The sequence below is a fragment of the Desulfuromonas sp. genome (assembly GCA_002869615.1).
GTDB lineage: Bacteria > Desulfobacterota > Desulfuromonadia > Desulfuromonadales > UBA2294 > BM707.
This window is the reverse complement of sequence record PKUH01000004.1, coordinates 1-57,671: the sequence shown is the minus strand read 5'-3', so window position 1 is coordinate 57,671 and position 57,671 is coordinate 1. Positions and strand designations below refer to the sequence as shown.

The 57,671-nt window shown below is 48.6% G+C and carries 55 protein-coding genes, 1 tRNA gene and 2 pseudogenes (1 of these 58 running past the window's edge); 2 read left to right on the top strand and 56 right to left on the bottom strand.

What is annotated here, in order from left to right:
- Nucleotides 1-29, top strand: partial view of an AMMECR1 domain-containing protein gene (locus tag C0623_00915; protein PLY03609.1) — the 3' end only. Its footprint begins 520 nt before the window's first position; the window shows 29 of its 549 coding nt (coding positions 521-549); its start codon lies off the left edge, out of view; it ends in the stop codon at nucleotides 27-29.
- 91 nt (nucleotides 30-120) lie between these two features.
- On the opposite strand, the gene C0623_00910 is transcribed toward C0623_00915, so the two are convergent.
- The 10 genes from C0623_00910 to C0623_00865 all read right to left on the bottom strand — a co-directional run bounded on the left by C0623_00910 (nucleotide 121) and on the right by C0623_00865 (nucleotide 10,221).
- The gene (locus tag C0623_00910) at nucleotides 121-1,545 is read right to left on the bottom strand and encodes a hypothetical protein (protein PLY03608.1); all 1,425 of its coding nucleotides are present in this window, start codon (nucleotides 1,543-1,545) and stop codon (nucleotides 121-123) included.
- A gap of 2 nt (nucleotides 1,546-1,547) precedes the next feature.
- Nucleotides 1,548-2,024: a biopolymer transporter ExbD gene (locus C0623_00905; protein PLY03685.1), complete on the bottom strand. Its 477-nt coding sequence runs from the start codon at nucleotides 2,022-2,024 to the stop codon at nucleotides 1,548-1,550.
- Between the two features lie 14 nt (nucleotides 2,025-2,038).
- On the bottom strand, nucleotides 2,039-2,530 hold the full coding sequence (locus C0623_00900; GenBank protein PLY03607.1) for a biopolymer transporter ExbD: 492 nt from the start codon (nucleotides 2,528-2,530) through the stop codon (nucleotides 2,039-2,041).
- A 2-nt stretch (nucleotides 2,531-2,532) separates the two neighbouring features.
- Nucleotides 2,533-3,186, bottom strand: coding sequence for a flagellar motor protein MotA (locus C0623_00895; GenBank protein ID PLY03606.1), 654 nt, complete (start codon nucleotides 3,184-3,186; stop codon nucleotides 2,533-2,535).
- A 4-nt stretch (nucleotides 3,187-3,190) separates the two neighbouring features.
- The gene (locus C0623_00890; GenBank protein PLY03605.1) at nucleotides 3,191-3,490 is read right to left on the bottom strand and encodes a hypothetical protein; all 300 of its coding nucleotides are present in this window, start codon (nucleotides 3,488-3,490) and stop codon (nucleotides 3,191-3,193) included.
- Between the two features lie 25 nt (nucleotides 3,491-3,515).
- Nucleotides 3,516-4,184 (bottom strand): hypothetical protein, encoded by a 669-nt coding sequence (locus C0623_00885; GenBank protein PLY03604.1) that lies wholly within the window; start codon nucleotides 4,182-4,184, stop codon nucleotides 3,516-3,518.
- Nucleotides 4,184-7,369, bottom strand: a complete 3,186-nt coding sequence (locus C0623_00880; protein ID PLY03603.1) for a hypothetical protein — start codon at nucleotides 7,367-7,369, stop codon at nucleotides 4,184-4,186. The genes C0623_00885 and C0623_00880 overlap by 1 nt, the downstream gene beginning before the upstream one ends.
- Nucleotides 7,366-9,237, bottom strand: a complete 1,872-nt coding sequence (locus C0623_00875; GenBank protein PLY03602.1) for a hypothetical protein — start codon at nucleotides 9,235-9,237, stop codon at nucleotides 7,366-7,368. The genes C0623_00880 and C0623_00875 overlap by 4 nt, the downstream gene beginning before the upstream one ends.
- A gap of 66 nt (nucleotides 9,238-9,303) precedes the next feature.
- On the bottom strand, nucleotides 9,304-9,810 hold the full coding sequence (locus tag C0623_00870) for a hypothetical protein (protein PLY03601.1): 507 nt from the start codon (nucleotides 9,808-9,810) through the stop codon (nucleotides 9,304-9,306).
- A gap of 324 nt (nucleotides 9,811-10,134) precedes the next feature.
- A tRNA-Leu gene (locus C0623_00865) sits at nucleotides 10,135-10,221 on the bottom strand.
- Nucleotides 10,222-10,291: 70 nt separating this feature from the next.
- On the opposite strand from C0623_00865, the gene C0623_00860 reads away from it, so the two are divergent.
- Nucleotides 10,292-10,729, top strand: coding sequence for an NUDIX hydrolase (locus C0623_00860; protein PLY03600.1), 438 nt, complete (start codon nucleotides 10,292-10,294; stop codon nucleotides 10,727-10,729).
- Here C0623_00860 and C0623_00855 read toward each other — a convergent pair.
- From C0623_00855 to rnr, 46 genes and pseudogenes are all read right to left on the bottom strand, one after another.
- The gene (locus C0623_00855) at nucleotides 10,708-11,550 is read right to left on the bottom strand and encodes a futalosine synthase (protein ID PLY03599.1); all 843 of its coding nucleotides are present in this window, start codon (nucleotides 11,548-11,550) and stop codon (nucleotides 10,708-10,710) included. The two genes, C0623_00860 and C0623_00855, sit on opposite strands and share 22 nt — an antisense overlap.
- Nucleotides 11,550-13,157, bottom strand: a complete 1,608-nt coding sequence (locus tag C0623_00850; GenBank protein ID PLY03598.1) for a hypothetical protein — start codon at nucleotides 13,155-13,157, stop codon at nucleotides 11,550-11,552. Before C0623_00850 ends, C0623_00855 begins: the two co-directional genes overlap by 1 nt.
- 156 nt (nucleotides 13,158-13,313) lie before the next feature.
- On the bottom strand, nucleotides 13,314-14,654 hold the full coding sequence (gene accC / locus C0623_00845) for an acetyl-CoA carboxylase biotin carboxylase subunit (protein PLY03597.1): 1,341 nt from the start codon (nucleotides 14,652-14,654) through the stop codon (nucleotides 13,314-13,316).
- A 42-nt stretch (nucleotides 14,655-14,696) separates the two neighbouring features.
- Entirely contained in the window at nucleotides 14,697-15,173 is a 477-nt protein-coding gene (gene accB, locus C0623_00840) for an acetyl-CoA carboxylase biotin carboxyl carrier protein (protein ID PLY03596.1), read from the bottom strand.
- A gap of 23 nt (nucleotides 15,174-15,196) precedes the next feature.
- Entirely contained in the window at nucleotides 15,197-16,270 is a 1,074-nt protein-coding gene (locus C0623_00835; GenBank protein PLY03595.1) for an integrase, read from the bottom strand.
- Between the two features lie 11 nt (nucleotides 16,271-16,281).
- A complete protein-coding gene (gene aroQ, locus C0623_00830; GenBank protein PLY03594.1) occupies nucleotides 16,282-16,722 on the bottom strand; it encodes a type II 3-dehydroquinate dehydratase in 441 nt (146 codons plus the stop codon).
- Nucleotides 16,723-16,729: 7 nt separating this feature from the next.
- Nucleotides 16,730-17,125: a GTPase gene (locus C0623_00825; protein ID PLY03593.1), complete on the bottom strand. Its 396-nt coding sequence runs from the start codon at nucleotides 17,123-17,125 to the stop codon at nucleotides 16,730-16,732.
- On the bottom strand, nucleotides 17,082-17,927 hold the full coding sequence (locus C0623_00820; GenBank protein PLY03592.1) for a hypothetical protein: 846 nt from the start codon (nucleotides 17,925-17,927) through the stop codon (nucleotides 17,082-17,084). The genes C0623_00825 and C0623_00820 overlap by 44 nt, the downstream gene beginning before the upstream one ends.
- Nucleotides 17,920-19,029: a 3-dehydroquinate synthase gene (locus C0623_00815; GenBank protein PLY03591.1), complete on the bottom strand. Its 1,110-nt coding sequence runs from the start codon at nucleotides 19,027-19,029 to the stop codon at nucleotides 17,920-17,922. The genes C0623_00820 and C0623_00815 overlap by 8 nt, the downstream gene beginning before the upstream one ends.
- Nucleotides 19,029-19,529, bottom strand: coding sequence for a shikimate kinase (locus C0623_00810; protein ID PLY03590.1), 501 nt, complete (start codon nucleotides 19,527-19,529; stop codon nucleotides 19,029-19,031). The genes C0623_00815 and C0623_00810 overlap by 1 nt, the downstream gene beginning before the upstream one ends.
- A gap of 71 nt (nucleotides 19,530-19,600) precedes the next feature.
- Nucleotides 19,601-22,369 carry a hypothetical protein gene (locus tag C0623_00805; protein PLY03589.1) on the bottom strand — a complete coding sequence of 923 codons (2,769 nt, stop codon included), beginning with the start codon at nucleotides 22,367-22,369 and terminating at the stop codon, nucleotides 19,601-19,603.
- Between the two features lies 1 nt (nucleotide 22,370).
- A complete protein-coding gene (locus tag C0623_00800) occupies nucleotides 22,371-22,898 on the bottom strand; it encodes a hypothetical protein (GenBank protein PLY03588.1) in 528 nt (175 codons plus the stop codon).
- Between the two features lie 39 nt (nucleotides 22,899-22,937).
- A complete protein-coding gene (locus C0623_00795; protein PLY03587.1) occupies nucleotides 22,938-23,534 on the bottom strand; it encodes a pilus assembly protein PilO in 597 nt (198 codons plus the stop codon).
- A gap of 15 nt (nucleotides 23,535-23,549) precedes the next feature.
- Nucleotides 23,550-24,110, bottom strand: a complete 561-nt coding sequence (locus tag C0623_00790) for a fimbrial protein (GenBank protein ID PLY03586.1) — start codon at nucleotides 24,108-24,110, stop codon at nucleotides 23,550-23,552.
- The gene (locus C0623_00785) at nucleotides 24,107-25,168 is read right to left on the bottom strand and encodes a pilus assembly protein PilM (GenBank protein PLY03585.1); all 1,062 of its coding nucleotides are present in this window, start codon (nucleotides 25,166-25,168) and stop codon (nucleotides 24,107-24,109) included. Before C0623_00785 ends, C0623_00790 begins: the two co-directional genes overlap by 4 nt.
- A gap of 76 nt (nucleotides 25,169-25,244) precedes the next feature.
- On the bottom strand, nucleotides 25,245-25,451 hold the full coding sequence (locus C0623_00780; protein PLY03584.1) for an XRE family transcriptional regulator: 207 nt from the start codon (nucleotides 25,449-25,451) through the stop codon (nucleotides 25,245-25,247).
- A 201-nt stretch (nucleotides 25,452-25,652) separates the two neighbouring features.
- Nucleotides 25,653-26,438, bottom strand: a complete 786-nt coding sequence (locus tag C0623_00775) for a prepilin peptidase (GenBank protein PLY03583.1) — start codon at nucleotides 26,436-26,438, stop codon at nucleotides 25,653-25,655.
- Nucleotides 26,435-27,526 carry a lipopolysaccharide heptosyltransferase II gene (waaF, locus tag C0623_00770; protein ID PLY03582.1) on the bottom strand — a complete coding sequence of 364 codons (1,092 nt, stop codon included), beginning with the start codon at nucleotides 27,524-27,526 and terminating at the stop codon, nucleotides 26,435-26,437. Before waaF ends, C0623_00775 begins: the two co-directional genes overlap by 4 nt.
- A gap of 67 nt (nucleotides 27,527-27,593) precedes the next feature.
- Nucleotides 27,594-28,697: a glycosyltransferase family 1 protein gene (locus C0623_00765; GenBank protein PLY03581.1), complete on the bottom strand. Its 1,104-nt coding sequence runs from the start codon at nucleotides 28,695-28,697 to the stop codon at nucleotides 27,594-27,596.
- 145 nt (nucleotides 28,698-28,842) lie between these two features.
- A complete protein-coding gene (locus C0623_00760) occupies nucleotides 28,843-29,757 on the bottom strand; it encodes a hypothetical protein (protein PLY03580.1) in 915 nt (304 codons plus the stop codon).
- A gap of 233 nt (nucleotides 29,758-29,990) precedes the next feature.
- Nucleotides 29,991-31,169, bottom strand: coding sequence for a hypothetical protein (locus C0623_00755; protein ID PLY03579.1), 1,179 nt, complete (start codon nucleotides 31,167-31,169; stop codon nucleotides 29,991-29,993).
- Complete coding sequence (locus C0623_00750; protein ID PLY03578.1) at nucleotides 31,166-32,209, bottom strand: hypothetical protein; 1,044 nt, start codon at nucleotides 32,207-32,209, stop codon at nucleotides 31,166-31,168. The genes C0623_00755 and C0623_00750 overlap by 4 nt, the downstream gene beginning before the upstream one ends.
- Nucleotides 32,196-33,374 (bottom strand): hypothetical protein, encoded by a 1,179-nt coding sequence (locus tag C0623_00745; GenBank protein ID PLY03577.1) that lies wholly within the window; start codon nucleotides 33,372-33,374, stop codon nucleotides 32,196-32,198. The genes C0623_00750 and C0623_00745 overlap by 14 nt, the downstream gene beginning before the upstream one ends.
- Nucleotides 33,371-34,084 (bottom strand): acylneuraminate cytidylyltransferase family protein, encoded by a 714-nt coding sequence (locus C0623_00740; protein ID PLY03576.1) that lies wholly within the window; start codon nucleotides 34,082-34,084, stop codon nucleotides 33,371-33,373. Before C0623_00740 ends, C0623_00745 begins: the two co-directional genes overlap by 4 nt.
- Complete coding sequence (locus C0623_00735) at nucleotides 34,081-34,905, bottom strand: hypothetical protein (GenBank protein ID PLY03575.1); 825 nt, start codon at nucleotides 34,903-34,905, stop codon at nucleotides 34,081-34,083. The genes C0623_00740 and C0623_00735 overlap by 4 nt, the downstream gene beginning before the upstream one ends.
- 21 nt (nucleotides 34,906-34,926) lie before the next feature.
- Nucleotides 34,927-35,646 (bottom strand): hypothetical protein, encoded by a 720-nt coding sequence (locus C0623_00730; GenBank protein ID PLY03574.1) that lies wholly within the window; start codon nucleotides 35,644-35,646, stop codon nucleotides 34,927-34,929.
- A 99-nt stretch (nucleotides 35,647-35,745) separates the two neighbouring features.
- Nucleotides 35,746-36,189, bottom strand: coding sequence for a hypothetical protein (locus C0623_00725; protein ID PLY03573.1), 444 nt, complete (start codon nucleotides 36,187-36,189; stop codon nucleotides 35,746-35,748).
- Nucleotides 36,177-37,070, bottom strand: coding sequence for a hypothetical protein (locus tag C0623_00720; GenBank protein PLY03572.1), 894 nt, complete (start codon nucleotides 37,068-37,070; stop codon nucleotides 36,177-36,179). The genes C0623_00725 and C0623_00720 overlap by 13 nt, the downstream gene beginning before the upstream one ends.
- Complete coding sequence (locus C0623_00715) at nucleotides 37,067-37,993, bottom strand: class I SAM-dependent methyltransferase (GenBank protein ID PLY03571.1); 927 nt, start codon at nucleotides 37,991-37,993, stop codon at nucleotides 37,067-37,069. The genes C0623_00720 and C0623_00715 overlap by 4 nt, the downstream gene beginning before the upstream one ends.
- Before the next feature lie 9 nt (nucleotides 37,994-38,002).
- On the bottom strand, nucleotides 38,003-38,770 hold the full coding sequence (locus C0623_00710) for a hypothetical protein (GenBank protein ID PLY03570.1): 768 nt from the start codon (nucleotides 38,768-38,770) through the stop codon (nucleotides 38,003-38,005).
- Nucleotides 38,761-39,813 carry a hypothetical protein gene (locus C0623_00705; GenBank protein ID PLY03569.1) on the bottom strand — a complete coding sequence of 351 codons (1,053 nt, stop codon included), beginning with the start codon at nucleotides 39,811-39,813 and terminating at the stop codon, nucleotides 38,761-38,763. Before C0623_00705 ends, C0623_00710 begins: the two co-directional genes overlap by 10 nt.
- Complete coding sequence (locus C0623_00700) at nucleotides 39,804-40,661, bottom strand: decaprenyl-phosphate phosphoribosyltransferase (protein ID PLY03568.1); 858 nt, start codon at nucleotides 40,659-40,661, stop codon at nucleotides 39,804-39,806. Before C0623_00700 ends, C0623_00705 begins: the two co-directional genes overlap by 10 nt.
- Complete coding sequence (locus tag C0623_00695; protein PLY03567.1) at nucleotides 40,658-42,391, bottom strand: hypothetical protein; 1,734 nt, start codon at nucleotides 42,389-42,391, stop codon at nucleotides 40,658-40,660. The genes C0623_00700 and C0623_00695 overlap by 4 nt, the downstream gene beginning before the upstream one ends.
- Nucleotides 42,391-43,299 carry an ABC transporter ATP-binding protein gene (locus C0623_00690; protein ID PLY03566.1) on the bottom strand — a complete coding sequence of 303 codons (909 nt, stop codon included), beginning with the start codon at nucleotides 43,297-43,299 and terminating at the stop codon, nucleotides 42,391-42,393. The genes C0623_00695 and C0623_00690 overlap by 1 nt, the downstream gene beginning before the upstream one ends.
- 13 nt (nucleotides 43,300-43,312) lie before the next feature.
- Nucleotides 43,313-44,170 (bottom strand): hypothetical protein, encoded by an 858-nt coding sequence (locus C0623_00685; protein PLY03565.1) that lies wholly within the window; start codon nucleotides 44,168-44,170, stop codon nucleotides 43,313-43,315.
- Entirely contained in the window at nucleotides 44,167-44,970 is an 804-nt protein-coding gene (locus C0623_00680) for a hypothetical protein (protein ID PLY03564.1), read from the bottom strand. The genes C0623_00685 and C0623_00680 overlap by 4 nt, the downstream gene beginning before the upstream one ends.
- A 77-nt stretch (nucleotides 44,971-45,047) precedes the next feature.
- Nucleotides 45,048-45,404, bottom strand: coding sequence for a hypothetical protein (locus C0623_00675; protein ID PLY03563.1), 357 nt, complete (start codon nucleotides 45,402-45,404; stop codon nucleotides 45,048-45,050).
- A gap of 33 nt (nucleotides 45,405-45,437) precedes the next feature.
- Nucleotides 45,438-45,656, bottom strand: a complete 219-nt coding sequence (locus tag C0623_00670; GenBank protein ID PLY03562.1) for a pilus assembly protein — start codon at nucleotides 45,654-45,656, stop codon at nucleotides 45,438-45,440.
- A gap of 337 nt (nucleotides 45,657-45,993) precedes the next feature.
- Nucleotides 45,994-47,349 (bottom strand): annotated as a pseudogene (locus C0623_00665) (Fis family transcriptional regulator).
- Nucleotides 47,350-47,408: 59 nt separating this feature from the next.
- Complete coding sequence (locus C0623_00660; GenBank protein ID PLY03561.1) at nucleotides 47,409-49,085, bottom strand: PAS domain-containing sensor histidine kinase; 1,677 nt, start codon at nucleotides 49,083-49,085, stop codon at nucleotides 47,409-47,411.
- 11 nt (nucleotides 49,086-49,096) lie between these two features.
- Nucleotides 49,097-50,311: a pilus assembly protein PilC gene (locus C0623_00655; protein ID PLY03560.1), complete on the bottom strand. Its 1,215-nt coding sequence runs from the start codon at nucleotides 50,309-50,311 to the stop codon at nucleotides 49,097-49,099.
- A 40-nt stretch (nucleotides 50,312-50,351) separates the two neighbouring features.
- Nucleotides 50,352-51,473, bottom strand: a pseudogene (locus C0623_00650) (type IV pili twitching motility protein PilT).
- 51 nt (nucleotides 51,474-51,524) lie between these two features.
- Nucleotides 51,525-53,228 (bottom strand): type IV-A pilus assembly ATPase PilB, encoded by a 1,704-nt coding sequence (pilB, locus tag C0623_00645; GenBank protein ID PLY03559.1) that lies wholly within the window; start codon nucleotides 53,226-53,228, stop codon nucleotides 51,525-51,527.
- A gap of 84 nt (nucleotides 53,229-53,312) precedes the next feature.
- Entirely contained in the window at nucleotides 53,313-54,161 is an 849-nt protein-coding gene (aroE, locus tag C0623_00640) for a shikimate dehydrogenase (protein ID PLY03558.1), read from the bottom strand.
- A 23-nt stretch (nucleotides 54,162-54,184) separates the two neighbouring features.
- Complete coding sequence (locus C0623_00635; protein ID PLY03557.1) at nucleotides 54,185-55,147, bottom strand: riboflavin biosynthesis protein RibF; 963 nt, start codon at nucleotides 55,145-55,147, stop codon at nucleotides 54,185-54,187.
- A 15-nt stretch (nucleotides 55,148-55,162) separates the two neighbouring features.
- On the bottom strand, nucleotides 55,163-57,283 hold the full coding sequence (gene rnr / locus C0623_00630; GenBank protein PLY03556.1) for a ribonuclease R: 2,121 nt from the start codon (nucleotides 57,281-57,283) through the stop codon (nucleotides 55,163-55,165).
- Nucleotides 57,284-57,671: the final 388 nt, after the last annotated feature.

The window sequence follows — 57,671 nt, the reverse complement described above, 5'->3', positions numbered from 1 at the left end:
TTTTCAGTGCCCAGATTTTTGGCGATTAACCAACCACCCGGCCGCGTGATTGGATTGTTATCAATTAAACATCCGGCTGGTCCCTCAATAAAACGTTGAGGCCCTGACCCGTGTCTGGATCTATCTTGCCGGCAGAAAATCGATTGGATAAAGAATCGTTATTTCCGGAACGTTCTTTTTCGGTCCGAAATTAAACCTGAGGACGCGTGCTACGATTTTATCAACAAGTTCCGGCGATGCGAGATCGGTCGACTCGACCGAACTGGCCGAAACCGTACCGTTCGGCTGAATCGTAATCCGCAAAAGGATATTGCCGCGCAGGGTCGGGTTCCTGCGGAGTTCTCGATTATAAATCCGGTAAAGCGTCGCCTTGTAGCGATCAAAAACGATCTGGATCTCTTCGTCGGTCCGTCCCGGTCTGGTCGTACTGCCAGCTGAACGTTCTTCTTTTTCTGCCAAATCTGCGACCGAGCTTTCGACCCGGGAGAATGCAACTCCACCGATCCGTTTGCCGCTCCCTCCTCCTGCCGAATCAACCTCGCGGCTGATCGCCGTCGCGTCGATGCCGCCGCTTGATCCGCTGGTAGCCTGCATGGCAACCAATGAGCGCCGCGCTTGCGGACTGCCACCCGCTTTTGGAGCATTTTCTCTGATACGTGCCTGAGTGCCAACCTTGGCGACCGGGGCATCGACGATCAGATCTTTAAAAGACTCTTTAAAAGCAAGGACGCCGGTGTTCTGTACTTTCTTGCGGGCAACCTGCTCCGCCGGTTGTTTTGGCATTTCCGGTTTAGTATCCTGCTTTGCCGGCTCCGGTTCATCGACTTTCTTCTCCTCTTCGACCGGGGGTTCCGGCTCAGGGACCGGTGCCGGTTCGGGCTCAGGTAGAACCGGGACATCCTTGACCAATTTGGCAATCCGTTCCGGAATCTCGATCGTTTCGACTGTCCGTTCCGGCATTGGGATATTTACCAGCGGGACGACAACTCCGAACAGGAAACTGATCAGGAAAGCAATCAATACCGCTCGACGGAATAATCGATCACCCTCGGTCTCTTTGCTCCACGGCATGACCGCGGCACGCATCGGGAAAAAAGCGACTTCGCGCTCAATAACAAACTGGTCGCGTCTCTTCTGTTCACGCAGATAGGCCTCATAGACATCTCCTTCCAGCTCAAACAGAGCAAAGGAGCATTTCTTGATCTGCGACTGCAATTCTTCTTTTCTTCTGGTTTTCGCCTCGATTTGTTCCCGGTATTTTTCCGGCAACTGGCAGAGCCGGCTAAACGATTCGCCGCGGTCAACACCTTCAGGAAGTGTGCCCCAGAAGAGATCTTTCGCGCCGACATCTTCAAGCTTCGTCAGGGCGGCACAGACCTCCTGCAGGGCATCATAGCGTTGTCGTTGGCTCTCGAGTTCGTCAAGGTCGGAATCAACCTTGCGGATCTCCTGTTCGAGATTCTCACGCGTCGCTTTTAATTGCTTGATACGCCCGTTCAAAGGCTCCAATTCGTGAGCCAATTTTGTCGATTCAATATTATTCATTATTATGACTGGGTACTTTTCTGCAGAACCGCCAGTGAGATCTTGCCGTAACCGGATAGCGTGCAGGAAGACATCACCTTTTTCAAAACATTAAACGGGATTTCCCGATCAGCCAGAATAGTCACTTCCCTGCTGTCTTCAATCGTCCTGTCACTTATGCCAATAACGCTCTTGCTGAGGAATGCCAAACGTTCGGAAATTTCCGGGATAAATCCCTCTTTCGTCTCGATCAGATCCCTGGTTTCAATAATCGCCTTACCCTGAACAACGACCTGCTCGGCACCAACAATAATGACTACTGTCTCACGTGGTTTCGATTCGACTACCGAACTCGGCAACTCGATCTTTTTCGGCGGAGTTAACACTTCATTTGAACCTGAATTGGCCAGAAGAAAGAAAACGAGAATAGTAAATACATCCATCAAGGAAGTCAGATTCAGAGCCGAAACCTTTTTCCGGTTTCGCGCCATCCGTCTTATACGTCTGGATTCCCTCATGGCGCATCTCCGATCGAAATATCCGGGAATAGCGGCACAGGGACTGAATCTTCCGAGTCCTCTTCCCAGGCTCTTGCGCCTCTCACCGCATCCATTATTTGAATCAGGTAGTCGTATTTGATATCCGGCTCCATCAGGACCATCGCATCCTCTTTTTGCGGATAATCAGATTTGATACGCAGAAGCAGACTACTCAGCTTTTTCAGATCGTACTCGCCATCTTTTTTCGGGATTGTCGCGACAACCTTGGAACCGTTGGAAAATTCGAGCTTTTCCTGCCGGACAATCACCTCAACACTCATTTCAGGTTTATCGACCGCGACGTTGGTGGATGCCGCTGTCGGAACACTGAGTTCAAGAATCGTTACCCTGGAAAATACGGCACTGATCAGCAGAAACGGAATCAGAACGACCATCAGATTCAGAAATGTCGTAATATTCAGTTCCGGCGTTTCCTTAAACCGCCTTCGGGAACGTCGCTTGAGCATGATTAACCTTCCTGCATCTGCCGCTTGGCGTTACTCGAAATGCTGTTCAGGGTTTTAATCGAAGCCATCTCAAGGCTGTCAATGATCTGCCCGGTCGTAGAGGTCAGTTTGGCATGCAGTAGCAAAAGCGGGATGGCCACCATCAGCCCGAAAGCCGTTGTATTCATGGCAACTGAGATACTGGCCGACAGCAGGTCGGCCTTTTCGGCTGGATTGGCATTGGCGACAGCTGTAAATGCCTCAATCAGGCCCATGATCGTGCCGAGCAGTCCGAGCAGAGTTGCAATATTCGACAGCAATCCGATATAATGTGTCCGCCTCTCAAGCTGCGGGATAACCTCCATCAATCCTTCTTCCATTGCAATTTCAATATCTTCGCGTCGGCGTACGGCTCCCTGACGTTCCAACCCCATTGCAAGCATCCGGGCAATAGTCGATTTATCCTTTTCAACGAGGGTGCGCGCCTGATTATAATCCCCTTCGGCCAGCATCGGCTGAACCCGGTTCCATATCTTGCGATTTTCATTTTTGACTCGCCCCAACTGAATCCAACGTTCAAAGGCTATCGCCATACCGACTGCAAAGACAAACAGTATCGGGTACATGAACAGACCACCATTTTGAAAAAAACCGAACAAACTATAAACGATATCCATTTTACTACCTCCCAGTATTGCTTGTCGTACTGACGTAATAATAATCAACTTTGCGTCTGAATTGTTCCCGATCAACAGGTTTGTAATTGATGTTGCGCGTCCTGTCGAGATCGGTTTCTACACCGATTTCAGAACTTTTCCAGGGCACGATATAAAGCGCCTTCGGCGCTTCATCGTTGCCGACAATCGACATTCCGGTAAGAGCCTTGACTTTACCTTGCCCCGCCGATTCAACCTCTTTTGCCGAAGCCACTGCCACGGAAATGATAACGAGGATAATGCATGTCAATAATTTTATTTTCATACTCTATTCTCCCGCAGGAACATCTTTAGCGGCGCATCCGCCCCCGGACTTCGGCCAGCCATAACCTGACCAGTTCATCTTCCGGCTGTGCCTCAAGAAACAGTTCATACTGACTGGAAGCGCATTCAAGATCGTTCAGATAGATGTCGCAGAGAATCCCCAGGTTCTTATGCAGAGGGTAGTATTCGGGATACAGCTCCAGCGATTTCTCATAAACATCCCTTGCCTCATTAAACCGACCGGCGCGGCGCATCAAAAGACCATACTCATGACTTGCTAACGGATGTCCGGCAACCTTGTCCAGAACCTTTTTCAACGGAGCAACGGCTCGATCATCCTGACCACTCCGGATATAGGCAATCGCCAGATTAAGATAGGGCGCAGTCTGGGTCGGTGCCGCCTTGACAATTGCCTTGAAACAGTCAACAGCCACATCATACGCACCTGTATTCAAAGCATCAACACCCAACACGAAAAGATCACGCTGATTGACATTATACTGCCCCTTATCGGCAATAAAAAAACCGATCCGCCCCTCCTTTAATCGCGAAACCGTATCCGAATCAGGCCTGACCGACGGGCTTTCCGGAAGAGGCGCAGAAGGGCCGGAGGTGCCGGCACATCCTGATAATACCAATATTGCCGTCAGGGCTATGGCAGTAACCAGACGACATTTCACCATAAGAAATGACATCAGTCTGTCCTCCCCCCGGTCGAAGCAGGTGTTTGATCAACGCCGTCGGAACGTTTGCTTTGCCCACTTTCCGACATTCGGCTGTTCTTTGCCTCGGCAGCGCGCGCCGCTTCAGCCTGCTTAATCCGATAGAGCTCTTTATTCTCGAAGCGAAAGCCTTGCATCGACGCGAATTTATTGTTTTCCATCTCCGGCTTTTCATAACGGGCCGGCATGAAGACAGCGAGCTTGTCCAGGCTATTTTCGATCCACTCGTTATAGATTCCTCGCGATATCAACTCGATATTCGCCTGGTGCATCTCGATCGCCTTTTCCTCAAACGGAAACGCCTGTTCTTCCAGCGCCAGTTCATATTGCTCCGATTCGAGAGGGCTCAGCCCGTCCGGCCGCTCTGAGTTCATCAGGGACCTGCTGAAATCGGCATAGGTTTCGGCAAGGTAAAAAGTCGCCTCCGCCGTAACAACTCCAATTTCGTAATCAAACAGTTTGGTATAAGCCTCGGTCACTCTCTTTACCAGAGCCTGCTTGCGCTGCAGGTTCTTGGCAAACGGCTCGACCAGACGCACCGCAACCGATTTTTCATAATCGACCCTGGCAAGAATCAGGGCCGCAAGTCCGGCGATCTCCCGGGTTTTCAGGGTTTGATATTCCCCGGCAGCCGCTTCAAGGTCGACAAGGTTCTGCAATTCATCAAGGTAGAGCTTTTGTTCACCCTGTTCCTTGAGAATCGTAGCAAGATTGTCTCGAGCTTCAATATTGACATCCACCGGCTCCGGAAACATCTCAATATATCGGCGATAGACCTGTCTCGCCGTGGCCAGATCATCGACCTTCCGGTAAAGATCGGCTGCCGTCAGGAGTGCTTCGCGACGGAGTTCCGGCTCGGTCGTTTCAGCATCTATCCGTAAAAATTCAGCCGCAGCCTTGGCAAAGTCACCCTCTTCCCGGTAGATATAGGCCAGTTTCTTGGTAACTTCGGGTTGCAATTTATGTTTCGGGAATCTTTTACGAAAGTCGGTCAGAATCGAGGCAGCAATCGGCCATTCCTCGACCTTGATCAGAGCAACGGCAGCATCGAAATCTGCCGTCGGGCGGAGTTTCGATGCTGGTGCGACCCGGGCGACCCGAAGAAAATGTTCAGCCGCCTGCTTATAATTTTGGGAACGATTAGCCGCCTCCCCCTGCTTGTAGATGGATGCGACCAGATTATCGGTCAATGTATCATGCAACGCATCACTCTCCGGTACCAGCTTCAGGACATCGGTGTACGCTTTTTCAGCATCAGCATAGAGTTCAAGCTCAAAGGAAGAATGCGCCGCAACCAGTAACGCCGAGCGACGAACATCCTTCGGAATCGACGGAAAACGTTCAATCAGATTCCGGGCTGCAATCAGCGCCGATTTATAATCTTTGAGAGCATAAAGTTCATCGACTGCTGCAGCCAGTACAGCTGCAGCTTTTTTATTCTGCGGATAAGATTCGGCAAACTTCAGGGAGACGCGAATAACATCCCTTACCGCCTGCTCCCTGTCGTCACCCTTCACTTGCTTGAGATGTTCACGAAAGGCATAAACAGAGGCATATGCGGCTTTTTCAGCCTTGGCAAAAACCGGATAAACATAGGCCGTCTTTTCGAATTCATGAGCGGCCTCATGATACATCTTGTTTTCCAGCAACAATTCAGCCAGCTGATAGTTCATCGCTGCCGATTCGTCAACCATCGGGAACGAGCCGAGAAATTCCCGGTACCAGTGCAGAGCCTCTTTCAGATTATTTGGCTTTTCTTTGGTTTTTAGCTTGTTCTGATATCTGGCATGATAATGGTTTGCCAGGTCAAATAACGTGACCTTGAGCCCATCGAGTACTTCCGGGCGATAATCCGGTTTGAAATGTTTCCAGTAATCGGCACCGAAGCCATAACGGTTGACATATTCCTTTTTCGCCTCGATAACCAGAGAAGCAAAGCCGCCGGCCTTGTTAATTGCAATGACCCGCAAATCAAAGAGAGGTGCCTGCCGGTGGGTTCGGTTGCGGCTGACAAAGGTGGAGTAGGTCGTTACCGCGTCGTTGTAGCGTTGTTTACTGAAATAGTATTCGCCCAGACTGGCGTAGACAACATGCTCATACTTGCGCCGGCCATAACCGGAGAAATAATCGATTATGGCAGTCACACCGCCGAGATTGGAAAAACTCTGGCTGGCAATTCGCAAGGTGTCTCTGATCCGCTTGCCTTCCTGATCATCACTGATCCGTCCGAAATCATAACCGGATGCAGCCTTGTAATCGAGCAGAGCAATAAATTTGTGTAACGCCTTATTGTAAAGATCCTGCTTGTAATAGCTCCAACCGAGTTTGAAAAGTGCCAGAACATAAAACTGTGATTTTTCACCGATGGCGACGACACTTTCGTATGCTTTTTCGGCCGCGGGGTAGTTGCGCCTGGCAAAAAAGGATTCGCCCCGTCGGAACTCGACTTCATCAAGATATTTGGAATCGGGGAACGCGGCGACCAGACGCTCCATCACAAGCATCGATTCTTCAACCTGCCCCTGTTCTTCGAGGGCTCGTGAGAGCTGGTAAAGAGCCTGATCGCTCCGTTCGTATTCCGGGTATTCGGTGAGCAGTTTCCGATAAAGGTCAACCGCCTCTTTCGCGCCGGTCCGTTCAAGGTTGAACTCAGCCGGCAATTCATCAACTGTCGAAGCAGTGTCAGGAGGGATCGATGACGTACTCCGATCTTCAAAATTGGTATCCGTCTCACCTTTCCTGTAAGCAAGGGCCGATGTTACATCAGGAGTTGCTCTCTGTTTTTTCCTCGGCGCCGACCGACCGGGTGAGTCGATATCTTTTTTGGTAGTTTTTGCCGAGGTTTTTTTAGTACTTTTTTTCGGCCGCGCCAGGTCAGATTTTGCTGAATCCGAGCTGCTCTCGGTAATTAGACCATACTCCTTTTCTACCTTGAGATCGGCCAGACGACGGATAGCTTCGGGCGTCATCGCTGTCTTTTCTGTCTTCTCCAGGAATCGTTCGTAACTTTCGATCGCCTTATCAAACCCCTGATCAATATTCTCCTTTTCGATAGCGATATCGACCCGTCGCAACTGGCCGATTGTTCCTTTACGCGGCGCCGAAGAACACGCGACCATGCCGACAACCAGTATCAATATAAATAAAAGTCTGATCAACGGATGCCTCCCGCATTATTTCGACTTCGGGTAGCACGATCATAGCTGTCGGCCATCGCAAATCGAGCCTTGATCTGCATCTGTTCCAGCTTTTCAAGTCGCTTGTTCAATTCAGCTGTAACCATCGACTCGAGCAGTTCTCCCTGATGATTCAGCACGGGGATCGTTTCCTTCAGTGCGTTATCGATCCGACTGCGCACGTCCTCTATGCTTCGGCCATAACCGCTATAGCTCCGGGTCGCTGCCTTGCGGTACAGAAGGTAACTGTTGTACTGTTTTTCCAGAATAGCAACAACCTCGTCGAGCCTCTTGAAATTGGAAGTCGTCGCCTGCAAGCGCTGATCATAGTTTTTGTATATCGACCAGACAACCAGACCCCGAAGACGATCAACCCGGGCACGGGTCTTGATCGTATGATAGGGACGAAGCGCCCGGTCGATACGATCAATTTCTCCGAGGAGTTCTCGTTCCCCGGCGGTCGCCAGAACATCGGGTCGGGGTGAGTTTTTTATCGCAATCAATTGCTGTGCAATCTGATTTCGCTGTTTCAGCCGCAGCTGCATACGGGATTCGAGCTTCCGAAATTCAGCGTCGATACCCGGCAAAATCGGCTTATAATAAGCACGTCGTTTCTTGATCAATCCTTCATAAGCCTGAATGTCCTGTTGCCAGCGAATCAGTTTTTCTTGTAGATGGGCCAGGTCAACATAATTATCCAGTGCTTGCTGAAATTCATCTGTTGCCATCAGGTCAAGCAGGTAATACGTCTCAGGCATATCTGGTTGTTCGCGTAATTTAACGACCCAGTTTTCCTGCCGCCTCAACTCTTTTCTGGAAATATTTTTGAGAAAACCCCCTTGACCAACACTGGCAAGCGAATCCTTCAGTTTTACAATCTCGTTTTCAAATGATTCCACAGCCTGACCATAAAGGAGCGCTGCCTTGCTATAAACACCGAGCTTGCCATAACTATATGGTACGGCAAGCATTGCTTCCTGAACTGCCGCATCGGTCACATTGCGCTCGGACAGCAAGGTCCATGGCACCAGGGCCTGCTCATAATCAGCTTGCATAGCTGCTGACCACCCGGCTGACAATAAGGCTTGAGCAGAAAAAGGGCCTTTGAGTCTTGCTCGATCAAGAACCTGGCCGGCCTCGGCGTACAAACCATCGGTCAGTAATTGATCGCCAAGCATCAGATTCGCTCTGTCACGAAGCGACCGGGTCAATTCTTCTTCGCTGACAATCTGGCCGGCAAGATCGAGTTGTTGACGGCCTTCTTCTATATTACCGTTTAACAGATAAGCAATACCGAGATTATAATCAGCAAATCCGAGCAGACTTTGCGCCTGGCGATTATAACCGGCGAATCCGATAAAACTTTGCGACTTTCTGAGTTCGTCAAGAATGGGAATAGCGGCATCAAGCTTCCCGTTTGCCATCAGCACCTGGGCCCGGGTGAAGGCAAGGGCACCTTTCAGTTCAGGCAATATTTCACCGTTGACCCGATCAAGAACTGCTTGAGCTTTTTGTGGCTGATCCTTCTGTAAATAGAGATTTGCCAAACGATAGAGCAACAGGTTGCGCTCTTTGTCATTACTGATGGTCATGATGGTATCAATCAGGCGAACGCCATCCCTCTGGTGCATCCGGTAAGCAATCTCAATAGAAATATGCTTGATCAAAACCTCGAGATCGGCTTCGGAGTAGCGATCCCGTTCCCCGGCGAGAATTCTCTCTTTTTTCCGTTGCAACAACTCCCGGTCGAGGCGGGATATCGCAGCAAACAGCTCACCGGTAAGGGTCGAGTAATGAGCCTCCCGGACAGCAAGATCCGAAAGTTCGTCTGCGGTACGCGCACTACTCACTGCAACATTAACGGTGCAGAGGAGGAGCGTACCCGCTATTATGACAACCCAACGACTACGCATCTGTCATCTGTCGATTAAAGTGATTGATTTTTCGGACAACAGGAGTTCGGCAATGACCGCTTCGGCCGTTTTTTCGAATGAAAAGCTCTTGACCAGCCGAATATCCTCTCCGGCAGAGGACTTGCCACGCATCGTCACCTTGAATTCATGCATTCCAATCGCTGCATTACCGGTAAAAATGTTCTGGACGCCGCCATCAGTGAGAGCATTCAATTCCCGGGACGTATAGATATGGTACGCGATATTTTTCCCATCCAGTTCGATATCGACTGAATCAAGGCTGAAGGTCTGATTCTTGCGCATTGAAACAAAAACCGCTATCTGGGTATGGGATGGATACAACAACCTCTCTTCCAACTTGTCGAGTTCCTTGGCGATCGACAGCACTTCACTCTTGATACCATGTACCTGCTCATCGAGACTTTTACCCTGGCCCCGGGACAAGTCCTTCGCCGACGCAATGGTCACCATGCTCAACAGGATCAAACCAGTGAGGATCGTTCTCACCATAACGGAACTATGCAATACTGTTTTCATTTCAGATAAGTCCATGTTTAATATGATTATTCATTAATAGTTTTCAAACTCGTAATCATATTACAATTCGCCACAAAAGTCAGCGTTGTATTATGCAGAGAAGTTTTTTTAATCAAGCAAGTATCCCCTGCTTTAATTCAAGATTCAGGCCAAAAAAACACATCCAGACAACAATTTCAAGAGAACCAAAAAACCCCGCCCGGACGTTACATTTCAGCTGTTTACGGTCGTGAAACAACCAAAAACATTAAGGGGACTGCCTGTTGTGGCAATCCCCTTAATGTTCTGATACTTTAATGGTACCCGGGACGAGAATCGAACTCGTACAGGATTGCTCCCGAGGGATTTTAAGTCCCTTGCGTCTACCAGTTCCGCCACCCGGGCAAGGTGCGCTATTATCAACAACCTGAGGCTGGGATGTCAACGGTATTTTCCAGCACAATGAGGCCAATCGATGTCGAAAATCCTGCACTGCCCTGAATGTCAAACTGCTATCAAGGAATATCGCAATCCACTACCGGCTGTCGATATTATCATCAAGGTCGACAATTCGCTTGTTTTGATTGAAAGAAAGAATAAGCCTTTTGGCTGGGCGTTGCCGGGCGGATTTGTCGATTATGGTGAACCGCTTGAAGCCGCGGCCAGGAGAGAAGCGATGGAAGAGGTCGGAATGGAGTTGTCTCACCTGAAACAATTTCGTGCCTACTCAGATCCCCAGCGCGATCCGCGTCAGCACACGATATCGGTTGTATTCTCCGCCAAAGGCATTGGCCAGCCCCGGGCCGGTGATGATGCCGGCAAGGCACGGCTTTTCAAGCTTGATGATTTGCCCGCCCCACTCTGTTTTGATCACGCCGAGATCATAAACGACTATTTTTCTTCATTTGACTGATCGCTGAAAAAACAGATTTCCGGAGAGACTTCGATCAGCCCGTGCTTCTCAAGCAGAAGGTAGAAACAGCGCAACCCCTCAATGTGCGCAGGATCGAGGTCATAAGAAACATGGCGCCAGTATTCGGCCAATCCATCCACTCCCATCCATGCCTTTTCGGGGGATTCAGAAGCAAGTTTATCGAGAGAAGCGAATGCTTTGTTGCGAGAATGATCGAGTTGCGATCTGAACTCGGCTACCTCTTCCGGGCGTTCCTCGGCAACAAGTCGTTTCACAATCCATAAGGCAAAGACAAACGGCAGGCCGGTGAAATGGTACCACAGCTCACCCAGGTCAATAACCGTACCCGCGGCAGCTTTATTAAGACGGGCCTTCAGAGCACGATCGCCGATTAGTAGCAATGGCTGATTAGCGTTCAGATCTGCATTTCCGATTGTGTCGATTTTCTGGCAGATAATGTTATCGAGTTGATAAAATTCCTGAAGAACGACCCTGAGCAACGCTACAGAAGTGGCCGACTCGCCGGTAATCGAAATCGGAACACCATTAAGACCTGAAAGCGGAAGATCTGAAAACAACAACACACTCTGCACCGGTCCGATCGAACTGATCGAATGACCTGGCAGAATCCGGTAATCATCGGAGTGCAGAGCGTATTCGATTGATGAGGCTGGACATATGTCGATCTCGCCGGCGGCCAGCATCTGATTCAGTTCTGCCGGAACACCTTTGATAATTTCACCAACAAACCCGCTGGCGGCAAGGTAATGAAAAAAAGGAGCGCAATTGGCGTAAGTAATATGTCCAATTTTAAGAGACATCACGGAAGAAGATGGAAAGGCGACCGGGTTTCTTCATATTCACGGTGACCGGAAAAAACAATGCGCTCGTTATCGAGCAACGTCCCGGTTGCCTGCAAATAGGCGGTTATCGATTTAAAATAATCGGTGTGCGATATAATCTGGTCGTTCCTTGCACTGGCAAGGTCTTCTTCGCCATCGAGAACGTCACGGGTGGTGGCAAGGCCGACTTCGCGGCTCTTCATCAGAATTCGAAGCTTTTCCGTCGCCAGATCATGTCCCCGCCTGGCAACTTCTGTTTTCTTGCGATTAACGTTGATACGGCGAATAGCTGATCTTACTTCATTACGTACTTCATTATGCAGCTGTGCCAGCAAGGTACGTTGCTCTTGCAGTGCGATATCGGCCCGTTTCAGCTGATTACGACCTTCTATATTGAATAAGGGATACAAGAGCTCTAAACCGACTTCCCAGCTGTCATAATCACCGTCGCGAACCATATCGGTCGACTCGCTTCGGTTTGAATCAAACCCGTTCTGGCTGTAGCTTGCGACAACATTCAGTTCCGGCAACAGGGCGTTGCGCGCCAGAGATTGTGCTATTCGATTCTTTTCAATCTCGCGAATGCGGCGCGCCACGTCGGGGCGCTTGTCAATCGCCGCGGCAATCCCTTCTTCCTCTGTAGCGGCAAAATCCATGGAAAATGATTGGAGGACCGGCCGATAATATTCATCACCGGAATTGAGCAACAGGTTGAAACGATCAAGAGCATCAAAATAAGATCTTTGTGCATCAAGAAGAAGCCTTTCACGGCTTTGCAAGCCAACCTCGGCCTCGAGTTTTTCGACCGGCGCAAGAATTCCGGCTTCTACCCGGGCCTTATTCTCCCTGGCGATCCGTTGCGCCAACTGGACCGAGGCTTCGCGATAGGACAAGGCATACCGGGCCTGGAGAGTCTCAAAATAGGCATTTCGGACATCAGCAACAACCTGGAAAGCCGTAGCCCTGAGATCTTCCAGGGCGATCTCGCTCTCTTTTTCCGAATAAAGGATCGTCTGTTCGGTCGCTGTCGTTCCGAATCCCTTAAGAAGTGGTTGAACCAGAGTTAATCGAGCGCTGCTGTCATAGGCCGGGTCAAGAGCCGGTTGTGGAGTCTCTTTCTGTTCATAAAGCTGTCCGGAAAGGGAGAGTTCTGTCCCGACAGGAAGTCTTTGCGATACGGTAACCGTCGTTTCGCTGTATTCACGCTCGAATTCAGTCGGTACAGCAGTACTCAAAAAATCATGTATTTCACCGTCTCTGTAAACCGCGGACAGTTGCGGATCGTACAAACTGAAGGAACCATCATACGCCGCTTTACGAATTTGCGCGTTATAAATCGTTGCCTGCAATGCCAGATTTTGTTGCAGTGCCAGGCGTATCACCTCTGAATAACCGATTTCTCTGGCTCTATAATAATCTTCAGTATGAATCGAAACGGTCCCGGCTTCGTAATATGAGGCAAGCTGGTTATCACCCGGGAGAGCCTTGCTCTTATTATCATACAGCTGGCCCTGCGAAACAGCTGGTAACAAGAGGATGACTGACACGAGGAACAGGAGCAACGGTTTGCTTTGAGGATTTTTCATAAACCGGTTAGATCCATTAAATGATTAAAACAATTTGGCATCGTTGGTTTGTTACGGTTCCAACTATCGGTTCAAATATTACTTTAAGGACAGGCTCACTTCAATTTATTTAATCCGACCGAATAAAAAAGGCCGGCAAGCCGGCCTTTTTTTACTTCAAAAAACAAGCCGTTCAAGAAAACCGGTATCGACATTTTTACCTTCGATGAAGTCCTTGTTGGCCATAATTCTCTGATGAAACGGTATCGTCGTCTTGATACCATCAATAATGTATTCATCAAGAGCTCTGGCCATCCGCTTAACCGCCTCTTCCCGGGTTTCGGCATGAACGATCAACTTGGCAATCATCGAGTCATAATGGGGGAGAACCGTATACTGATCATAAACAGCACTGTCAACCCTGACACCGAGCCCACCCGGCGTATGGTAGCCGTCGATCTTGCCCGGGAAAGGTGTAAACTTAACCGGGTCTTCGGCGTTGATCCGACACTCGATCGAATGACCCTGAATCTTGATATCATCCTGGGTATAACGAAGTTTCTCACCGGCCGCCGAACGGATCTGCTCCTTGATGATATCAACGCCGGTAATCATTTCGGTCACCGGATGTTCAACCTGCACCCGCGTGTTCATTTCCATGAAGTAAAACTTGTTATCCTTATCAAGGAGAAACTCCATTGTGCCAACGCTGGAATAGCCACATGCCTTGGCGGCAGCGACTGCGCAATCCCCCATTTCCTTACGAATACCTTCCGGTAAAACCGGACAGGGCGCCTCTTCTATGAGTTTCTGGTGGCGTCGTTGAATGGAGCAATCGCGTTCGCCGAGATGGATCACATTGCCATGTTTGTCGGCCAGTATCTGGATCTCAACATGCCGTGGATTTTCACAAAACTTTTCGATATAGACATCGGGATTACCGAAACCGGCTTCCGCTTCGGTCCGTGCTGCATTGAACGCATTGGCGAGATGAGCCTGGGAATGGACTACTTTCATGCCTCGCCCGCCGCCGCCGGCAGTCGCCTTGATGATAACCGGAAAACCGATCTCATCAGCAATTTTTCTTGCATCATCAACCGTCGCTACATTCTCCTTGGTTCCGGGAAGAATCGGCACACCGGCTTTGGTTACGGTCTGTCGGGCACTGATCTTATCGCCCATCAGGCGCATACTATCAGCTGATGGACCGATGAAAGTGATTCCGCAATTCTCACAGATCTCGGCAAATTCTGCATTTTCCGAGAGGAACCCGTAGCCCGGGTGAATCGCATCAGCATCGGTGACTTCCGCAGCGCTGATAATTGCCCTGATATTGAGATAGCTTTCGGAACTCGGAGCAGAACCGATACAGACCGACTGATCTGCAAGCTTGACATGCAGTGCCTCGCTGTCAACATCGGAATGTACCGCTACGGTTTTGATCCCAAGTTCCTTGCAGGCCCTGATGATTCGCAGGGCGATCTCGCCACGATTAGCGATCAGGATTTTATGAAACATAGTTTAAACTCCAATTCAGTATTCAGGACAATAAATCGCCAATTACAGAGGCTCGACAACAAACAGCGGATCGCCGAATTCCACCGGCTCAGCATCCTGCTTGAGGATCTCGATGATTTTACATTTAAATTCAACTTCAATTTCATTAAACATCTTCATTGCTTCAACCAGGCAGACAACCCCGCCTTTTTCAACAACAGAACCAACATCGACAAATACTTCAGCATCCGGACTCGGTTTGCGATAAAACGTACCGACTATCGGAGAGTTGATGGTTTCATGCTTATCATTTATGGCCGGTGCCGCTTCAGCTGGAGCGGCCGAAGCAGCGGCCGGCGCAGCCGGTGCAGCAGGCGAAGCCGCAACCGGAGCCGGAGCAGCCGGTGCGGCAACGTGAACAATTTCCTGCCCGGAACCACGTTTTATGGCGATTCGCTCTTCAGCATTTTCCATTTCGAATTCCGAAATATCGGTATCCGTTACCATCTTAATCAGACTCTTGATATCCTTGATATCCATTGTTTACAACCTCCTGGTTTCGGCTAATTTGTAAGCAGCCGCAGCTCCTTCGGCAAACGGGTCAGACAATCACAACCTGCCGCAGTAACGACGACCATATCTTCTATCCTGATACCGCCAAGATCAGGAATATAAATTCCCGGCTCTACGGTAAAAACCATACCTTCTTCAGCACGCATAGTCGCCAAGGGCGAAACACGCGGCGATTCATGCACATCGAGCCCGACTCCGTGCCCCAAGCCATGACCGAAGTTTACACCATAACCTTTTTCAGAAATAAAATCACGGGCAATCTTGTCAATATCTGACAATAAAACACCCGGTTTAATCGATTTTATTGCCAAATCATGAGCTTTTTTGACAATATTGTGAATTTTCTGCATTTCAGTCGATATCGTGCCGATAGCAAAATTAACGGTTTCATCAGAGTAATAACCTTCAAAACATGAGCCAAAGTCAATCGTCACAACATCTCCGCGATCGATGCGTTTGCTTGATGCAACTCCGTGGGGCAAGGCTCCACGGACACCGGATGCAACAATAAAATCGAACGCTTTTCTTTCACTTCCAAGCCGACGTGCGGCAATTTCCAGTTCAAGAGCTACTTCCGATTCGGTTATGCCGGGTTGCAGCAGACCGAGAATCGAATCAAGAGCCCGCGCCGAGATATCAGCGGCTGATCTCATTTTACCAATCTCGTCACGATCCTTAACAGCCCTGAGAGATGTGGTATCCTTTACCGGCACAAATTCGAATTCCGGGCCGGCCTTTTCAAGCAGACTTGAGTAAACCTGAAACGTTAAGATTGAGCCTTCAAAACCAATCCGACCTTTATCCGGTTGATTTGCAAGGAAATCAGAAATCCCGTCAAGCTTATCTTTATACTCGATGACCCGACATTCAGTTTGCTCCCGGGCCTGTGTTGTATAGCGGCTGTCGGTCAAAAAACTCAGTGAGTCTTTTGTCAGAATCAACACCCCGTCTGTCCCGGTAAATCCGGACAGATATCGGATGTTATTCAAATCAGTGAAAATCATAGCCGCCAGACCATGATCGTGCAGAATAGCCTCGGCCTTTGCGACGCGTTTATTGATCATACCGTATAAATTTACTGATGATTGAGTATTGCGAGAATGCCATGCAGGGCGAGTAAATAACTTTTGGCTCCGAAACCGGATACTTGACCGACGGCAACCGGAGTGATGTAGGAATGGTGGCGGAATTCTTCGCGTGCCAGAATATTTGACAGGTGAACTTCGACGATTGGAAGTGCCACGCCAACGACAGCATCTCGTAACGAAACACTGGTATGGGTTAATCCGCCAGGGTTCAGAATAATCCCTGAAGTATTGTCATTCTTTGCGGAATGAATCCGGTCAATCAGTACGCCTTCATGGTTCGATTGGAAAGTTTCGATGGTAATGCTCAGTTCCTGAGCCAGTTCTTTTAACGCACTGTCAATATCAGTCAGGGTTTCGGTCCCGTAAACATCAGGTTCGCGAGTGCCGAGTAAATTCAGATTAGGCCCATGGAGAACAAGGATTTTCATCGATTACTCACATCAGCGCTTCAAGAAGTTTCGGGGCATCACGCATCATCAGGTAACGACCTTTACCGAAATTCCCTGTACGATCGAGGGTCAGTGCCAGGAAGTATTCGTCCGTCAGTGACCGGATAATAACGAAAAAACGCTCTGTTTTTATGGATACCTCTTCCATTCGACCGGTATCGAGAATTTCTACCGTTTTTTTGATTTCCTTCAGTACATTGGCATATTCAACAGCCAGCAACTGAAAATCAAACCCTTCAATCGGTTCAAGATGCTGTTCAATAGCAATCCCGTCATATCCCATAAGAACAGCGCCGATTCCGCCACCAGTCTGCTGGACAATACCTTGTAATATTTCGTTAAACACGGTTCCTCCTTGCCTGAATAGATCCGAGCCAATCATTCAGTTTTGCAATAACAGAAAGATCATCTCCACCCGAAGTATTTGCAGCCATGGCCTCATCAACAACTGGAGCAACTGTAGATTGCTGCACATCTTCCGATGATTGAGAGTCATTCGGATTCGGAGTGGTCGACCCGGCACTATTAATGAGCCCCTGGAGTTCGGAAATTTTCTGCTGAACGCCGGGATCATTCGGCTTCTCTGTTAATAATTCACGATATACTTCGAGTGCTTTGTCATACAGCCCCTGCTCGATGTAGATATCAGCAATCGTAGCGGTCGTAATCGACTTCATTCCATCAGAAGGTTGGTCCATTGCGGGCTCCTGTGACGCAACATTGTTTCCAGTTGCTATCTCGGTTGCGGCTTCGGGACTCGACTGAGTACTGACTTCAGGTGACGACAGGGACTCGATCATCTGTTGCAAAGAGGCGTCACCGGGATCAAGCATGATCGCCTTGGTTAAAATATCGGAAGCTTTGGCATGATCGCCATTATTTCGATAAATTCTGGCCAAACCCTTGTATGCAGGTATGCACATCTGATCGATAGAAAGCGCCCTGAAAAATGCTTCTTCCGCTTTTTTCAGTACTTTTTTTTCAAAATACACACGCCCGACGGCAAGATGACCGACGGTCGATTGCGGCGACTCCCAGCTCCCCTTAAGAGCAACTTCCAGAGCATCATCAAGTTGCCCCAATTGCAGATAGGCATTACAAAGACCAGAAAAAACCGACGATTTCGGATCCTGCACCAGGGCGGCTTTGTATTCCTCTATTTTAGCGCGCAAATCTTCAGACACTGTTCAGTTCCACCTTGCCGATTATGTCATTAAACAGGGAAGCGGGATCAGCAATTTCCTCGACCACGCAATTACCTATGTCCTTGTTCAAAACCATATTTAAACGGCCGTTTTTCATTTTCTTATCGTGCATCATTGCTTCAAGGTATTGTTCCACACTGAAACCAGGAATTGTTACCGGCAATTTATAGGCCTTGATGATCTCCCTGATGTCCTTGACTGTCTCTATCGTACAATATCCGGTCAGATGCGAACACCGGGCCGCGACAACCATTCCTATTGCCACCGCCTCGCCGTGGAGAAATTCCCGGTAATCAGTTAATGATTCAACCGCGTGACCGAAAGTATGTCCATAATTAAGAATAGCCATGATCGACGATTCTTTTTCATCAATTTCTACAATATCAGCTTTAATTTGGCAAGACGTCTTTACCGCATGAACAACTGCATTGGGCTCCTTTGCTAATAGAGCCTGACGGTTATCATTCATCCAGTTAAAAAAACTAAGGTCACGAATAATCCCGTATTTGATAATCTCGGCAACTCCCGCCAGAAATTCCCGCTCCGGAAGCGTGTCGAGGAAATCAATATCAATACAGACGAGTTTTGGTTGATTAAAGGTACCAATAAGATTTTTACCCAGGGAGTGATTGACAGCCGTTTTTCCACCTACCGAGCTGTCTACCTGAGCCAGCAATGTTGTTGGAATCTGCAAATAATCAATGCCCCGCAGGAATGTCGCTGCAGCGAGACCGGCAATATCGCCGACAACGCCGCCACCCAGGGCAATTATACCGGAACTCCGATCCGTATTGTTTTGTACCAACCCATCGTAAATCGACATCAGGGTCGACATGTTTTTGAACTCTTCACCATCCTCAATCGTTATCACCGAGACCGACAGCCCGACATTATCGAGTACCGAATGAAGCGTCTCACCGTGCAAAGCGTACACTGTTTCATTCGAGATAATCGTGATATTTGAAGGGAACCTGACTTCCGTCAAAAATTCCGGCAGCGAATTAATCGTACCTGACCCAATATAGATCGGGTAGCTTTTATCGCCCAGACCAACTTTAATTGAATCGAAATTATCCAGCATCACGCAACTCGATTAACTATTATTTCTACAATTTCGTCGATCGTCAGATTCTGTGCATCAACAACATGGTCCGCCATAGCATATAGCGGTTGCCGACGATCAAACAATCTTTTGGTAGAAGCCCAACCATCTTTCATTGAAGCAAGGGGCCGATGCTCACTCTGCTCGAGCCTTGCAATCAGATCTTTCCACCCGAGTTTCAGAAATACTGATTGCCCCGTATTACTAATGATCTCCGAGTTTTCAGGGCGTTCGATGATACCGCCGCCGGTTGCAACGACCTGGTCGTGACTTTCAGAAACATCCCTCAGGTAAGCTGTCTCCATATCCCTGAAGCACGATTCGCCCTGCTCGGCAAATATTTCGCTGATGCTGCTGCCGACACCCCTCTCAATTGTTTCGTCAAGATCGATAAATGGTCGGTTCATATATTCCGACAGACGTTTGCCGATTGTCGACTTTCCGGCCCCCATAAAACCGATCAGATAAATATTGTGCATACATTCAACTTAACAGATAAAACAAAAGGGCAGGAAACCTGCCCTTTTAAATGTGACTTAAGAATCATTTATTATTCGATGATTCTCGGGGTTATAAAAATCATCAGTTCAGTGCGGTTTTTGTTCGTTTTCGTTGACTTGAAGAGATGACCGATCAGTGGGATATCCATAAGAAGCGGCACGCCATTCTCGCTGTAATCATCCTTTTCGACGTAGATTCCGCCAATAACCATGGTTTCGCTATCCATGACCAGCATCTTTGTTTCAGCCTCTTTGGTGTCAATGGATGGTGCGGCGCCGGCGCCGGTCGCAACCGTTGATCCAGGCGTACTGTTGGTTGCCTTGATTTCAAGAATAACCGAACCGTCCGGATTGATAACCGGAGTCACTTCGAGCGACAAAGCAGCCTCGACCAGTTCGGTTTTGATCTCACTCGATGAAACCGTCTGATACGGAATCATGGTGCCCTGGGAAATCTTGGCTTTTTCACCATTGAGAGTCATGATGCGCGGGTTTGAAATAACCTGGCCTTCACCTGCGGTTTCAAGAGCACCGAGACGGAGATCAAGGATTGTCGTATCAAAACCGACCCGTCCCCAGCTGAATTCACCCCCGATACCGGCTGTTTGTCCGAGACCGGCAGCAAAAGCCTGGACAACGAAGTTTCCGCCCAGACCGAGCCCCGACTCCTGGGTACTGGTCCCCTGATGTGGTACCGAAAAAGAAGCGTCCTGGCTATAGGCAAAACCCCAGTTAATGCCAAGGTCAAGGTTGGCGGTTGTGCTGACTTCAACAATCCTTGCTTCAATCAGAACCTGCTTCTCCGGAGTATCCAGTATTGATACCAGGTTTCGAACCTCTTCAATGATCTTCGGAATATCGGTGACAATAAGCTGTTTATTCCGACTATCCTCGGTGATCTTTCCACGATCGGTCAACAATTCCCGACTCGGTTTCGAGATATTTCCAAGATCGGTATAACTGACGGTTATGACTTCTGTGACAAGATTTTCAAGCTTTTCCTTGGTCCGGTCGGCGGTGAACTTCGCCTCATCCATCGCCCGGATTGACTCTTTCGGAAGAATACGGGCGACATTGCCGTCCCGAATCATCCCAAGGTCATTTGTTTCGAGAATAAGATCAAGAGCCTGATCCCATGGGACATCAATTAAGCGCAGAGTGATGGTGCCATCAACTCCGTCTCCGGCAAGAATATTCAGGTTACTGACCTCGGCAATCAGCTGCAGAATATTACGAATATTGGCTTTGTCAAAAACCAGTGAAATCCGCTGACCGGCATAAATATTTTCAGCTGTGGTAGAAACCGTACGCGATTTTACCGGAACATCTGATCCGGCCATATCTGCTGCAGAAACTTCATCTTCAGTAACCGAACCCATAACCGATTCATCGACGATATTACTGACTTCGGCATTCGAAATCTCTGTGGACTCTGCGGTTTCAGATGATTCTGCATCACTCCCGGCCATATCTTCCTGGCCGGCAGAGGATTCTTCCACGGCAACCGCAATAGTGCTGTCTTTTAGTGCTTCCGGTTCCGCAAACGGACCATTAACGACCCTTAGAGTCACAACGTTTCCACTCTGGTCCAGCTCGTATTCACTCGGCCCTTTCAGTTCAACGGCAAACCGGACATCCTGGCTGTCTCCGACCAGAACAGTGTACGGAGTTACAAGCCGGATCGAACTCGGGAACGAAGATGCATCGACAGCCCGGCGCAAAGCTCTGGATATGGTTGCGTTGCGAACGCCGAAACCGACAATATCGTCTTTTACTGTCGGCTCAATGATATTGGCAGAATTACTCAAGGTCACCCTGACGACCGATTCATTCCCCTCGATATCAAAATCTACAGCTTCAATATTGACCGGCACCCCCGACACAACCGAGGACGAGGAAACTGGGACATCCTCACCGACAGCGTCACCCCAGGCAACTGCAACAGAATTATCCTGAGTGACTACCGTGTATTCAGGAAGCGTATCGACGGCATCCAGAACAAAACGGGCTTTGTCCTTATAAGCACCGACCCGCATCTGTTTGAAACCGTTCCCCAGGTTGAATTTGCGCTCCTTGAATCCAGCTTTTACACCATACACATCAACTACAAGCCGGGCCGGAGCACCGAGCTTGAAGTACTTAAAGATCTCGATACGACCATCCGCATTAATAGAAAGGGAAGAATCATTAACTGAAACCCCCGTAACAACCGAGGCCGGACTCGAACTGGCTGAAGAAACGGCAGACTCTGAGTTGACAGGAACCGGCTCTGGTTCAGGTGATGCGATCTTGATGTCTTCCGACTCTTCCGGGACCTCTGGTTCAGCATCCGTTTTCGCAAGCGGTTCAGGTTCTGCCTGGACAGCTGCTGCACTCGGCTCGACAGAGTCACTGAAGGTCATGGTAAAGACGTTGTCAGTCAGGGAAACATCATAAGCCGCTGACCGGGAGAGAATAACCTCCAGCCGGCCCAGTTTCCCTGAAGTCAGATCAAAGGAGGAGATTTTGACATCACTGACAACACCGGCATCGTTTACTTCAGGAGCATCAACTGCATCGACATCCATCCCCGGGAAATCAACAACAACACGTACAGGATCGATTGAATCATATACCGTGTAACGATAGCCAACCGGATTTTCGGTTGTTATCATCACCACGGGAGATCCCGAAGCGGTACTGATGTCAACCTTGTCCATCTTGTTGACAGGTGCTGCCGCAAAAACGGCAGAAGGCAACCCGAACATCAGGGTCAACAGAACCGTTGACAACAAGATGCATAAACGCCTGACAGATCTCTTAAATACCTGATTCATCATGCTATTTTACTCCTCCCGCTTTAGGAAGCATAATCTGTTGAACACTCGTTTTTATCTCTCCGGTAAAGTCGTAATATTTTTCTTTAACGATAATTGCATCAGTCGTAATATCAACGACAGTTCCATCGTTCTTCCCAACCTTGGTGCCAACTGTCAGGATAAATGACTTGCCATCTGGAGCGATGACCATCCCGCGTGGTTCACCCTTGCCGATAATTACCCCGATCAGCCGCAGTTGGCCCAGATCGAACTTTTGCAATGGCGTCAAAGGCTCACCCGATCCAGGTGCAACTTCGTCAATTACCTGTAACGGATTCTCAAAAGGGTCTCTCTTGCCTATCGGGTTGTAGATATATTTCTCTTCAGCTTTGGGGGCTTCCACAACCGGAACCTTGGCTACCTCTTTTGTCTTATTAACGGTTTTTTTTACTCTGGTTGTTGACTTCTTTCCTGAGTCATCAGAGCCACAACCAAAAACCGATAAAAGCAACAATAGAATCAGTATGTATGCAATAAGCCGCTTCTTCATATTCTCCTCAAGTCGGCAAGATGTGACATTAATTTATAATTACTTTTTTTTCTTGTCGGACATTTCCGATGGGTTGAGGAACCGGAAAGTTGTCGCAAGACAGTTCACACTCAGGCGCACCTTGCCAGCACCTTTATTACTCCCACCCAATTTGACGTTACTCAGGTTGACAATACGGGGAAGATTGCCAACATCATAAAAGAACATTGCAACCTGATGGAATGTACCCGTCAGATTCAATGATACCGGGACCTCGGCATAAAAGGCTTTTTTGCTCTCGCTGCCCGGCTTGAATGATTGCACCTCCAGGCCGTTTTCCTTTGCCGCTGCGGCAATGGATGTTAAAAGCTTGGGGATTTCCTTGTCATTCGGAAGCTCGGTCAATGCCTGATCGAGCTGAGTCACCATTTTCTCATATTCTGCCTTGAATTTCGGTAAGTTGGAAGCTATCCGCCGATCATTTACAAGTTTCCTTTGCAGGGTTTCATCTTCCTCGTTCAGCCGCGTCAATTCGTCCTGCAATGGCAGATACATCAGATAGACAAACAATCCGATAACAACAGCCATTACACCCGCCAGCATTAATCCACGCTGATACCTGGGGCGCTTTAACAACCATTCGACTTTAGGATTCATCGCATTACAATACTTTTATTTCTTCTTGGCCTTTTCAGGCGACTCGACAGAGCAGGTGATAGAAAATGATTCGACTTTTCGCCCGGCCTCGGTTTTCTTCTGAATAACATTCAACTCAACCCCTTTATAATAAGGGGATGCTTCGATATTCTGCAGGAACTGCGCAACATTCTCTTCATTGAGCCCGGTGCCGGATATCGACACCTTACCATTTGTTTCCGAGAACGATCCGATCCAGACTTTATCCGGAATAGCATTACTCAACTCATCAAGCAGGCGGACCGGCCCCGTGCGCTTCTCTTTAAGTTCATCGAGAACATCAAGCTTGCCACGCAACTCTTCCTGCAATTTCTTGAAGCGCCCGACCTGGCCGATTGCTTTTTTCAAGCGAACAATCTCATCCTGCTTGTTTTTGATCTCATCCTCAACATTTGAGACCTTGACCGATAAAGAAAAGTAAACAGCGCCACAAGCAGTCATTGTTAAAATGAGTGACAGTATCAGAATAACGATCTGGCTACGCAGGCGTTCTTTTTTCTGGGCCGCGCGGACCGGTAACAGATTAATTCGAATCATTTGTCACCTAACCTCCTCATGGCAAGCCCAACCGCAACCGACATTAACGGGCCGATTGCATCGATATACTCCGTATCAAATTGTTTTTCATCAAAAACGACCTGATTGAAAGGATTCAATATTTCGACGTTTATGCCGAGTCGCTCCTGAAGAAGTGTTTGCACATTGGGGAACCTGGAAACACCTCCGGTAATAAAAACCCGTTGTATTTTATCATCCGATGATGTCGCCGAGAAAAAGTCGAGGGAGCGCTGAACCTCCTGAAGAAGGTTTTCTGTTGCATCAGCCAGCACCTCATCAATCGAACTTTTCTCAACTCCGTCCAGAGTCCCACCGAGTTTGACGCTTTCTGCATCTTCCTCACTCAGGCCGAGTCTCTTCTGAAGTTCTTCGTTGAACATATTGCCGCCAACGGTAATATCGCGAGTAAAGACCGAGACGCCTTCCTTGAGGACATTCACATTCATGGCACTGCTGCCCATATTGACCAATGCAACAACCTCGTCCTCGTTGATCTCATGATTGGATTCGAATGCATTCTCCATGGCAAAACAGTCGATATCCATAACGGTTGGCGCCAACCCACACTCGCTGAAAACGGCAACATAGTCGTTCACAAAATCTTTTTTTGCGGCGACCAGGATAACGTTCATCTGTGACGGATCCTTTGGATCCGGGCCGAGAATCTGGAAATCGATATTAACTTCCGATATTTCAAAAGGAATATACTGCTCGTCTTCCCACTGTATGGACGCCTCCATTTCCTCTTCCGTCATAATCGGCAGTTGAATCTTCCTGATAATAACGGAATGGCCGGAAATGGAAGTCGCTACAGCCTTGGTTTTCAGCTTGAGGCTCTGGACAAGGTTGCCGATTACCTCGACAACCGTACTTGAGTCCATAATGGCGCCATCAACAATTGCCTCGGGCGGCAAAGGCGCTATCCCCACGGACACCAGATGGTACACCCCTTTCGACTCACGCAGCTGCACAAGCTTGATGGAGTGCGACCCGATGTCAACACCGACAATATCTTTTTTTGGGCTACCAAATAGCATGGAATGGTCTCACGATCTCCGCTATAAAGTTAGGTTTCTGATTGACTCAAACAAATAAAGCTGCATGCCCTGACGCTTATTCTCCATCTTCAGGAAACACCGCGCCTCGATCAGACAGCTTCAGCCCCAGAGCAAGGATAATTTTCCGCATCGTCGACATCCGACAGGGAGCGCCACGCTCAATCCGGTCCACCGTCAAAGGAGAGACCCGGGCCTTGCGTGCCAGCTCGGCCTTGCTCATCAACAAAGACTCTCTAATCTCTTTTACCCTGTTTTTTGTCATGGAATTCTCTTCGGCTATACTAACATTATTCATCACAATTGTGCCTAATTATAGGTAAATTAAACTTAGTGTCAAGCAATTTATGGGTCTATTAAATGATCATAAAAGCCAATTCTAGGTACTTCCATGCCTGTTTTCACAACATCATGTGCCCAAAAGAATTAAAAACACATTATATTGCGCCAATTATTTTTAAATAATTTAGTAAAAAAGTGACTGATACCAGCTAAAGAGAAGATCCCACCAGAAAAGATATATCATCGCGGCAAAGGAGAGAAACGGCCCGAATGGCAGGGCCAGCTTGCGATCGGCCTTCTGCATAAGCATCAAGGGAATACCGACAATCGAACCCGCCAGGGAAGCAACAAAAACAACTGGCAGGATCGACTGCCAGCCCAGGAATGCGCCGATCATCGCCAGCAGCTTGACATCGCCCATACCCATCCCTTCTTTTTTGGCCACCAGCCGATATCCGGCGGCGATAACAAAGAGCAACCCGCCACCGGCCACCGCCCCGAGGAGAGACTCATGCCATTGAATCCAGGGGACAACAAAAGATGCGATAAAACCGCAGACAATCCCCGGCAGACTGATGCTGTTCGGAATGATCTGATGATCGAGATCGACAAACGTGATGACGACCAGCATCGAAAGAAACACAAAATAGACCGGTGTCGCCCAGGACAGGAAAAAATAATAGAATACGAGAACATAAAGAAGACCGTTCAGAGTCTCAACCAGCGGGTACCTGATAGAGATCAAGGTTGCGCATTGCGCACATTTCCCACGCAGCAAGATCCAGCTAGCAATCGGAATGTTCTGATACCAGACTATCGGCTTCTCACATTTCGGGCACCGGGAGCGCGGCGAAACAATGGAAAGCCCTTCCGGGATCCGGTAAATACAGACATTCAAAAACGAGCCGACGATTGCCCCGAAAACAAAGACTGACCCCAGAAGGAGCGTTATGATCTGGTATTTTGTCATGAGGCCTCTTCCTGCTGCAACAATTCCATCGCGGCCGTGAAAACTTCATTAACCGTGATCTCTCGCATGCACTTTACACCAATATGGCACTTCGGTGTATACCCAAACTTTGTGCAGGGTGAACAGGCGATCTGTTTTTCCAAGACTCGATGGCGATCACCACGAGGAGCCCATTTTTTAGCGTTCCCCGGGCCGAAAAGAGATACTGTCGGCTTACCCAGACCGACTCCTATATGCAGCACCCCGGAGTCGCCGCTGACAAGCAACCGTGAACAACTGATAATGGCTGCCGATTCGACCAAAGTGCAGGAGCCCGCAAGATTCAACGCATTCGGCAGACTGCCGACGATGCGATCGCCAGGGGCCTTATCCTCAGGGCCACCAATAACGACAACAAGATAACCCTTTTCAGCAATAGATTTTGCCAGAGCATGGAACTTAGAAGCGCCCCATCGTCGCTCCGCAATACTGGCCCCTGGAAAAATAGCTATGATTGTTTTGTCATGAAGCTGAGAAAGCTGCGCCTTGGCCGCCTGTCGAGAACTTGCCGGCAACGTCAGAAAAGACTCTTGGTAATTGAAGCCAGAGTCGACACCCAACGGCTTGAGCAACACCAGGAAACTGTCGACTTCATAACAATCATGCCGGTAATGTACCGGGTGAGTAAACATCCTGCGACGCTCGTTAGTGTCGAAACCAATCTTCCAGGACGATCTGGCCAGCCTTGCTACCACAGCCGACAGAAGATGCCATTGTTCAGTATCAATGACTAAATCCCATGATTGCCTGAATATGTTCATAAGGCCTGAAGGTTGATCGTAAACATGAACTGCGTTGATTTCCGGGCATAAATCAAAAACCTGACAATTTCTTTTTTCTGCCAGGATATCGACAACGGCATCCGGATATTTCTCCTTTAATGCTTTGATTGCAGGGATCAAGTGTACCGCGTCACCTATCCCACCCGGCCTGACGATAAGAACCTTTCCAACAGATCCGAACTGCACATTCCTTGGAGAGGGCAGAACACTACAGATAAATCGACCTAAATATTTATCAATTTTCTTTAGCAAATGGATGCTGGCCATCGGAAAACAGCTTTCATTTCCAATAAAAGGATTATAAACAAAATGCGACAAAACCGTTTACTACTTGTCACTCAAGTATCGATTCGTAAATATCACGAGTTCTGTTTGCACAAGTATCCCAGGAAAAACTTTTTATGCGTTCTGTTCCCATTGCACGTAAAAAATCAGCACGTTCTGGAACCAAAAGAACTCTAATCATTGCTTCAGCAAGAGCATCCACATCAGTAGGGTTGAAGAATTCGCCTGCATCACCAACCACTTCAGGGATCGACCCACCATTACTGCAAACAACAGGACACTTATATGACATAGCTTCAAGGGGAGGAATACCGAATCCCTCATAAAGAGAAGGAAACACTAAAGCGGATGCATGACTATATAGTTGAGCCAACACCTTATCATCTCCCTCGACCCATATCACCTGCCCCTCTTTTAAACCTGATTCCTTATTGCGTTGTCGTTCCGCATGCGTAAAGGATCCGCCACCGAAACAAACCAGTTTAAAAACCTTATTCAAAGATGAGTTGCGACTAAAAGCTTTAAGTAAAGACTGGAAATTTTTATAGCCATCACGCAAGCCCACATAAAGAATATAGGGCTCGTTCACCAAGTTATGATAATAATTTGTCGATTTAACGTTGAGATCAAAACCATGATAGACAACAGATACTTTTGATGGATCGATACCTGTAATTTCCAATAAATCATTACGCGTATTGTGGGATACACATATTATGTGATCAGAACGGTCTATTGCCTTTCGTTTAACGTATGCAGTCTTATCTCTCGCGCCAACATAAGTCGGGAAACGCTCGTGAATCATGTCGTGTACAGTTATTACGGTTTTATTCCCAACAATCGATCGAATTCCTTTTCTCGAATAATAGGTTTCATGAACGATGTCAGGTGAAAATTTATTTATCGCAGGAACCGAAGCAACGCTATTATACAGGGAACGTAAAAACTCAATCATGGGAAACCTGGAAACATATCGGCCAGATACATAATTTTGATTGAAATTATTGAGGTAATTGTTTATGTGGACCGGAGCGACTATCCTGGCATCTACATCATCCATTAGAGACAATCTTCGTACCAACTCTACAAAATACCTGGATATTCCCCCATAAGGTTGAATAGCAAAAGTTTGATAATCGAAGGCAACCCGCATATGTCGGTCCCAATAAAAACCCACTGTTTGTAGGCAACGTTTTATACCGTTAAAGGCACAAGAAGCAACCAGATCTCTAACCCCCAACAGTACCAAACGAACAGCTTCTCTTTCAAAACGTCAAAAAGAGAACTATCTCCAATGTTTAAATTTTCAGCTCTTTAATTTTGACAGTCTTTTGGGTATCAAGATCAAATATGGGAAGATCACCGATCAGGGACAGCCTTTCATCACCGCAAACAAATGTCAAATTCCCTGCCTCATCCCGGGCTTCCCGGAATTTCGATTCAACATAAGCACTTTCAGGCTCACAAATAGGCAAATCGCCAACAACATCATTACGCACGAAAAAAGCATTACTCCCGGCACTGTTTGAACAGACCAGTGAATACCCTTTTTCTCTCGCCAAACTCGTTAAAGCTGCAATCGAAGCACCCATATAAAGATTGGAATAATGAGCAACTGTCCGATTGAACTTTTCATTATAAGGGATCGTCACCTTGGCTCTTGGCCCGAAAAGGCTGTTGTACTCACAAATTACAATCCGGGGAGATATGCAATTAATTGCGTTCCACAACCAGTAATCGTTTCCATCAATATCAATTGAGAGCAAACCGATATCCCCGGTCAAACCATTCCTCTCTATAATTCGGTTAATATTTTCAATATCAACAAACTCACAGGCGGCTTTAAGATTGCACCTCCAATACATTGACTCGTTTTTAATACAGTCGACATTTGCCTGAGACGAATCAATTACCAGACCTGACCAGTTGTTGTTTTCCAACAAGAACCTTGTATTCGACTCGGAATAATCCTCAACCCCAAACTCCACAAAGACGTTATTTTCGATGTCAATATTCCGGACTAAATATTGTATAATTCCATCCTCGCCCCACTCTGAGAAAACCTGAAACTCATGATCGTTCAAATTACTCGACTCCAGTGACATGGATTGCCTTAACTCTATCCGGCCAATAGCTTTTTCCAATCGAAGAAGTCGAGTGTCAATCTGCAGTAACAGCTTTGCAAATCTTCTGACGAATTTAAATAGATTCATTTTGCAATTCCCAGGTGGCCGCATAACGTCAATGCACACAGACTTTTTGGCCAAAAAAATACTGCTGCTAAATCAGATAAACGGCAGGTCAGTATTTTTTGCTCATTCTCATTACAAGGGACCAAGACTACCCTAAAACCGACAATTCAGTAACATCTTCAGGCTTTGTGAAAACACTATATCAAGCCGAAAAAGAAACTAGGCCAACGTTTACTGTCAATTGCCCTACCCTTTCACATCTCGAAACCAGAGAGGTATTGCATTCTAGCGCGAAATTTGAGCATATGAAATCGTTTAGAATTAAGCATATAATCGGATGGTGGTATTTTCTCAATACTACGTTCCAGAAGCGCAAGGTACTCTTCCCCTTCATAACCGCGCTCACTTCTCTGGATCGTATAATTGATCCGACTCTGTTCATTATCGGACATTCTGATACTCACTTCTGGAGACTTTTTTTCAACAGAAGAAAGAATATCAGAATTGATAGTCATAAGCCAAAAGCCTTTCAGTTCAGAACTGAGCCTATGGAGGCCTTCTTCAATCGCCCTGACTCTATGAATAAAACCAAGCATTCTGAATTCTTTCATCCAGGCAGTAAATGAATGAACAGGATATGATTTAAATTGATTTTCTGACAGCTCATAATTTTCAAGAAAATCAATCCGGGTCTCGGCAAGATGGCATCTGGTGACTTTTTCATCTTCATGCTGAAGCCAGAAGCGCTCTCTTGCCAAGCCATTAGGCACAAGAAAAGCACTTTCGCCATCTCGCCATGAGAACAGTAGCCGGCTTCGACACCCCAAAATCATCTCATTCCATAGTGAACAATCAAATTTATGAATTGCATGCAGATAACGTCCTGTGAGCAAACTGTAAAAAGGGATACAATTCAAGGATCTGTCAAATAACCCATTGACCTGATACGGGTTCTCAGGAATACGTGATTGCAATTCATCAGCAAAACGGCCTGGATTGATAAATACACCATCGGATCTGTTATCAATGAGGAAACCTACCTGTTCGTTGGTCAGCATAAATTCAGGAGGCAGGTAATAATCTGTTACGTTTTCAAACTCTTTAAGAATAATTGACTTTCCAGCTGCATAGTTCAGTTGAAACCCCTGACCTAATCGGAGCAGTGCAATGTCATGCGCGAATGGTCTGATAATGATTTCAAAAACCGCCGGGTTTCGGTTGATAAGAGCAATCGCTTCGGGGTTGAAGGTTGCAATGTCAGCGATAGTTGCGCCGGGGAAACCGAGAACAACTTTCTTTCCCATCCGGGCATAGAGATCCAGCCATTGAAAAAACCGGGATTCGCTACCACCGTCCAAAGCATCAAGCCAGACAGCAGAATCAAGGCATGACGCATCAGCATTAAAATTGACAACATCAACCAGTTGCTTCATGACATCAGTACCGTCTCAAACTTTTCGGAAATATCTAGAAATTCTAGAAACCTCTGGTCTCCAATTGGTATACCGTTTATCAACCGATGCTCTTTTGAACTTTTCTCCGGATCTCCAGCAACCATAACAGGCTGCTCCGTATCGTTCGGAGTTAACAATCTGATTCTGGCGACCATCTCCTGAAGCTGTTGCTTGAACATTGACAAATCGGTAAACCTGCAAATATCTACAGCCATAAAAAAATGTCTTATTTCTCTTTTGCTGTTATCAAGCGGCGGCTGATACATAGGCCTGAGATCCTTGCTGATTTTTCCGCCTGCCAACAGACTGCACAATATATCAACCATCATACCCAGTCCAAACCCCTTGTAACTTCCGGCTGGACTCAGAGATACAGCAAGGTCAGGGTCAACGACATCAACACCATCTGCATCAAATGCCCAGCCTGAAGGCATTTGAGTACCGCTCATGCGGTAATTCATAACCTTGTTCCAGGAAACCATTGAGGTTGCCATATCGAGACAAAACGGATCTTCCGACATCATCGGAGCCGTAAAGCAGATCTGATTCGTACCGAAGAAAGCTTCTTTTGCTCCATGGGCTTTAACCAAAGCATCGGCGTTGGTGAACGAGAAACCAACGTAGTCGTTCTCCGCTGCCCGTAAACCAAAATAGGCTGCTGCTCCGAAGTGTGTCGAATTCGAAACGCTGACGGTACCTACGCCTGAATCCGAAGCCATTGCGATGGCTCGATCCATTGCTGCAGCACCGGAATAATGTCCAAAGGCATGGTCTGCATCCATCCGGGATGTCGCGGCAGCAGTTTGTTCCCAGGTAAATTCCGGAAAGCCTTTAACCCGCCCGACTTCGACAGCGTGGCAATAATGTGGAAACAGATTGATGCCGTGAGAATCAACTCCCCGCAAGGATGACTGAATGACTGACGCAACCACATGTTGAGCAGATTCAGAGCTGGCACCTCTTGCCTCGAGCTCTTTTCGCATCAGTGTTCCCAGTTTCTTGCTATCAAGAAAATGCATCAATTTCAACCCATCCAAAGTCTGATGTAAGGCTCATATTAACGGCTTCGATCACGGCCGTGGAAACCCTGGATTGCAAAAACGAAGGACGACAGTCAACCAGATCATCCGGGGTCAAATCCCCCGCCTGCAAACTCTCAACATCAGCAAGGAACAGATTGATGCTCTTGTGCCCGTAGCCGCCAAAAGCAAGGGCACCATCCGGACCAGGCAAATATTCCGAGAAGTAGGGGTTGACAGCTTGAACACCCGTCTTTTCCGTCACCAGCTCAATACCGCGATTTTTCTGGTCACAATCGATCCTTCCTGAAGTCCCGACAATCGTAAACGTCTGGTCTGACATCGCAGAAGTAGAAACAGGGTCGATCCAGTTGGTGTTGAGCTGTGAGACAAACCAATCTTTGTCATTCTCGGGACGATGCCAGACAATCTGGGCATGCACCGAATCAAATGTCTCAATACCACTTGCCGATAACGCGCCCATTGTGCCAACTGCCATTGCCCGGACGGGAAGGTAACCTGACAAAAAATAAATAAGGTCGACATAATGGACACCAAGGTATTGAAAAATATTTGTTTGGTTTGACCAGGCTTCGAAGGTCTCGGTCGGAATAGATATTTTCTGACTGTAAGCAACAGAAATATACTGAAGTTTGCCAAGGCTTCCTTCAGTAACAACCTTTTTGGCGTACAGGTTGCTCTCATCAAAACGCTTGTGAAATTCGACAACACAATGAACCGCTTTCTCTTTTGCCAACGTCACCAGCCTGTCGGCCTCGGCACGAGTCGGCACGAAAGGTTTCACCAGAAGAGTGTGCAACCCGTTCAAAACCGCCTGTTCCGCATATCGGAAATGGAGATGGTCCGGAACGCACAGGATTACGCAATCAAAATCGTCACTGGCACATAAAAACCTGAAATCTTCGGCCGAATCATTGCCAGATATCGTTTTAAAACTGACCTTAAGGGAGGTCCCGAGCAAACCATTAATTCTATTGGCAGCATTTTCAACAAGATCGTCGTTTTCAGGCTTCCGGGCGGCTATTAGGACTTCGTCAATTTGAATTGATTTCGATGATTCCGCCAGAGATGAAAGTATGGTTCCAACGCCGGCCCCATTTCGTCCGGTTACATACATCCCTGCCCCAAGAACAAGAATCTTCATTTTTCACTCCCGAACAATGCTTCGGCAATTTTCAGATCGCGAGGCGTGTCAATGTCGATCACGTCATCGGCATTCATTATAAAAGGCAGGATGAGATCACCGGTCATGGAATCCTTTGAGAATATCGTTTCCGGGCGGGTCACATCAATAACGCAATTATAATAATAAATCGTCGGGAGATCCTGACGACGCAACAGGTAAGGAACCGGATGCTGATGTTTCATGATTGCATCAAGGTATCCCTCTCCGCTCAAGGTAAACATTCGATAAGGATGCTTGTCAGGTTCCGATACTGAACGCACAGAATCAGCTGCCGGATCTCCCCGCAGCATCTGGATCGCCTGATCGATCCAGCCAGCCTTGCGATGAGGAGCTGTCGGACGCAAATGAACGACAAGATCAGGTCGATAGTTTTCGGTTTCCTCCAGAAAATTCAGAGCATGCTGAAAAACAGGCAAATCAAGCACATGATCCTCGGCCAGTTCGCCTGGTCTTGTGAAAGGAACTTCTGCGCCACAGGATAACGCGACCGTCTTAATCTCTTCATCATCTGTCGAAACAACAACCCGATCAACAGAATTTGATTCCCTGGCGTGACGAATCGAGTGCGCCAGAAGCGGTTCGCCACGGAAGGTGACCAGGTTCTTCCTCTTGATGCCTTTTGACCCCCCCCGGGCGGGTATGATCGCAATAACCTGCATTTTATTCAAACCATATCCTCAAATATTTTACGCGGAAAAACATTCAGCAATCCTCCTCTGGTTGCATTGACAACCCGTATCCCCTTTTTTTCGGCCACATCTTTCAACAAAAAACACTGCTGCCAGATCATCCACCAATAGAACCATTCTTTACCGTACTGGGCGGCCTCTTTTTCAGCTGTCTCTTCGGCTTCATTGTCTGTAATCGGCGACAACCCGTAAAAACGGACCTTTGATCGATCCTGCATCTTTAAAAAAATCTGATCGAGATCAAATCCGGTCAGAACAATTTCGGAAAAGCCCATATATATTGCAATGGCAAGACATTGAGTCAAAACAGTCGGAACCGGCATGATAGTACGGGTCAGGTCGACAGGTGCCGTACGACGAGTAACAAAACTGCCACCGGTTTTTATATAATATGAACGTCCCTGAAATAAGCCAAGCTCATCAACCATGCATTTGGTGTTTTTACCAAAGAAAAGGGTCGTACTGGTCGGTAAACGTTCATTCATTCCAGTCAACCATTGTCGCCAGTCATCATGGTATTCAGCCGGTTGGTACATTGGGACATTAACGTGATAGGACGGGTTAATGGTCTTGATGTCATCATGGGCATGAAAATGATTCTGAGTCATCACCAACTCGCCTGACAAACGGGTCAAATCCTGTTCTTTAATGGACGGCCCACTGCCCAGAATAAAACATCGCTCACCCTTGTGCTGATCACAAAAAATCTTGTTAGCAGCCAGGATCGGATCAGACAACCTGTCAAGTAGCCAGGCGTGAACGCTCAGAATGTATTCTTTTGCCAGCCATTTTGCGTTCATAGTTCAAGCCACAACAATTGATTAAGCTGATTTTTCAGCTTCAACATATAACGATACGAATCTTCTCGCATTACAATCCTGTTCAATCATCAAGTGGGTGTGTTCACCATCCCTGAAATCAACTTTCTTCACCCTTGAGAAACCTGCCTTTTCCAGGACAATCTTCATGGCAGGAAAATCCCAACATGACACATGGCCATACTCCTGGGTGACGAAACTCACTGCGCCTACTGGAGACAGAAGGGTCCGGCTACTCCGTTCGCTATTCGCACTATCTTTAAAATACAACTGTTCCCAGTGCCTGAACCATTCCAGATCATTATCAATGTATTTCTGCATGAAAATGGAAAGATCTGGAACAACAATTCGAATCCCGCCTCCTGGCACAATAATACGATAACACTCCCTCAACAAGTTTTCTGTTTCTGTATATGTTAAATGTTCAAGAGTATGTTCTGAAAAAATTCCACAGGCAGTATTCGATGGAATTTTCAAAGGAAACCTCAGGTCTGCAGAATAATCGACACCTGCAGTCCCGAAAAAATCAATATTAACAAATCCCGGCACGACGGCACCACCGCTACCAAGATTAATCAACGCCTCACCTCGGTCATTTGGCTGATAAGAACGTGAGCATAATCTTCCAAAAAAACCGACAATTTCAAAAATACATTGATCCACCAGGCGTTCAGGCAAGTAAAAAAAAACCAGATAAACACATTTCCGAATAATTGCAGCCATTAAGAATCCATCACGTCAATCCGGCTCGGTGCAAACGGTTTCGGAAAACGATCAAACCAAAACCAATCAGTGACAAGGGAAGCAGTCTCACCAGATATTTCAATATCTCAACCTGTCACGCTTAAAAAGCCCCTGTAAAACAAACTTAAGGGTTATCGGTAAAAAAAGGAACAAGTATTTACTTTTCATAACAAAAAGAATGCGGGTCGGCTTGTTAATGATATCAAACAGATAGCTTGTAATTACCTGTGTCAAAAGGGTCGCAACAGCAGCTCCCACGATACCATACGCAGGAATAAACAGCATGTTCAGTACAATATTGGTACCGGCAGCCAGAAGATGTCGATATAACGTATACCGACTCAGATTCTCAAGAATAAACCATTGATTACTGACGAGTCCGATAAAAACAAACAATGCCGACCAGCAGTGAACTGCAAGAACACCATGCGCCTGAAGGTACTGCATTCCAAAAACAATACCGATTATTTCTTTCGAGAAAATAGAGACGGGTATCGCTATCGCTATCGCTATCCAGACCATGAAAAGAAAAAGTTTTTCGAGGCGCTTATAGTAAACCGTTTCGTCATTTTTTTTGCATTAACCAGTGCAGGATAAAGAGCTGCCGTTAACGTCATCGGAATAAAATACCAGGCTTCACTCAAGTTGACCGCCACCGAGTATATCCCTGTCGCCTCATCTCCCAACATGCTTTTAATCATAACCTGATCAATCCGAATATAAACCGAAACGGCAACCCCGGACAGGATCAGAGGCCAGGATTCCCGAATCAGGTCAAACCCAATCGAGCGATCGAAGTGCCAGTTGAAAACAGAATATTTCTGGCGGTAGTAAACATAGACCAGGCTCACAGACAAAAGAAAATATTCGAGACTTATGGCAAAAGCAAAATAAACAAGGGGCGCCTTGAACAGAATCAGGAGAATTTTAACGATATTGGCCAGGACAACAGAAAAAACCCTTGCAAAGACAGGGTATTTGGCTTGGACCTTAGACTGGAAAAACAGTTCAACGACATTGAACGCCTGAAAAACAAGCCCCACACATATAATCAAAATAACAATCTCGGTCTGCCGGCCAAACGACGTAAAGATCGTTAAAATAATTATCAGTAATAGTACAAACCCGGCACCTGCTATTTTTAATAAAAAAGAGGTCCCTATGAGTTTTTCGCTTAACGTTTTTTTGTGCAGGAGTTCTCGAACAAGGATATTGTTCAATCCCAGGTCGGCAAAGGAAGCAAACAAGGCAACAAACGCCACAGCGAAATTCAGAATCCCGTATTTCTCCGGACCGAGATATCTTGCAACGTAGATCCCGACGAAAAATACGATGCCAAGACGCAAAATTTTCTCGGCCAGCATCCACGAAGTGTGCTCAAAGTATCGTTTCAATCCAATCATGGAGATTCAGACTGATTAACGACCCGGGCAACAGCCGTCAGGTTATCACCAAGCCCAAGTATCAAGCCAAGCATCGCCATCGGAGAAGATGCCAGCATTACCGGCACGCGGATTCTGTCAATCATCTGTGAGAAGAACTGCAAATTGATCTTTCTGGCCAGGCTGTCGCTGTAATAAAGTGGTGATGCCGTCTGGTAGATGCTCAAGACTTCAAAACCGGCTGTCTCGAGCATTGACTGTAGGGACTTTTCGTTGAAAAAATTACAATGCCAGGGCAGAACCCATTCCCAATCAGTGCCGAATAAATAGCGGCCGATGCAATCGATGTTTGGCACGACCACCAGGGCAAGGCCATCAGCGTTCAACGAAAAACGCACCTTTTCCATGACCGTAATCGGGTCCTGAAAATGTTCGATGACATGGCGCAGGATGGCAACGTCAAAATGGTCCGGCAGGCTGATGTTTTCGACATAGTCGTTTATCACCTCAATACCGTAAGTCTCGTTGGCGTACGCACCTCTTACTGCCGAAGGTTCAAGACCGACGACCCGGAATCCGGCTTTTTTCCAGAGCGATGAAATCCAGCCTGTACCACAACCGACATCCAGCAACGAAACATCACCGCCGGTCAGTTTTTTGATCGTACGGATCTCCTTGTTGATATAGAGCGTCCGATGAAGAAATTTCATCAGATCACTGCCAAAAAGCTCTGCATCGCCGAGAGAATCCATCTGCCGTTCGTTCAGCTCCTGAATCGGTAAGGGGCGGATAAACATAAATGAACAATCCGGACAATCGTAAACCGGGTAATCCTGCCCGTTGTCCTGGTAGACATAAGAAACGGCCTGAACACCTTTCCGGCAAGCCGGGCATTCGATAACTTCAGCAGAAACCAGCCTCTGCGCGGTGAGAGTCTTGCTCATTATTCCATCCTAGATCCCGGGCAGATATCTGCGGCCAAGCAGCACCAGGGTATTTAATATTATCTTGCAAGCATACTGGATATTGGCGAGCACCGGAGAATATCCATGCAGGATTGCGGCTCGTCGATATTCATCAAAACCGGCTTTTGCTTGTACACCGCTAACGCCCCCAACCTGCATAATCGCCAATGGTCTCTCAAGGTATTGAATGTGTTTTCCGGCACGGTTCCAGCGCAGAAAAATCTCGACATCCATAGCGATCCGAAAGCTTTCATCAAAGCCACCAAGTTCCTCATATACCCGCCGCCTGACAAAGGTCGCCGGATGATTGTACAGCACCAGGCGCCATGGATGCCACCAGCAACCGGCCGGTTTCAGTTGCTTCAGAAAGCGCTGACCCTCATAAAGAAGAACATCACCATGCACAACATCAACATCAGGATGCTCATGAAAGTACCTCCGCACAAAAGCAACCGTATCCTCAACAAGCTGGTCATCGGCATTAACCAGCCCGATAATATCTCCTGTTGACCTGGAGACTCCCTTGTTGAAGGCATCGGCAATACCGCCGTCCGGCTCACTGATGAAACCGTCGACCCCTTGCCCGACAAACTTTGCGACAATCTCACCGGTCGCATCTGTCGAGGCCCCATCGACAATCATATATTCGACTCCTTCCAGCCGCTGGAGCAAAACGCTTTTGATGGTTTCGCCGATCGTTAACTCTGCGTTGCGACAGACCGTGATCAACGACATTGTCGGAAGTGTCAGCGGCATGGCCGGCCTTTAAAAATCCCATCCAGGGCCAGGCAGAAATTCGCCCTGGACTGCGCGAGGGTGTTTTTTTCGACAAAATCAAACCCGGCCCGGGAGAGACGGTCCGAAAGACGTTCATCGGCCAGGACTTTTTTAACATCTTCCGCCAGTGACCCAACATCTTCGACCGGGCTAACCAGGGCCTCGACATCGTTTTTCACCACATTGACGGCGTCGGTCGTCACGAGTGGGCAACCACACGCCAATGCTTCCAACGCCATCAAAGGGAAACCCTCGTGACGGGACGGGTACAGAAAAAGGTCTGCGCTGCTGAAAATCCGACGAAGTTCATCCTCTTTTACATAACCGAAATGGCGATGATGCAAACCCGGGAAAGCCGACTCGCAAGATTCTCCGACGGTCCAGACGACAAAATCATCAATACATTCCGAGCCGACTTTCTGCAGAACTTTCTGTGCGACATCAAAACCTTTACGGGCATCACTCCTCGACAGTGATACTATTGCCTTTTTATCATTCTTCAACAAGGCCAGGTCCGGGTCGTGCTCGGGATAAAACACCTTCGTATCAACTCCGTTGGTAACCACGATAACCTTGGCATGGAATCGATTCCGGAGAAGATCGGCGAGGTAATGTGAAACGGCTATGACCGGAATCCGGAAATAAGTCAAGCCCAGGGTGTATAGTGAACGGATGAATAGCCGCTGGACCATGGTGAAATAATAGGATTCATCATAATCCTGGGAAAAATAAATGACCCTTTCACGATTCCTGAAAAAGAGCAGGAACGCCAACGGAATGATATCGGCAACGATGACGTCGGCCCTGAAGCGCGTAGCGAAACCGGACCAGAGAGTGCCTAATTTCCCGGCTCGACCGGTCAATCGCACTACGATACGATCATCAATCGGAAAGACGGTTTCAACAACAGTCGTCAGTATCGTAACCGAGTGCCCCTGATCAGCAAGATACCCGGCGTGAGACAGAACCATCTTGTCGCCGCCACGACTCAACAGGGAATGTCGAAAAAAAACTATTTCCATAGTTGACCATAAATCTCCCAGGCAACAAAAACAACCCAGGATAAGCCGGAGAGAAAGAGCATCGGGTCACGCAGTAAAGCGTGGGTCGGGTCGCCCCCCCGACCGGACAGAACCCTCCGGAAAAAAGCAAGTAGTCCGAAACAGCATATTGGAATGACCCAGATACTTCTCTGATGACCAATCACATACAGGGTGTAGGTCACCAGAACCGCTGCTCCGGAAACCAGCATCGCTCCTTCAAGAAAACCTTGAGGATAGTCAGCGAGAACTGGCCTGATCCGGTAAGACGACTCTCCTCCCTCGTGACGCAGTTCACTTAAACGCTTACCTGACACCAGGAACAGGGCCAGAAGGAAAACGCTCAGGAAAAGCCAGTCTGAGACCGTCACTCCGAAAGCCTCACCACCAGCCATGAGTCGTAACAGGAAACCGCTGACAACACAGAAAAGTTCGACCAACGGTATATTTTTTAAACGCCATGAATAGGCCAGGGAAACAACTATGTAGCTGATAATGATAATGACAAATTTTATTGACAGTTGAGTGGCGCAAGCAAATGCAACCAGTCCCAACAGCAAGGCGAGTATGACGGCAGCTTTACCGGAAAGCTCACCGGAGGCAAGTGGTCGAAACTTTTTACGTGGATGGTTCCGATCGGACTCAATATCGGTCAGGTCATTAAGCACATAGACCATACTGGCCGCAGCCGAGAAACTGCCAAGAGCCAGAAGTATGGGTAGCGCTGTTACTCCGGTAAGGGTTCCGCCTAGAAAAGGTGGGAACAGTAAGAGAAGGTTTTTCAACCACTGGTGTGGACGTAAAATTCTGTAGTAGGCATTTTGTTTCATTTATGACCCAACCGTTCTGCTAATCTGCGGGCCGGTTCACGATAATGAGCTGTTTCAGGTGCCTGCTGATAAGCCTTTTCGAAATATTCCTTTGCTTTTTCTCGGTTTCCAAGTGACAGATGTGCTTTACCGATTCGATAAAGATTAAAGGGGCCTGGACGCATGGCATGATATGAACTGAGTAACTGAAGGTTTTCCTGGTAAATCGCTCGCCTTGCTGTCGCTTCTTTCGTCGCTTCCAACCGTTTGAAGTTAATCATGACCAACTCCTGGTACAGATTTGGATCAACCGTTTCTCCACTGTCGCGTCTTTCGACCAAAATAGCTCTGGCGCTCTCCAGCTTCCCGTCATGAGCCAATGATCTTGCCTGGTTAATATAACCGGATGAATAATCTTTGTTTTCAGATTTCTGATAAACCTCGGCTATTAAAATTTGTGCTTCTTCAATGCGCCCTTTTTTAATCAATGCATCGGCCAACTGGTTTTTTGCGGGGATGAACGCCGGAGATTTCCTGACCGTATCTTCAAACAACAGTAGATTGTCCTGCCAAATGTAGTTTCGATTTCCTGTTGTCACAACAAAAACAGTGAGAAGAACAACCCCTCCCCAGGCTAAAACTTTTTCTTTAAACCATTTATTCCTAGATTGATGCAACCATGCAACTGAACCCAGAACAAAAGGCGCAGTGGCAATATAAAGATAACGTTCAGCAATTGGTGTCCAGGCAGCCTTTCCAAGTACGACCAGAAGCGCGGCTGAAGTAATACAGGTCGCTGTCAGAAAAAAAGCCGAAACAAGATCGTTTCGCAACAACCAGACGATACATAACAGGACAAGACCGACTCCGACCACGAGATAGTAATCAGAAACATTGATAATGCCAAAGTTTAGAGGCCAAGGGATGAACAGCTTTTTGGTGTAAAACCCCATCACCTTGAGGCTGATACGCAAAGTATCGAACACGCTTTCAGACTGGCCACCAATACTCTCAGCCAGCCTGGAAACACCACTGTCAGAACTTTTCAGTGCATGATATCTGAGAAGAAAATAGCCGGCACAAGTGAAGCTGAATACATACAGATACTGTTGTCGCAACGCGATCTTTCGCCAGAAACCGGTGCCATGAGTGAACGATGCAATCGACAAAGCAAGAGCGGCAGGATAGTAAAAAACGGAAACTTCCTTGGCGAGACAAGCAACAAAAAAAAAGACCCCCGAGAGAAGAAGTAATAATTTATTTTCAGTGCGTGCTGATCGCAGGAGAAATAATATGGACAACAGAATAAAAACACCGGCCAGCAAATCTGTCCGTCCTGAAATCAAGTTAACCGATTCTGTTACAATCGGGTGGCATCCAAATAACAAAGATGCACCAATTGCCCAGATACGCCTGGAATTTGAATTTTTCGGAAGAACCTGAAAAACAATTGCATAGACCAGAAGAGCGTTTACAAGATGTAACAATACATTTTCAAAGTGCATGATTTGTGGGCTCAGGTCCCACAAGATCCGATCAAAATAAAACGTAATGGATAACAGTGGACGGTAATAATAACCATGCTCTGGAAAAAAAATGTCGGCCAGTGACCAGCTATCCAGGTTCGTCAGGAATGTGACCAGAACCATATCATCAACCGAGTTGAAGCCGGCGTAAACGATTGGTGAAAAAACACCAAGAACGATGACCGCAATCACTATCGGGTCAAACCCGGGCCGCAAATATGACATCAGTTCCTCGCCACAACATCAAGGAAAAACGCTTCCAGGTCCTTGCGTTCTGGTTCAACAAGTTGAATCGAGCAATCCTGCCGGGCGACAATGGCCGCAATAAAAAGATCAAGCTGTTCCTTGGGAACCCTGAATGCCGATACATCGTCAGCAACCAGCTGCCCCTGATACCCGTCCACTTCAATCGGTCCACGCACCCAGACTGAATATCCCTGAATACTCTCGTGCAAAAGAGTTCCGACTGACTCCTCACTGCGAAGTTCTCCTTTAACGATTATACCAATACGATCGCAGACACTTTCAACATCAGCCGTTATATGACTACTGAAGAAGACTGTTTTACCCTGTCCTTTCAGATCTCGAATTATCTTCTTGACCAGAGCCCGCCCCATCGGATCAAGGCCGCTCATCGGCTCATCGAAAATGTAAAGATCCGGGTCATGGACCAGGGTCTGGGCAAGGCCGAGCCGCTGCACCATGCCCTTACTATAGGTACTGACCGGACGATTGGCTGCGTCTGTCAGTTGCAGTAGTTCGAGAACTCGATCAGATTGTTCCTTTATGTGTTCTTTTTTCATACCGAAAGAACCGGCAACGAAATACAGATACTCGCGGGCACTCAAAAAATCATAGAAAGCCGGGTTTTCCGGAAGATAACCTACTCTTAAGCGTGAAGAAGCATCTGAAACCGGCTGATTGAACAGGAAGGCTCCGCCGCTGGTTGGTTGGATTAGCCCCAGAAGTAGCTTGATAGTTGTACTCTTTCCGGCGCCGTTCGGACCGAGAAACCCAAATACTTCGCCCTGACCAACCTGCAGGTTCAGGTCTGTTAAAGCATGAACCAACTGTCGTTTTTTGCCACGGTACAACTTTCCAAGGTTTTCAATCCGGATCGCAGAAGTTGTCATTGCATCAACACCTCTAGTTTTCTTTCTCATTGTCGCGAGAAAAAGTCAGGTTGCTTGTTGTCTTAACGGTTCCTGTCGGTTCAATAATATACACCCCTCCATACGGGTCGGCTGGAATGAAATCGAGGTAGCCTTTATCCTTCAGAGTATCAATCGTCTCAGGCCATAGGCCGGTCTCACCATGAAACCGGTCAACTAACTGCTGCAGATTCCGCAATTGGGCTAATGCTCTTTTGCGCAGCAATAAAGAATCTTTTATTTTACGATCCTTGGCTGTCCGGATCATGGTATCGAGAAAGGCAATACCGAGGTCATTCCGGCCCGCCTCATGGAAAAAGCGGGCCGCCAGCTTGGTAAAAAATGGTGAGTTTGAAATTTCTGCCGCCTTTTGCATATAAGCGGCTGCCTTGTCATAATCCTTCAGGAAATATGCAGTATTGAATCCTGCCCAAAACGGCAGGTTAAAGTCGTCAACACGGTATTTCATTCCGTATTCAAGCAGTTTGTTCACTTCTTTAATACGGCCGACATCCCAGGTGAATGTCGCCTGGGCGAAATAATAAAGATCCTGATTATAGGGATCCAACTTGACCGATTGAATCAGGGTTTCATACATTCGGGCATATTCAGGCGGAGTCAGATTCCGATTCGCATATTCCTCATTGAGCGATCCGAAGTAGAACAGAACACGAATTACGTTGGTACTCGCCACCAGGTAACGGTGTTCGCCCGAGACAATTTTAAGGACTTCGGCACGCGGAGTATAACCGAGCTTCAGCGCGACCGGCCGGTCATTCATATAACCGGAAAAGGGGATCGTCACCAGAACAAGGGTACCGAACAGAGCTATAAAAAGCAGATAGCGAATCAAATCCGCTGCCTCCGGTTAAAACAGAAAAGAGCTATCCCGACCAGGACTGAGCTGTACAGCAGGAAATAAGTAATCGTCAGCAGCAGACCTTTGGCCGGCAAGGGTAGAGAATAGATGGCATAAACCTTCAGGTCAAAAGCACTGAAGTTAGGGATCACATAGTAAAAAAACTCGGTAATCGCTTTCGCCAGGGTCGGGAAGGAATCGCCATACTCACTCGAGATGTAGTCGTAGACTTCCTGCGAAGCATTGCCGGCGATATAGATCCCGAATGCACCGAAAAACGGCAGATAAAAGGTTGTGGCCACACTGGTAAAGGCGAGAGCGACCGCGGCGACGATGATGCTTTTCAATAATTCAAAAAAAATCGCCGCCACAAAGTTAAACCAGAGAATCGGATTTTGCGCCGGATAGGTCGAGGACGCAATCAACACCAACAGCGAGGCAATCAGACCAAGAATCATGGCACAAGCGACCAGAATCAGAACAACCCCGGTAAACTTGCCGAGCAGATAAGCACTGCGGGAAATCGGCAAAGAGAGGACCGAGATGATATAGCGTTTCTCAATCTCCCGCCATAGTGCCGAGGTGCCAAGCAAAACCGCCATGACGACCAACATCAATGAGATCAATGACAAGCTCAAGGTAATCGAAAGTTCCTGAACCTGGCGCATTGAAAAGGAACTGAGGGCTGGGATCAAAAGCAACATACCGACAGAAACCCCGATAACAGCATAAAAAACACGATCCTTGATCGCCCACTTGAAGGTTAGCTGAACCTGGTTGAGAAATGCAGACATCCAATCACTCCCGGAAACAAAAACGGACGGGTAAAGACCCGTCCGTTTTATCATAAATCAACTGTAAACTAAAGATTTTACAGGGCATCCCAAGCGGAGAAGTCAGCCGTATCGGATGCGCTGAGGGTAATCTCGAAGGTCATCGAACCTTCATTTGCTTCGTCAACGTTCTCCCAGTAGATCTTGGTCGACTCGGACGAAGTCGCATAGTTCTTGGAACCATTCAGATGTTTGGTAATGGCGGCAAACTGATCGGCGGAAACGGCGAAACGACCGGCAACATTGTTCGAAAGAACGGCGATCTGGGTCGAAGCTTCCTTGTCATTGGTACCGGTAACAATCGCATCACCACCACCGGTAAAGTCCTTGGTCGCGGCCATGGCCGGAGCAGCCAGGAACAGGGCAATAATTGCAAACAGAATAATCTTTTTCATCATGACCTCCTATGGTCTAAACTTTAATTGATTTTACTGGAACGTCGGGTATTCCTGATAATCGGCGAAATACGCTTCCATGGCAGTCTTCATGTTCTTGAGGTCAGACTGAGCGGCCGAGTTATAGGCCTTCTGACGATAGGAAGCAAACTGCGGAATCGCGATCGCAGCGAGGATACCGATGATCGCAACAACGATCAGCAGCTCGATCAGGGTAAAACCCTTTTCGTTCTTTCTGAATTTCTTCAACATACCTTTTCTCCTTTCGAGGTTAACAAATGGGTCGGACAATCCGACATTCTGCAAAACGCAACAAACGTTTTCACATGTTAAATCACTGAGCTCTCATAATAGCAACCAGCGTGCCAACTTATCACACAAAACTAATCAAATAAAAAAAGACACAATTACAGGTAGTTACCCGTCACTCGTCACTCGTCACTCGTCACTGAATCAACCATTCTGTGCCAGGTGTGACAAATTTTGACAAGAGCTATGACACAAAGTGTAACCCTGAAAAAGATGTCAACTTCCCATTGCTACCGTTAAGAGAGTCGGCAGGAAAGCCCGGATGGCATTCCGAATCTGCTCAGATATTCTTTATCAACGAGTCTTCATCCTCATCATCCAGACCATACTTGGCAAGACGGTAGCGGATTGATCGGAAGGTGATGCCGAGCAGTTCGGCCGCTTTTTTGCGAACCCCGCCGGCACGCTCGAGCGCCTTGAGCAGAATCTCCTTTTCAATCCCGCCGAGATAAGCATCGAGATCCAAACCTGACTCCGGCAGTTGATCAAGGCTGACACAGGGTCGAGCTGAACCATTCCGAATCTGTGCAGGCAAACATTCCTCGGTCAATTCATCATCGATGCCGAGAACCAGGCATCGTTCAATCGCATTCTCCAGTTCACGGACATTTCCGGGCCAGCTGTAATCAAGCATCAGTCGCAGCGCGGTCTCCTCGATTTTGAGTTCATCCTTGCCGCTGATCTGCTGGGCAAAATGTTCGATCAGCATCGGAATATCCTCGCGCCGATCGCGCAAGGCCGGAAGGTGCAGCGGAATAACATTAAGCCGGTAAAAGAGGTCTTCGCGAAACCGATTGGCGCTGACCTCCTGGTCGAGGTCCTTGTTGGTCGCCGCAATCAGGCGGACGTCTATCTTGATATTCTCAGTGCCGCCGACTCGGCGGATCTCCTGTTCCTGCAGAACCCGCAGCAGCTTGACTTGCATCATCTGTGGCAGCTCGGCGATTTCATCGAGAAAGATCGTCCCGCCATGAGCAATTTCGAAAAGACCTTTTTTTTGTACATTGGCCCCGGTAAAAGAACCCTTTTCATGTCCGAACAGCTCGCTTTCGAGGAGATTCTCCGGGATGGCGCCGCAATTGATCGGCATGAAAGGCTGCCCCTTGCGTTCTGACTGGTAGTGAACCGCCCTGGCGACCAGTTCCTTGCCGGTGCCACTCTCCCCGGTAATCAAGACATTGACCTTACTCGCTGCAACCTTCTCGATCAGGTTGAAGACCTACTGCATCGGCTTGCTCTTGCCGATCAGCCCGGAGAAGGAATAGCGCTGCTCCAGTGCTTTTTTCAGCTCAACGTTTTCCTGGCGCAACAGCTTGCGCTCCAGAGCATTATTAATGACCAGCCTGATCTCCTCGTTCTTAAACGGCTTGGTAATATAGTCATACGCCCCCTGCTTCATCGCTTCAACCGCTTCCTCGGTACTCGAAAAAGCGGTGATCATGATAACGACGGTTTCCGGATTGCGCTCCTTGACATGCTTGAGCAACTGGAGACCATTGAGCTGCGGCATCTGGATGTCGCTGATGACCAGGTCGTAATTGTGATCTCTGAGATGTTTGACCGCCTGGGCACCGTCGATTGCAGCATCAACATGGTAACCTTCGCGATGCAACATGATGCTGAGAAAATCACGCATGCTCGCTTCATCATCAACGACAAGGATTCGATAACTGTTTGCCACCAGAATTTCTCCTTCTACTCTTCCTCTAATTGTCCTGATGTGAAAATAGCATAAGAGGACCTTTTTGCAGGCAATGAAATAACAAACCGGGTACCGTCGCCATTATTCGTTTCGACATCGATCTGGCCGCCATGCGCTTCAACAATCGAGTAAACCGTTGCCAGCCCGAGGCCGGTCCCGGAATTTTTGGTCGTAAAAAAAGGCTCGAAAACCTTCCCCCTGATTTCGGCCGGAATCCCCGGGCCGGAATCCTGTACATAAATAACCGACAGATCCGGCAACAAACCAATCGTTATTGCGCCTTGCCCCTGCATCGCTTCGGCAGCATTGATCGCCAGATCCCACAGGACCTGGCGAATCAGGGAACGATCAGCATAAACTGTTCGGTCCGGGCGGCAATCGATATCTATCGAAATACCGACAAAGCGTCGATCACCCCGGATCATTTCGACCAGTTCCTGCAAAAGCTCATAGATATCAAACTCAGTCGGTTCCGGCCGGGCCGGCTTGGCGAAAGAGAGAAAATCGGTCAATAGCTTGTTTAATCGGTCGGCTTCACGAATGACAATCCCCATCAGTCGGCGATCCTCCTCCGGCAGATCTTCATCCTCCATGAGCAATTGAACCGAACCGCTGATTGATGCGAGCGGGTTGCGGATTTCATGGGCCATGCCGGAAGCGAGCCGTCCGACCGCAGCCAGACGATCCGCTCTTTGCAGTTGGTCTTCCATTTCCAGGAACTCGGTCAAATCCTGAAAGACAACCAGCAGGCCGATAGTGACGCCGTCGGCATCAGAAACCAGCGTCGAGGTAAAACCGAGTGTCCGGTCCTGCCCTTCCTTACCGACAAAGCTGCCCTGACCACGGCTGATAACATTAAACTCGCCATCGGCATAGACATCGAAGCCGGTGAAGATCTCGCGGACATCCCGGTCGTAGATATCTTCCAGAGCATAGCCGGTGATCCTGATTGCGGCGGCATTATAGGAGCGGATCCGGCCACTGCGGTTGATCAGCATCAGGCCGCTGTTGATATTGGCCAGAATCGTCCGATTCAGATTTTCCAGTTCATCGAAATCAATCGCCTTCTTCTCGAGGGCAATCTCGCTGCGTCGTCCCCGTTCGGATAACTGGGCGCTGAGAATCGCAACCAGAAAAAAAGCTGAAACATTAATGAACACTGCATAGAGCACCTCGCCCCCGTCAATCAACTGCGGCGGCGCATACTCCCATAGGGGGGGCAGGTACTGAAAATACTGCAGATCGAGCAGACTGCCATACAGTATAGCAGAGGCCGCTGCGACGATAATGACATCACGTCGCGGAAGAAAAATCGAGGCGCTGAAAATGATCAGAATATAAAGAAATGAAAACTGGCTCTCTAGACCACCGGTCAGGTAGATAATCAATAAGGCGAGCAGGAGGTCCCAGCCGACCTGAACCTGGACAAACTGCCTGAGACGGCGGGCATTTGACAGCAGTAAAGCAGAAATCACTGTCTGTACATAAGTCAGAGCGGTCAGGGCATACAACAGGGGGATTTGCGGCTGGGAAAAAGAAAGGGAGCGCCACTGATAAACAATGGTGCCCCCGAGAAAAAGAGTTGTTATGAGAAACCTTGAAAAGAGCAACCAGCTGACGTGACGACGTTCAATCGGAATACCTGCCTTGTCGGCACGAGCAGTGCTCATCAGAATATGCTTTAACCGCCCGCCGCACCGGCCAGTTTGAAGATCGGAAGATACATGGCGATAACCAGGCCGCCAACGGTTGTTCCGAGGAACAGCATCAGCAGCGGCTCCATCATTGCGGTCAGATTGGCAACGGCGTCATCGACTTCATCATCATAAAAGTCGGCGATCTTGTTGAGCATGGTATCAATCGAACCGGAAGATTCTCCGACCGCAATCATCTGACAGACCATCGACGGAAAAACACCTGATTTCTCCAGCGGCTCGGCGATGGTCTTGCCCTCGCTGATACTCTGCTTGACCTTGTAGATCGCCTTTTCAACCGTTCGGTTACCGGCTGTTTTGGCAACAATCTCGAGACCATCGAGAATCGGCACACCACTCGAAATCATCGTGCCAAGAGTCCGGGTAAATTTGGCCACGGCGACATTCCGGATCAAAACACCGAATATCGGCAGTTTCAGGGAAAAGTCGTCAATAAATTCGCGGCCTTTTTTGGTTCGATAGGTATATTTGAATGCAAAAATAATAAAAACGATACTACCGATGATCACGAGAACATAATCCTGAACGATATTACTGATATTAATAACAATCTGCGTCGGCATGGGAAGCGCCTGGCCGAAATCGGCAAACATTTTTTCAAAGGCCGGGATAACAAAAATCAGGATAACCGCGATGACGATAAAAGCGATGCCGATGATAGTGGTCGGATAGGTCATGGCACTCTTGACCTGCTTCTTCAGCTTCATCGACTTCTCTAGATAGGCGGCGAGGCGATTCAGGATAGTATCGAGGATACCGCCAACCTCGCCGGCCGCAACCAGGTTAACAAACAGCTCGTCGAAGACCTTAGGGTGTTTGCCGAGGGCATCGGCGAAAGTCGAGCCCGATTCGACCGATTCCTTGACCTCGGTCAACACTTTCTTGAACGTCTTGTTCTCCTGTTGCCGGGAAAGGATATCGAGGCACTGGACGAGCGGCAGGCCGGCATCGATCATGGTGGCGAACTGCCGGGTGAAGACAACCAGGTCCTTGGTTGTAATCTTCGGCTGGAAAGCGGCCAGATTGATCTCCATGCTCATCCCGGTCGCAGCCTTGACGCTCGACGGCATGATCCCCTGGTTGCGAAGCTGGGCCATTACCGCATTTTCATCCGGGCCCTCCATCGTACCTTTTTGAACCTTACCGGTTCTGGTTTTACCTTCCCAAGCAAATTTAGCCATTCGGCATACCTCTGTTTCCTAGGTCAACAGGAGTTCAATGCTACTGTCTGCCGCCACCTGCAGGTGAAGTCGAAACCTGACGCTTGATCACCGCCTGCGGGTTGGCAATCATCTGTTTTAACTCTTCCGTATCAGACGAACGCGACATTGCTATTTCCAGCGTAATCTGTTTTTTGTGGAAAAGCATGAACAGGGCCTGGTTCATGGTCTGCATGCCATACTTTTCCTGCCCCATCTGCATCTGTGAATAGAGTTGATGAACCTTGTCTTCACGGATCAAGGAGCGAATTGCCATGTTCGGGACCATGACCTCCAAAGCGAGGGCCCGCCCTTTACCTGATGCAAGGGGGACGAGAGTCTGCGACATAATCCCCTCAAGAACAAAGGAGAGCTGGGTGCGAACCTGTTGCTGCTGGTGGGTCGGGAAAACATCAACAATACGGTTAATCGACTGAAGCGCGCCGTTGGTATGCAGCGTCGCGAAACAGAGATGGCCGGTTTCGGCAATGGTCAACGCCGCCTCGATCGTTTCGAGGTCGCGAAGCTCACCGAGCAGAACAACATCCGGGTCCTGTCGCAGAATATATTTCAGCGCCTTTTTGAAAGAGTGGGTATCAGCTCAGACCTCACGTTGATTAACCAGGCATTTCTTGTGCGGATGGAGGAATTCGACCGGATCCTCAACCGTGATGATATGCTCGCTGCGAACCGTATTGATTTCATCAATGATCGACGCCAGGGTGGTCGACTTGCCGGAACCGGTCGGACCGGTCACCAGGACGAGACCACGCGGCTTGGACGATATTTGGCGAACAACCGGCGGCAGTCCAAGCTCATCGAAGGTCAGAACCTTGAAAGGAATCAGGCGAAAGACTCCGGCGAGAGCGCCACGTTGCATGAAAATGTTGCCGCGAAAGCGGGCCAAACCTTTGACACCGAAGGAGAAATCGAGTTCATTCTCCTCTTCGAAGCGACGTTTCTGGGCATCGGTCAGAATCGAATAACAGAGCTGTTTGGTATCGGGCGGATTCAAGGGCGCCAGCTTCATCTGAACCATATGGCCATCAATCCGTAGCTGCGGCGGTGAGCCGGTCGTAATATGGAGGTCAGACGCCCCCTGTTCAACCATGGTTTTTAATAACTGATGAATACTTGTCGACATATCCCTAAACCCCTAACTTGAATGTATGAACCGAGCCACAACAATCGGTATTTATCCTTCATCAGAAATCGTGACGCGCAGAACCTCTTCCAGGGTCATCGCACCTTCCTGAAGCTTGGTTAAAGCAGACTGGCGCATTGTCTTGCAACCGAGGCGCATTGATTCACGTTTAATCTCAGCCGTGTTGGCTCCCGCCAGAATCAGCTCCTTAAGCTCTTCAAACATTGGCATGACCTGATAAATACCGACCCGCCCTTTCGAACCGGTATCGCTGCAGGTGGAACAGCCGGCACCGGTGTAACAAATGAAACCGTCAACCTCGGACTCCGGCACACCCGCCTCAATAAGCGTTTCCTTCGGGATCTCGATCGGTTCCTTGCATTCGGAACAGACACGACGGCCGAGACGCTGCGCGGTAATCAGGTTAACGGCGGAAGCGACCAGGAACGGCTCGATCCCCATATTCAACAGGCGGTTAACAGTCGCCGGAGCATCATTGGTGTGAAGGGTTGAAAGCACCATGTGACCGGTCAAGGCTGCTTTGACGCCAATTTCAGCAGTTTCGAAGTCACGAATCTCACCGATCATAATGATATCGGGATCCTGACGCAAAAAAGAACGCAGGGCTGAAGCGAAGTTCAGCCCGATATCTTCATGCATCTGGACCTGGTTGATGCCGGCGAAGTTAAACTCGACCGGATCTTCCGCGGTCGAAATATTTTCAGTGACCTTGTTCAGTTCAGACAAGGCGGAGTAAAGAGAAACCGTTTTACCGGAACCGGTCGGACCGGTAACCAGAACCATGCCGAACGGCTTATGAATCTCTCTTTTGAACCATTCCAGCGCCTTGACCTCATAACCGAGTTTGGTCATATCAAGCTGCAGGTTCGACTTGTCAAGCAATCGCAGGACTATTTTCTCACCGAACAGGGTCGGCAGGCAGCTGACACGGTAGTCCATATCCTGACCACCGCCAAGCTTGATCTTGATCCGGCCATCCTGCGGCAGACGCCGTTCGGCGATATCCAGTTCGGCCATGATTTTCATCCGGGAGGTCAGCGCATTCTTGAGCTTCATCGGCGGCTTCATGACTTCGTAGAGGACACCGTCAACCCGGTAGCGGACCCGGAAGGAATGTTCATAAGGCTCAACATGTATATCGGAGGCACCGCGCTTGATCGCATCGGTCAGAATCAGGTTAACCAGCTTGACAACCGGCGCATCTTCACTCGCCTGGGCCAGTTCATTGACATCGACTTCCTCTCCATCTTCGACCAGCTCCAAGTCAATGTCGTCCATATCACCGAGAACATCTTCAAAGGATGCGCTCTGATCATAATACTGATCTATCGCTTCCTTGATCGATTGTTCCGGAGCGACAACAACTTCAACATTGTAACCGGTCATGAACTTGATATCATCGATGGCAAAGATATTCGAAGGATCGCTCATGGCGACGATCAGGGTCGATCCGGCCCGGTTGATCGGAACGATCATATACTTCTGGGCGACCTCGGCCGGGATCAGGCTGATCACCGCCTGATCGACGTCGAACTCATTGAGATTGATCGAAGGGACACCATACTGCTTGGAAAGAAATGCGGAGAGTTCATCCTCGTTAACGAAACCGAGTTTGACCAGGCTGGCACCGAGACGGCCGCCATTCATTTTTTGATCTTCAAGAGCCTTGGCAAGGTCGGTATCGGAGATCAGATTATTGCGAACAAGGAGTTCCCCCAAACGTGCTTCTGACATATATGACCCTCTCTCGGAAATTAATTCAATCAATCTTATAGAAGCGGAAAAAAACTGTCAAGATAAGGTCGCTATAATATTGGCTTATTTCGCAACATTCTTTTCCATGATTCCGACCGGTGCCGGCTGATCAAACCAGAGCGCAAAAGCGGCCTCGCCCTGACCGACCAGCATGCCGCGACCATCGGCAAAAGGTATTCCCCGGCGAGCGGCCGATTGCTGGAGCGGCGATACCATTGCCGTGTACACCATATCGAAGAAGAGACCGGATTCGGGCAAGTGTCCGATCAACTCGAGATCAAAGTCTTCTCCGTGCAGGCCCACTGTGGTGGTATTGATCAGCAGATCAGCTTGACCAACCGCCGGCAGGACCTCTTCCTCAACCAGAGAGTGTGCCTCGATTTCAACCGACGGGAAAGTCCGCGCAAAATTCGCAACCAGATCTTCTGCTTTCTCAACTGTCCGGTTCAGAAGAATAATTTTAGCGGCACCGGCATCGGCCAAAGCACACAAGGCAGCCCGGGCCGCACCTCCGGCACCGAGCAGCACGACCTTTTTTGCTGCCGGGTTGAATTTGAATTGCGACTGCAGAGCCCTGATCAGACCGACACCATCGGTGTTGTAGCCGATCAGCTCCCCCTGGCGATGCACAATAGTATTGACCGCGCCAATCCGCTCGGCCCGGGGATCAAGTCGATCCAGATACGGGATCACATTCTCCTTGTGCGGCACGGTTACATTAGCACCGATCATTCCGAGTGTCCGGATCGCCTCAACAGCCGCGGCGAGTGATTGCGGGCCTACGTGAAAGGCGACATAGACGGCATCGATTCCGCATGCCTGCAGCGCGGCATTCTGCATTTTCGGTGACAGCGAATGGCCGACCGGATCACCGAAAATGCCGACAACTTTTGTTCGACCCGATATCTTCATAACTTAACGTCCAGACCCTTCATTTAACCACAATCGAGATAATCCCGATACTCAATAATCTTTGTTTCACCGAGGATGGCTCTGGCCTTTTCGATGTCATGGGCAATCGATGCAGCCAGTTCATCGGCAGATTTAAAAACCTTTTCGTCACGCAGTCTCTCCACAAAATAGACCCGGATTGTTTCGCCATAGATATCCTGAGAAAAATCGAGAATATGGACCTCAAGGGAAATCCGTTCGGAGCCGAAGGTCGGATTGAAACCGATGTTCATAACCCCATCGTAGAGCGCGTCCCGGTATTTGACCTTGACTGCGTACACTCCCGGTCGGGGCAGAACCTCCTTTTCGGTAATCAGGTTCGCTGTCGGAAACCCGAGACGGGCACCCCGGCCGGCACCGCTGACAACCCGGCCTTCAAGGGTAAAATGGCGGCCAAGCGGCTCAACCACCGACTCGACATCGCCGGCCGCAAGCAGACGCCGGGCCAGGGTAGAACTGAAAATCTCCTCACCGCGCAAGATCGGACCGAGTACTTCAACGGAAAAACCTTTTTCTGCTCCGATCCGTGTCAAAAAGTCGGCATCGCCCGATCGATCGCGCCCGAAAGCGTAGTCGTAGCCGACAACCAGATGCCTGATTCCGAGTTTACCGATCAGAATTTCAGTAACGAAATCGTCCGGGCTCATTTCGGCCATCTCCTGGTCAAAAGGGATTTCGACCAGATAATCAACGCATGAGGCCCGGACCAGTCGTTCTTTTTCAGCATAGGTATTCAGCAGGCGGGGCGCCTGTTCCGGCTTGAGCACTTTCAGGGGATGGGGAACAAAGGTGATGACCACCGAAACGCCGCCGGTCACGGCCGCCTTTTTGACGATTTCGCGAAAGATCTCGCGATGTCCAAGATGAACTCCGTCAAAATTACCGATCGTTGCAATCGAATTTTCAAGCGGCGTTTTCAAAGCAGCAAGATCTCGGATAATTTCCATCTTGATTCCTGTCTCTTATCGACTATTCCGGCGGAGTCGATCCGGTCGACGCGTCGGCAATATAAAATCGATTTCCCGCCTCATGATATTAACATTTTCAACAGAGATTTTAACTCTCATTCCGACACGAAAGATATTGCCGGATCGTTCGCCGATCAGGTGATCGCATTCCGGGTCAAACCGGTAGAAATCATCATCGAGACTGGAGACATGAACCAGCCCCTCAACCGGGAAACGGTCGAGCTCAACAAAAAAACCGAACTTATGGACACTGCTGATCATACCGGGGCTGATCTCGCCGATCCGGTGTTCCATGAACTGACAAACATGCAGGGCATTAACATCCCGTTCTGCCTCCACTGCGTTCCGTTCCCGGGCGGACGCCTGTTCCGCCAGTCGGGCCATGACCTCCGGTGGCGGATCATGACCGTGCCCGCTCAATGTCAGCCTGAGGGTTCGGTGAATCAGCAGATCCGGATACCGACGAATCGGTGATGTAAAATGGCAGTACTGCTCTGCTGCCAGACCAAAATGTCCCGGATTTTCAATGCTGTAACGGGCCTGCTTCAGGCTTCGCAGCATCTTCTGGCTGAGAACTCTTTTTTCTGCCACCCCGCAGACCGAGCCGATCATGTGCTGAAACCCTTTGGCCAATCCGGGGCCGGGTACCAGCTTCGGCACTGACAGCTCGCCGAGGTAACGGTTTAATCGATCGATGTCTTTCCTTTCGGGCGGCTCATGAATCCGATAGACCAGAGTTTTTTCAGCTCCGGCCAGAAACCTGGCGACCGCTTCATTGGCCGCCAGCATGAACTCTTCGATGATCCGGTGCGCCTCGAGACGTTGCGCATAACGGATGGTTTCGGGAAATCCCCTCCGGTCGAGAATAACTTCGGGTTCCGGAATCTCCATCTCAAGCGCTCCCCGGTTGCGGCGTTTGACCAGAAGAGCACGTGCCAGCTCCTGCATCAGTTGCAACTGTGCCAGGTGCTCATTATCTTCATCCGTTTCCGGTACCTTTCGCTCGAGACTGGACTGAACGTCTGCATAAGTCAGTCTGGCCCGGCTCCGGATAACGGCCGAGTAAAATTTTTCCGAACAAACAACACCTTCAGTATCTATTTCCAACTCCGCGGTCAACACCAGCCGATCGACTCCCGGTTTCAGCGAACAAAGTTCATTACTCAGTTTTTCCGGCAACATCGGGATGCAGAAACCGGGAAAATAGACACTGGTCCCACGTTCTCGCGCACAACGATCAAGTTGACTGTCGGGAGACACATAATAGCTGACGTCGGCAATAGCGACATAAAGCCTGAAGGTGTCCGATGTTTTTTCGACCGTAACCGCGTCATCAAAATCACGGGCAGATTCACCGTCAATCGTTATAAAAGGGAGTAATCGCAAATCGGTGCGCTGATTGATCTCAGCATCAGGGATAATGTCCGGAATCGCCTCGGCTTCGGCAAGAACCGGGGAAGGGAAACTTAGCGGTATCGAGAAACGTGCAGCAACCGCCTTAACCTGAACCGACGGATCTTCCGGAGTGCCGAGGCGCTCGACAATTTCAGCACTGGCAATGCTTCTGTTTTTACCACTCACAAGCCTGACCACGACCCAGTAGCCCGGCTGAATTTCCGGAAAAGCCCGCCCCGAAACCGGTAAAGTCTGGCCACTGCCACCGAGCGGCAGGACAAAACCGCTGTCTCGCCCTGGCTGATAAACAGCGACGACCGGCTTGCCCGAGCGCTCGACTATCTGAACAACCTTGCCATTCATGCGATTCATCCGGTCCCGGCGCAACAGAACAAAACGGACAGTATCGCCATCAAGGGCACCGGCAAGGAAGCGGTCGGCGATCCGGATATTTTCACCCTTGTCGTTCCGGATGATCCTGGCACCGGTTTTCGTGATCTGAACAACCCCATCACGGGTCCCGGACGATCCGGCCAGGGAGTACCGACCGCCACGCATACGTCGAACCAGACCCTGCCGTTCGAGTTCACGCAGCTGTCGATGCAGGATCCGCCTGGCCGCCGCCGGCAGGTTCAGAACCGACATCAGCTGACGACCGCTGATTGATTCGGCAGGGTGACTCCGGATCGCAGATATAATATTTTCCGAGTGTAATTTCATACGGTATGACCATCTATGAATTATTCTGCTTATACTAGTTGATCAATCCCGGTTCAGCAATCAAATGTATTTATTGCCATAAAAAATGTTCTTCGCAGATAAGAGTATAATACAACGTTAGACTCCTCCTTCAGCTGGCTCAGGACAGGCAAGAAAAATCAGGAGCCGGTCGTTCGATACCAGCGGTCTTGATTGGCTGGATAGAGACACTGCCAGGTCAGGGGTCAGGGGCCACGACCCGAATTTCAGGGAAGTTTTTCTTGAACCGAATACAGGAGACAGAAGAACCGCGCGGTCGCGGCCGCGCACTCCGCCATACTCTTTTATTGAGCCATAAAAGAGTATGCAGAAAACGGCTCCCTTGCAGGGGGCTTTTTTGTCCGGTCTG

Coding starts and splice junctions, on each gene's coding strand:
- C0623_00910 (PLY03608.1), bottom strand. CDS start 1,545: ATGAATAATATTGAATCGACAAAATTGGCTCACGAATTGGAGCCTTTG.
- C0623_00900 (PLY03607.1), bottom strand. CDS start 2,530: ATGCTCAAGCGACGTTCCCGAAGGCGGTTTAAGGAAACGCCGGAACTG.
- C0623_00895 (PLY03606.1), bottom strand. CDS start 3,186: ATGGATATCGTTTATAGTTTGTTCGGTTTTTTTCAAAATGGTGGTCTG.
- C0623_00890 (PLY03605.1), bottom strand. CDS start 3,490: ATGAAAATAAAATTATTGACATGCATTATCCTCGTTATCATTTCCGTG.
- C0623_00885 (PLY03604.1), bottom strand. CDS start 4,184: ATGTCATTTCTTATGGTGAAATGTCGTCTGGTTACTGCCATAGCCCTG.
- C0623_00870 (PLY03601.1), bottom strand. CDS start 9,810: ATGGTGAGAACGATCCTCACTGGTTTGATCCTGTTGAGCATGGTGACC.
- C0623_00860 (PLY03600.1), top strand. CDS start 10,292: ATGTCGAAAATCCTGCACTGCCCTGAATGTCAAACTGCTATCAAGGAA.
- C0623_00855 (PLY03599.1), bottom strand. CDS start 11,550: ATGTCTCTTAAAATTGGACATATTACTTACGCCAATTGCGCTCCTTTT.
- C0623_00850 (PLY03598.1), bottom strand. CDS start 13,157: ATGAAAAATCCTCAAAGCAAACCGTTGCTCCTGTTCCTCGTGTCAGTC.
- accC (PLY03597.1), bottom strand. CDS start 14,654: ATGTTTCATAAAATCCTGATCGCTAATCGTGGCGAGATCGCCCTGCGA.
- accB (PLY03596.1), bottom strand. CDS start 15,173: ATGGATATCAAGGATATCAAGAGTCTGATTAAGATGGTAACGGATACC.
- C0623_00835 (PLY03595.1), bottom strand. CDS start 16,270: ATGATCAATAAACGCGTCGCAAAGGCCGAGGCTATTCTGCACGATCAT.
- aroQ (PLY03594.1), bottom strand. CDS start 16,722: ATGAAAATCCTTGTTCTCCATGGGCCTAATCTGAATTTACTCGGCACT.
- C0623_00825 (PLY03593.1), bottom strand. CDS start 17,125: ATGATTGGCTCGGATCTATTCAGGCAAGGAGGAACCGTGTTTAACGAA.
- C0623_00815 (PLY03591.1), bottom strand. CDS start 19,029: ATGCTGGATAATTTCGATTCAATTAAAGTTGGTCTGGGCGATAAAAGC.
- C0623_00810 (PLY03590.1), bottom strand. CDS start 19,529: ATGCACAATATTTATCTGATCGGTTTTATGGGGGCCGGAAAGTCGACA.
- C0623_00805 (PLY03589.1), bottom strand. CDS start 22,369: ATGATGAATCAGGTATTTAAGAGATCTGTCAGGCGTTTATGCATCTTG.
- C0623_00800 (PLY03588.1), bottom strand. CDS start 22,898: ATGAAGAAGCGGCTTATTGCATACATACTGATTCTATTGTTGCTTTTA.
- C0623_00795 (PLY03587.1), bottom strand. CDS start 23,534: ATGAATCCTAAAGTCGAATGGTTGTTAAAGCGCCCCAGGTATCAGCGT.
- C0623_00790 (PLY03586.1), bottom strand. CDS start 24,110: ATGATTCGAATTAATCTGTTACCGGTCCGCGCGGCCCAGAAAAAAGAA.
- C0623_00785 (PLY03585.1), bottom strand. CDS start 25,168: ATGCTATTTGGTAGCCCAAAAAAAGATATTGTCGGTGTTGACATCGGG.
- C0623_00780 (PLY03584.1), bottom strand. CDS start 25,451: ATGACAAAAAACAGGGTAAAAGAGATTAGAGAGTCTTTGTTGATGAGC.
- C0623_00775 (PLY03583.1), bottom strand. CDS start 26,438: ATGACAAAATACCAGATCATAACGCTCCTTCTGGGGTCAGTCTTTGTT.
- waaF (PLY03582.1), bottom strand. CDS start 27,526: ATGGCCAGCATCCATTTGCTAAAGAAAATTGATAAATATTTAGGTCGA.
- C0623_00765 (PLY03581.1), bottom strand. CDS start 28,697: ATGCGGGTTGCCTTCGATTATCAAACTTTTGCTATTCAACCTTATGGG.
- C0623_00760 (PLY03580.1), bottom strand. CDS start 29,757: ATGAATCTATTTAAATTCGTCAGAAGATTTGCAAAGCTGTTACTGCAG.
- C0623_00755 (PLY03579.1), bottom strand. CDS start 31,169: ATGAAGCAACTGGTTGATGTTGTCAATTTTAATGCTGATGCGTCATGC.
- C0623_00750 (PLY03578.1), bottom strand. CDS start 32,209: ATGCATTTTCTTGATAGCAAGAAACTGGGAACACTGATGCGAAAAGAG.
- C0623_00745 (PLY03577.1), bottom strand. CDS start 33,374: ATGAAGATTCTTGTTCTTGGGGCAGGGATGTATGTAACCGGACGAAAT.
- C0623_00735 (PLY03575.1), bottom strand. CDS start 34,905: ATGAACGCAAAATGGCTGGCAAAAGAATACATTCTGAGCGTTCACGCC.
- C0623_00730 (PLY03574.1), bottom strand. CDS start 35,646: ATGGCTGCAATTATTCGGAAATGTGTTTATCTGGTTTTTTTTTACTTG.
- C0623_00725 (PLY03573.1), bottom strand. CDS start 36,189: ATGGTCTGGATAGCGATAGCGATAGCGATACCCGTCTCTATTTTCTCG.
- C0623_00720 (PLY03572.1), bottom strand. CDS start 37,070: ATGATTGGATTGAAACGATACTTTGAGCACACTTCGTGGATGCTGGCC.
- C0623_00715 (PLY03571.1), bottom strand. CDS start 37,993: ATGAGCAAGACTCTCACCGCGCAGAGGCTGGTTTCTGCTGAAGTTATC.
- C0623_00710 (PLY03570.1), bottom strand. CDS start 38,770: ATGCCGCTGACACTTCCGACAATGTCGTTGATCACGGTCTGTCGCAAC.
- C0623_00705 (PLY03569.1), bottom strand. CDS start 39,813: ATGGAAATAGTTTTTTTTCGACATTCCCTGTTGAGTCGTGGCGGCGAC.
- C0623_00700 (PLY03568.1), bottom strand. CDS start 40,661: ATGAAACAAAATGCCTACTACAGAATTTTACGTCCACACCAGTGGTTG.
- C0623_00695 (PLY03567.1), bottom strand. CDS start 42,391: ATGTCATATTTGCGGCCCGGGTTTGACCCGATAGTGATTGCGGTCATC.
- C0623_00690 (PLY03566.1), bottom strand. CDS start 43,299: ATGACAACTTCTGCGATCCGGATTGAAAACCTTGGAAAGTTGTACCGT.
- C0623_00680 (PLY03564.1), bottom strand. CDS start 44,970: ATGTCTGCATTTCTCAACCAGGTTCAGCTAACCTTCAAGTGGGCGATC.
- C0623_00675 (PLY03563.1), bottom strand. CDS start 45,404: ATGAAAAAGATTATTCTGTTTGCAATTATTGCCCTGTTCCTGGCTGCT.
- C0623_00670 (PLY03562.1), bottom strand. CDS start 45,656: ATGTTGAAGAAATTCAGAAAGAACGAAAAGGGTTTTACCCTGATCGAG.
- C0623_00660 (PLY03561.1), bottom strand. CDS start 49,085: ATGAGCACTGCTCGTGCCGACAAGGCAGGTATTCCGATTGAACGTCGT.
- C0623_00655 (PLY03560.1), bottom strand. CDS start 50,311: ATGGCTAAATTTGCTTGGGAAGGTAAAACCAGAACCGGTAAGGTTCAA.
- pilB (PLY03559.1), bottom strand. CDS start 53,228: ATGTCAGAAGCACGTTTGGGGGAACTCCTTGTTCGCAATAATCTGATC.
- aroE (PLY03558.1), bottom strand. CDS start 54,161: ATGAAGATATCGGGTCGAACAAAAGTTGTCGGCATTTTCGGTGATCCG.
- C0623_00635 (PLY03557.1), bottom strand. CDS start 55,147: ATGGAAATTATCCGAGATCTTGCTGCTTTGAAAACGCCGCTTGAAAAT.
- rnr (PLY03556.1), bottom strand. CDS start 57,283: ATGAAATTACACTCGGAAAATATTATATCTGCGATCCGGAGTCACCCT.